The organism is Stenotrophomonas sp., assembly GCF_036662295.1.
Classification (GTDB): Bacteria; Pseudomonadota; Gammaproteobacteria; order Xanthomonadales; family Xanthomonadaceae; genus Stenotrophomonas.
The window spans coordinates 1-57,032 of sequence record NZ_JAVWXA010000009.1 but is presented as its reverse complement, the minus strand read 5'-3'; the positions used below and the strand labels follow the sequence as shown (position 1 = coordinate 57,032).

Below are 57,032 nucleotides of genomic sequence, written 5' to 3'. Positions count from 1 at the left end.
GCCACCACAACGTGGGCGGCCTGCCGGAGCACATGAAGCTGGGCCTGGTGGAGCCCCTGCGCGAGCTGTTCAAGGACGAAGTGCGCCGCCTGGGTGTTGAGCTGGGCCTGCCGCGCAGCATGGTGTATCGCCATCCGTTCCCGGGCCCGGGCCTGGGCGTGCGGATCCTGGGCGAAGTGAAGCGTGAGTACGCCGAGCTGCTGGCCAAGGCCGATGCGATCTTCATCGATGAGCTGCGCAAGGCGGACCTGTATGACAAGACCAGCCAGGCGTTTGCCGTGTTCTTGCCGGTGAAGTCGGTGGGCGTGGTGGGCGATGCGCGGGCTTATGAGTGGGTGATTGCGCTGCGGGCTGTGGAGACGATTGACTTCATGACGGCGCATTGGGCGCATCTGCCGTATGACTTCCTGGGGACGGTGAGTAATCGGATCATCAATGAGTTGCGGGGGGTATCGCGGGTTGTTTATGACATCTCGGGGAAGCCGCCGGCGACTATTGAGTGGGAATGAGTTGAAAGAACAAGGGCGCCGGGAGGCGCCCTTGTTGTCACGGGAGGTCCAGGATTACTTAACAGTAAAGGTATGGCAGCCACATTTCGGTTGTCAGCGTTAATGCGCGCGGGCTCCATGCATTGATTCATGTGGGCACCAGCGTCGAAAGCTGGCGGCGCGACTACAAAGTAGAAAGACTCATGCGAGCGCCTAGTGGAATAGAGTCCGCCCAGTACGCCGCGCAGTTGAAGACTAAGGAAGATCGGATCAGTGCCGGATTGAAAGCCTGGCAGCTACTCAGGTCGGAGGAAGTCCGCCCCAACATGGTGAGGGGAAAAGGGGGTGAGCTAGTCCCTTCGCAGAGGCGTGCTTAGCGTGCCTGAAGCAGCGTGGTCAGCGAAGCGGCGACGCAACGAATGCTCCCAAACCGGCATCGAAGACGGCGCCCTTGCCAAAGGTCGGCAGGGACGGCAGGTTCGACCAATTTTGACTACAATGTGAAGAGTTATGCACTATTCCGTTGGATAGACACGTCGTGCTGGCCGCCAGCGACTAAGTTCTTACCACTGAAGAAATGCCTGCCTATTTGAAGGTGGTGAAGCGCACGGTCTACCGCTTAGCAGCAGGAGGAAAATTCCTGCCTTTAGACTTGGTAGGAATTCGAGATTACTGCGTGCGTAAGATCTCTCGATCAAATAGTAGTCGACCGGTCAGTCCAAAGACGGTATCCAAGAAGAATCGCGTAGAGAGGGAGAAAGTAATGCTTGGATTGGCTCTGCGGGAAGAGTTTCGGGGCAAGCGCCTCAAAGGGACAGCCATTGAGCTTTCCAACGACTCGAACACTGGTGCCACCCAGATCGCCGCACAGGCGTTCCTGGAGATCACCTATCCCACCCACGATCTACTGAAGGGCATCGAAGCCGTTGGCCCCAACCAAGGGCGGCCAGTGGTCGTGATCGGCGAGCGCGGCCTGGGTAAGTCGCACTTGATGGCAGCGCTCTACCACGCAGTCAACGATGCCGCATCGACGGGCACATGGCTCAACTCCTGGTCAAGTACACTGGGTGATGCCGGCATCGGCAAGATCGCGCTGCGCGATGGCATGTTGGTCATTGGCGAGAGTCTGCACCGTCAACGCTACAAATTCCTGTGGGACCTGCTGTTCGAGCGCCATCCGCGCGGCGAATTCATCAAGGGCAAGTGGGAAGGTATGGGAGCGGCCAAGACCGACATCCCATCGGACAAGCTCATCGTCGAACTGCTTGAGCATCGGCCCACGATGCTGCTCCTAGACGAATTCCAGACTTGGTACGATGGCCTGACCAACACCAAGCAGTACCCTTGGAAGCACTGGGCATTCAATTTCATCCAGATCCTGTCGGAGATCGCTAAAGAGCGCCCCGACCTACTGGTGCTGGTTATCTCTGTGCGCAACGGCGGCAGCGACGCTTATCAGCAGGTGCACCGTGTCAACCCGGTGGCCATCGACTTCAAGGCGGGAGGCAATGCCGAGCGTATCCAACAGGATCGACGGCGGATGCTGTTGCATCGTTTGTTCGACAACCGCCTGCAGATTGCAGACGGCACCATCGAATCCCTGGTTGCGCAACATGTCTCCGAGTATTTCCGACTGCTGGACGTGCCGCCTGCCGAGCAGGATCGCAAGCGCCGCGAATTCACTGAGTCCTGGCCCTACGCACCGCACTTGCTGCGTTTGCTTGAGGAGCAGGTGCTGATTGCCACGGATGCGCAGGAAACGCGCGACATGATTCGCATTCTGGCCAACCTCTACAAGAGTCGGGGCGAAGCGGTGCCGGTGCTCACCGCCGCTGATTTTCGGTTGGATGATGATGCCTCGGGCATTGGCGCGCTGCTGGATTCGGTGTCCAACGAACACCATCGCACCCTGCGCGAAAAAGCACAACACAACATCGTTTCGGTCACCGAAGCGGTGTACGACCATGCCAACCTTGCGCCTCACCTACAAGAAATCATAGGTGCGTTGTGGCTGCGCTCCATTGCCGTCGGCAACCTCGCCGGCGCCGAACCCGCTACGTTGCAGGTAGACATCACCCGCAACAAGCAGGTCGACAGCAATGCATTCCAGGTTGAGCTGGCGACCATCGTGGAGAACAGCTTCAACATCCATCAGGATGGCCCGCGCTTGGTCTTCCGCGAAGAAGAAAACCCTCGCGCCAAGCTGATGGCTTGCGCGCGCAATGACAAGCTGTTCACCGATGGTTCCGATCAGGCGCAGCTTGCCAAGCAGGTGCGCTATGTCATTGGAGGCAGCGACGAGGTCGCTAAAACTTTCCGCGTGATTGCGCTGCCGAAATCGTGGCAGAGCGATCCGTGGGCCTCGCTCGACGAAGCCGAGCAGCCGGAGCGCTGGGATGACAGGCTTCCCATTCTGGTCCTGCCCGAAGAACCGGAAAAAGTTGACCAGACGCTGGGACGCTGGCTCAAGGATCACCTGCAAAAACGCCGCAACACCATTCGTTTCTTGTTGCCCCGCGCCGGTTCCACCAATGCCTTTCAGGATCGTGACCTGCTCATCCTCGCCCGCGCCGAAATGAAGGCGCAGGAATGGAGTGGGCAGAACCCCGAATACAAGAAACTCCACAAAGAATTTGAAGGCACGCTGCGCGAGAACCTGAAGAAACGCTTTGATCGGTTTGCCATCCTGCACCGCTACGACCACCAGAACCCGCAACAATCGCTGTTCAGTACGGAACATCTGAAGAAGCAAGGTGCACAAATCCCCGAGGGCATCGAGGAAGCGCTGACCAACGACCTCTTTGTTCCCGAAGACTTCGAAGACCTGGTGCTTGAAGCTGCCTCGGAGAACGCCCCCCTCGGCAAGCTGCTGCGTGAATTGCAAGAGCCTCGCCCTGCGGGTCAGGATTGCATCCCCTGGCTGGGTGAAACCGCAATGAAGGAGCGCATCCTGCGCTTGTGCGCGCATGGCAAAATCGCCATTAACCTGCGTAATCTGGAGCACCTACAAACGCAGGCAGGCGAAGATGAGGACACCGCTTGGCGGCGCTTGCGGCCCAAGCTCTCCTACACCGGGCGTCAGCTCGATGAAGTGCTCCTGATGGAACCCTCGGCGGTGTCCGCCACCGGCGGCACAACTCCATCCGCTCCGCAGCCGCCGGCTGGCGGCAATGGCGGATTGGGCGGCAATATCTTTGGCCATAGCACAATCCCGACCCCCGGTGTACAAGAGCCGCAGGCTGGCACTCCATCCACCCCAGCTTCTACGCCGGGCGGAATTTTCGGTGGCACAAGCAGCACCACCAAACCGCGAATTCCTCTCTCTAACCCTCCAACCTCGTCGCTCAACCTGATCGGTAAGCTCGAAGGCTGGGGCATTGGCCCAGCCACACCGGTGGCCCAAATCTCTATCAAGGTATCTGTCGCCACCGGCGCGCAGCTCAAAGAACTGCTCAAGAAGCTGCCCGATGGCATGACTTTCGAGTTGAGCCTTGAGAAGGAGGACAACTGATGGCGTTGGATGCTCAAAACTTGCAGCGCCTAACCCAGGAAAGGCCGAATGAGGCGTGGCGCATCATTACCGACCGGGCGCTAGAGATTGCCTCCAAACCGCTGGCCGAAAGCAATGCCCCCGGCGAAGTGGTCAAGCGTGACCGCGAAATTGGCGAGCTCGATCTATTTCTTGCCTCTAGCGGCTGGGATCTGTGGCAGACCTTTGGCCAACCCGAAGTCAGTGGTGTGGAACGTACCTCAGACCGGCTTGCGCGCTGGTGGAGCGAGCCTGGTTATGGCCATAGCGCCGCTCGCGCCGTGCTGATTCTTGACGGCCTCTCGTTGCGTGAGCTGCCCTGGCTGCTGCAAGGAGCCAAAGAGCGTGGATTCACCCTGCACGCAGTGGCCGCCACTGCATCCGAGCTGCCTAGTGAGACCAACCCGTTTGCCCGCGCATTAGGGCTGGCCAGCCGCAGCCAACTGCAAGCCAACGGCGGCGGCTTGGCGCATAAGCTGCAACCGGCACAGACCGAAACCATCGATCTGCCGTGGAAGGACTGCGCAGGCTTGGTTGGCAACGCTTCGGGAGCGAAGAACTGGGTGTTCTGGCACCACTGGCCAGATGCCAAGCTCCACGATTACGGCGCAGGCCAGGGGCTGGAGCTCCTAACTAAGGATGCCGCGCAGCAACTTACCAGTGACGACTTTTGGGGCTTCGTTGAGCGCCTCGCGACTGGGCGGCGCTTGGTCATCACATCGGATCACGGCTACGCTGCCACTGGTTATTTCCCTGATGCCGATGGCGAAGTTGCCGCTCACCTTAAGCAGAATTTTTCAAGCGGACGCAGCAAAGCGGGGAATGGCGATGTTGGCCCTTTCGTTCCTCCAGTCGCATTGCAAATCGACGGCCCGCATGGCACACACCTGTTGGCGCTGGGCCGCAGAAAGTGGCGCAGTCAAGGCGGCTACCCATCGTTGACGCATGGTGGTCTCTCTCTGCTAGAAGTGCTGTCGCCGTTTGTCGAATTAACCAAGTAGGCGGCGCGATATGTCAGCGGCAGAGTTACTTGACGATCTCTTCACAGAAATACACGGCGCTTTTCGCGAAGCACTTGTGCTTCTTGTGGGGTCTGGACTCTCTTGTGGCTATGGCCTTCCTGGTGTGGGGGCTCTGGCAGAGCATCTGGCGAATGCCGTTAGTGCGGTGCTGACCACATATGAAGCAAAAAGAGCTTGGGCACAGGCAGTTGAGGCGATTAGGGTGGTCGCGCTGGGCCACGCCCAAAGCAGAAGTTGATTTGGTTGCCGCGGCAGAAAACATGCGCAGGCAGTCGCGCACAAGAAGATTAAGGACGCTTGAATGGCCACCAAAAAAGAACTACTTGCACAGCAAGTCGCCAAAGCCGTCGGGGCGGGCAAGCCCGTCGCGCTGGAGACGGTCGATTTTAGCGACCCTAATCGTGCCAAAACCTGCCTGGAGGTGGATTTTCCGATCCTGCCCGTCAATCAGGTGGCAATCATCGAAGGCAATGCGGGCAAGCCGATTTACCAAATGTCAAAGTGGTGGGCGCGGCGGCGCTCCAGTGTGTTTCGTTCGATGTTGATCGCTGCGGCGACCAAGGCTCCTGAAGACAGATCGCACGCGGCCAAGCTAGTGTGGGACAACTACTACGCCAACCACCAGAAGAAAGGGGCATTCAAGCACCTAAAGGTGGCAGACATCTTCATGGGCGGCGGCACCACGTTGGTAGAAGGCTCGCGCCTAGGCATGCAGATGGTCGGCAACGACCTCAACCCGGTCGCGTGGTTCGTGGTCAAACAAGAGCTGACCAATGTCGATCTGGAGGAAGTGAAGAAGCTTCTTGCCGACATCGAAGCTGAGGTCAAGCCGCAGATCATGCCGTACTACTACTGCGACGGCCCGGAGGGTGAGAAAGGTACGTGGACGCACCTGCCGTCGAACAAGGCGATGCATGAAGACTTCGACCCACTGACCATCCCACAGGACGAGCGCAAGGACTACCGCTACGAAGGCCCGGAGGTCATCTACACCTTCTGGGCCAAACACGGTCCTTGCCAGGTGACGGGCTGCGGCCACCGCACGCCGATCATGACCAGCCCGGTGATGGCGTTGAAGACCATTAGCGTGAAGCACTGGGAACATACGTGCAGCAAATGCAGCGGCGAATTTCACGTTGAAGAGGAAGCCGCACGGATGGCGCCAGATGCGCCGCTGTATGTCGCGCCTGATGAGTACCCGTTCTCCGTGCTCGACCGTAGGAAGGGCGTGATCTGCCCGCGCTGTGGGCACACCGCGCTGGTGAATTTGGGCAAAGGCAAGAACAAGAAGGTGGAATTGAGCCTGCTGGTGCATCCGCAATGGCTGGCGGGTGAAGGCAAGCTGGATGCGAATGGCCAGCCCTACGGCGGCTCGGCGCAGGATGACGTGGCCGCTACAACGCGGTGGGGTAGTGCGCGAGCATCCACGATTCGCCTACTGGAGGTGCGTGGCACGCTGCCGGAAGAAGTGACCGACCCTGAAACGGGCTCCACTTTTGCCCCGGAAAGCGGCACCGTGCCGAAACGCTCCAACTTCGCTTGTGCTTCGTGCGGCACGGTGCAGGATGTAATGACTTCCATCAAGGCGACCAAGAAGAGCGGGCAAATGGCTGCTTACGCGGTGCAAGGCTATGCACCCAAGCGCGACGCTGCTGGAAAACCCTACAGTGGACGCTTCTTCGCGGCCTCCGGCACTGCGCACGCCGAGCAATATGACGCTGCGTTTGCCGAATGGGATGCGCGTAAGGACACCGACCTGAAAGACTACTGGCCTCGCTCTGAAGTCCCATATGGGTTCATGACCGCAGTTGCCAACAGCGACATCCGCGAGAACTATGGCTTTACGCACTGGTGGACGATGTTCAACCCGCGCCAGTTGCTGGTGCACGCGCAACTGCTCAAGGCCATTGTTGAAGTCGGTAACTACGATTGGGAGGTGCGCGAATTTGTTGTCGGTGCCTTTCAGCAGTATTTGCGCAATCAAAACCTGTTCTGCTTCTGGGACATCGGCTACGACAAGCTCGTGCCGCACATGAGCAACAACAACTATCACCCAAAGAACAATGTCGTTGAAAATAGTGTATTTTCGGTGCTGGGCCGTGGCAATTGGGCCTCTTGTATCGACGGGATAACTGATGGCCGAGAATGGGCGGCTCAACCGTGGGATTCGGTAAGCATCGAAGCGCTGAGGCGTCGTGATCCCGTGTTGGCAGGCCAGTTGAGCGGCAAAAGTGAAAAGGTCTTCCCCGGAGATCCGGCGTTGGATGTTGCCGTGCATCAGGGATCTTCCACCGATCTGGCGCAGCTTGAAAACGGCAGCTTCGATCTTGTCATCACCGATCCACCCTTCGGCGGCTTGTTGCACTACTCGGAATTGGCCGATTTCTTCTACGTCTGGCTGCGTCTGGCGCTCAAGGGCAAGTACCCAGAAATTTTCAGCAACGAGTACACGCCCAAGTCTCTCGAAGCTGTAGCCAACAAGGCACGCGAGCCGGAAGACCCGGACGGCTTCTACCAGCGCTTGCTCACCCAGTGCTGGCGCGAAGCGCATCGTCTATTGAAGCCCGGCGGTATTCTGGCCTTCACCTTCCACCACAGCGAGGACGAGCCGTGGGTGGCGGTGCTGGAGTCGTTGTTCGACGCAGGCTACTACCTCGAAGCGACCTATCCCATTCGCTCCGACGAAACCAAGGGCGAAGGCGAGTTCGGCTCCAAGACTATCGAGTACGACATCATCCACGTCTGCCGCAAGCGCACCGAAGAGCCCAAGCCGGTGAGCTGGGGCCGTATGCGCCGCGAGGTGATGGCCGACGTGCGCCAGTTGCAGGCCATGCTGGAGAACCACGCCAAGGAAGGCCTGCCCGCTGCCGATATCCAGGTGATCCGGCGCGGAAAGGCGCTGGAGTATTTTTCTCGCCACTACGGCAAGGTCTATGTGGACGAAGGCCGCACCATTTCCGTGCGCGATGCGCTAGTCGGAATCAACCAGCTCATCGACGAGGACGCTGACAAGGGCAAGGAGCCACCGCCGGTGAATGCCGAGCCGATGACGCGCCAGTTTCTGCGTACCTTCGGCACGGCCACTGAGATGAAGCGCGACCAGTTGCAGAAGTTCCTGCGCGGCACCATCACCACGCCGGATGACTTTGAGCAGCGTGGCTGGTGCAGTGAGGTGAAAAAGGTCTTCACCCGCACCGCGCCGCTGGATTTCGCCCGCGACTGGCAGGGTAAGCACAAGCGCAAGCTCACCTCCGATCTCGATCAGGCACTGGTGCTGATCGGTGCCTGCGTGGATAGCAGCGGCATCAATGCATCGGACACGCTGACGAACGAAAACTTTAAGCCGCACATCGCGCTCAAGCCGCTGCTGGAATGGCTAGAGAGGAACGGCTCCGATCAAACCACCCGCAACGCCGCCTCGCGGGCGGTGGCGATCTTCTCCACCTGGCAAGCCAGCCAGGCACCCAAGCCGCAGCAGGTTTCGCTGTTTGATGACGATGAGGGGTACACACAATGAGGCAGGTGCTCGATACGGTATGGCAACGGCGCGGCGCCAGCTGGCTGTGGGATGAGGAGGCACGCAACACAGTGTGCTCGGCGGGCGAGGTTTGGAGCCTGCGGCAGTTTCTGCAGGCGGCAGTCCCCAGTGCAAATGGCTGGCCGGATGACCTGCCCAGCAACGGCGGGCAGACGTTGGTGGTGGCCGGGCTGGAGGGCAGCCTGGACCTGCTGGCCCCCGATCAAGGCGAAACCTGGCTGGGCGACACGATTAAACGCGCCATCCTGTCATTTCAAGATGGATACGGTGGAGAAGCAGCTTTGATTTTCTGGATGCCGCAGGGTCAAGGTCGTTTGCGCGTGCAGGCGTCCACTGACGCAGTGTACTGGCTGTGCGACGCGCCGCATCGGGGTCAACAGCTGGACTTTGGCCGCCTTCTGTGGGGTGAGGCCAACGAGTACCCCCAGGAAATTCGGCTGCGCGAGGGCGCGAAAGCGGCCGGCCTGTTTCACCTTCGGATTACCTGAGGTTAGCGCGTGCAACCAGGCGATTTTGAGAATTTGTTCAATCCAGGCGAGCGCATTAACCACGCCGAGTTTGGCGCAGGCGTGGTGCTCGAACCGGCGCACGATGGCTATCTGCGCGCGTTCTTTGGCGTGGGCGAGCGCCGCGTGCCGGTTAGTTCGGTACGCCGCGAGCGCACCCGTACCGAACGCATTCTGCAATCGGTGGCAAGCGACTCAGGCCGGGCACGAAAGGCATGGCTGTCTTACGAAGCGCACGCATTGCCGGTGATGGAAAGCGCCTCGGCGCTGACCTCGGCGCGCATTGATCTGTTGCCGCATCAGGTGGTGCTGACGCACCGCATAGCCACTGCTTCACCACGACGTTATCTGATCGCTGACGAGGTGGGCTTGGGAAAAACCATCGAAGCCGCGCTGATTCTGCGTGAACTGGCCAGCCGGGGCGAATTGACGCGGGCGCTGATGGTGGTACCCGCGGGCTTAGTGAACAACTGGCACCGCGAGCTGAATGAGGTGTTCAATCTTGACTTCGAGGTGTTTGGCTCCGAGGGCGACATCACCGACCGCAAGACCAATGCCTTCGCCAAACACGACCGGCTGATTGCAAGCATCGACACCTTGAAGCGACCTGCCCGTATCAAGCGCCTACTGGATGCGCCACGCTGGGATCTGGTGGTGTTCGACGAAGCACATCACCTCACCGCCCACCGCACGGGCGGCAAGGTACGCAAGACTGAAAACTACAAGCTGGCCGAAGCGCTGAAGGATCACGCGCGTGACCTTTTGCTCCTGTCTGCTACGCCGCACCAAGGCAATCACTTCCAGTTCTGGATGCTGGTGCAGCTCTTGAACCCGACGCTGTTTGGCAGTCCCGAGGACATGCTGGAGAACCGCCATCGTCTGAATACGGTGATGTTCCGTCGCACGAAGGCCGATGCGTGCCAACCCGATGGCTCACCCCTGTTTGCCCGGCGCTGGGTGCATACCGAGTCCTTCTTGATGAATCAGGAGGAGCGCCTGTTCTACGAGAAGCTGCGCGCATATCTGGAGGACGGTTTCGATCTGGCTCGCCGCCAGGGCAATCAAGGTCGCGCACTGGGCTTCTTGATGGCGATCTTCCAGAAGATCGCGGCATCAAGCTTTGCCGCCGTGCGCCGCACGCTCAAGCGCCGTCTGTTGATGCTGACGCTGCACGAGGCATTGCTGCGCGACAAGGAGCTCGACATCGAAGGCCGAGAACGCCTGACCGAGGAAGCGCGCGAGCTGATTCATGAGGAATTTGGCTTGCCGCGCGACAGCGTTGGTCGCAGCGAGGTGGATCGCGTGTTGGCTGACCTCAAGTACCGGCTGGTGAAGAAACTGGATGAAGAGGCGCTGGAAATAGCCTCCGACCTTTATGGCAGCGAGTATTCGGCTACGCACGCCGAGGAGGCCGCGTCTGCCGTGGTGGAACTGCATCTGCCCGAGGAGCGCCTGCGGATCGGCGACCTGCTGCGCATCTTCCCGCAGCAGCGTGAAACCAAGGCGCAAAAGCTGCTCGATGGCCTGGGGCACCTGTGGCGACAGAACGCCAACGAGAAGATCGTGATCTTTGCCACCTATCTTGGCACGGTCGATTTGATTGCTCGCGAAATTGACCAGGCTTATCCCGGCCAGGGCGTGGTGGTGCTGCGCGGTGGCGATCACGGTGCAAAGCTGGCAGCAGAGCGGAAGTTCCGCCTGAAAGACGGTCCGCGTGTGCTTGTATGTACAGCTGCTGGTCGCGAGGGCTTGAATCTGCAATTCGCTCGCATTCTGTTCAATTTCGACCTGCCGTGGAACCCGATGGACATGGAGCAGCGTATTGGGCGGATTCATCGCTATGGACAGCATCACACGGCGCAGGTCTACAACCTCGTGCTGTCAGACACCATCGAGGGGCGCATCTTCCTGCTGCTGGACGAGAAGTTGACTGAAATTGCACGCACGGTCGGCAAGACCGATGACCAGGGCAATGTGGCTGAAGACCTTCGGGCGCAGATTCTGGGGCAGCTGTCCGAACGGCTGAACTACGACCGCCTGTACCAAGAGGCGCTGTCTGACCCTGAACTGAAGCGCACCCAGGTGGAGCTGGAAGCGGCGTTGTCCAATTCCCGCGAGGCACGGCAGGTCGTGTTCGACCTCTTTCAAGACCTCGACGGTTTCAGCCTCGATGACTACCAGCCCTTCTCGGATGTGTCCTCCAGCCTTGATCGGCTGATGCGCTTTCTGTCGGCAGCAGTGGCAGACCGCCAGCAGAAGCTGCTGAAGGTGAACGAAGAAACCTACGACCTTGTAACAACAGATGGTACGCGCCGTGCACGTTTCACACTGAACCGTGATACAGCGACCAGCAGGGATGATCTGGAGCTGATGGGGTTGGATCACCCCCTGGTGCAGGAAGAACTCGACCGCTGGCGCAGCGTGATGCCCGAAGACATCGGCATTGCGGTGGATGGGGACGTTGACGAGCCGGTACTGCTGTCCTTGTGGATGGTGGAGGCGTCTGCCGGCAACGGGGAGCGCCGCGTGGCGGTGCAGCCCATTGCAGTCAAGCAGGATGGGACACGGGTGCCGACAATTGAGCGGCAATGCGAACGGTATCTGCAAGCGCCGGTGATCTTGCCGAGTTTTACACCGGAGCAGCGCTTGGCACTGTTTGCCCTCACCGTGGAGCCGACACTACAGCGTGAGCTTAAGCACAAGGGAGCGGCAACCGGGGGAGATAGCTACTCAGCAGAGCTGATTGGATATGTTGAGATCATTGCTAAGCAAGATTGATGCTCGGAAGCCGAGGAAGCCAAGAATCAGCGAGGCATGACATTGATTTGGCAGAAAGTATCAGGGACTAGTCGAAAGCGAAAGACCGCTAAGCAGTCCTTCGGAATTCTGGCGACCTTGAGTTTCGGCGCCCTGCAAGACTCGGGTAGATGACTCGCATTCTCCAGCCTGCATTTGAGTAGCTCGTGCTCTCTTACTTCAATCCGTTGTCGAACCACTTGGCAAGTGGAACGATGAGGCCACCCGGAGGACGGCGTAAGGGGAAAGAGCCCACTCGCGCCCGAGAACGGGTTCGGACTCGGTAGAGCCCGCCACTACCGAAGCATCAATCATCGTTAATGCCTTTCGCACATGCTTTTGTGTTCGCCACCAATAACGCAATCATCGCCCGCGCCGCCGCCGACTGCCGCCGATGCGGCGCATAGATCACCGAGAACGACCTCGACCGCCCCCGCAGATGCGGCAGCACCTCCACCAACTGCCCCCGCAGCAACCGCTCCCGCACGATGAATTCATAACTCTGGCAAATCCCAATCCCCTGTTCGGCCAACGACACCACGCCCAGCACATCGTCTGAAGTCTCAATCGACGAACGCGGCACCCAGTCCACATCCCGCCCGCCATCCCGAAATACCCACGGGGCCAACCGCCCAGTCCGCGGCATCACAAACGGCAGGCACAGGTGCTGCTGCAGGTCTTCTAGCGTTTGGGGCGTACCCCGGCGTTCCAGGTAGTCCGGTGCAGCCACCAGCACCAGCGCCGCATCCTCCAGCTTCCGCCCCACCAGCCCACTATCCGGCAGCTGCCCCAAGCGGATAGCCAGGTCAAAACCCTCCGCCACCAAATCCACGTTGCGATTGGTGATGTTCAGCTCAACATGCACCTGCGGGTACTGCTGCGCAAAGCGCGCCAGCACGGGTGGCAGCCGGTAGTGGCCATAGGTGGTCGGCACGCTCAGGCGCACGCGGCCGGCCAGCGCGCCGTCCTGTCCCTGTACCTCGCGCTCGGCGTCGTCCAGCAGGTCGAAGGCGGTGCGCACCTGTTCCAGATAGAGCCGCCCGGCGTCGGTCAGGCCCACGCGGCGGGTGGTCCGCTGCAGCAGCTGCCGGCCTAGCCGGGCTTCCAGACGGCTGACCGCGCGGCTCAATACCGAGGGGGTGGTGGACAGCGCCACCGCGCCGGCGGTGAACGAGCCGTGCTCGACCACCGCCAGGAACACCTCCACATCGCCCAGATAGTCGAACTTGCGGCTCATTTGGCTCTCCGGGGAACAGATGTTTTGCGGGAAGGCCAATTTATCGCCGCTGGGGCGATGAATAAAGTGGCGGCCATTCCCCGATAGGAGCTCCCCATGAACCTGATGACCCGGCTGGCCGCAGCACTGGCCCTGACCTTGGCCGCGACCGGCGCCCACGCCGCCAACGTGCTGGTGGTGCTGTCCGACGAAAACCACCTCGACCTGAAGGACGGCAAGGTGCTGTCCACCGGCTTTTATCTCAACGAACTGATGCAGCCGGTCAAGCTGCTGCTGGACGCGGGCCACGAAGTGACCTTCGCCACGCCACAGGGGCGGGCGCCGACGGTGGATGCCTCCTCGGTGACGCCGGCGTACTTCGGCAACGATGCCACGCAGCTGAAACTTCACGAGGCGCTGCTGGAGAAACTGGCGTTGACCTCGCCGACGGCATCGCCGGTGGTCAGCCTGGCGCGCATCGAGCAGCAGGGCTACGCGCACTTCGATGCGGTCTACATCCCCGGTGGCCACGCGCCGATGCAGGACCTGCTGAAGAGCCCGGCATTGGGTCGCCTGCTGGCCGACTTCCACCAGCGCAACAAGACCACCGCGCTGGTCTGCCACGGGCCGATCGCGCTGCTGTCCACGCTACCGGATGCCAACGGTTTCGCGGAGAAGCTGGAAGCCGGTGCCACGCCGGCCACGCCGAAGTGGATCTACAGCGGCTACCAGATGACGGTGATCAGCAACCAGGAAGAAGAACAGGCCAAGCCGCAATTGGGCGGCGGTGAGATGAAGTTCTACCCGCAGACGGCGCTGCAACGGGCCGGCGCACGGTTCAGCAGCAACACTACGCCGTGGACCAACCATGTGGTGGTGGATCGCGAATTGATCACCGGGCAGAACCCGGCTTCTGCGTTGGAAGTAGGGCAGCGGTTGGTCGAGCGGTTGAAGTGACGGGGCGTTGACGAGGAGCCTCCACGCGAGGCCCGGATCGACTGGGGCTACACTCACGGCTCCCCCCGATGGAATCTCCCCCATGTTCAATGGAAAAGTCGCGGTGGTGACCGGTTCCACCAGTGGTATCGGTCTCGGCATCGCCACGGCCCTCGCGCGGCAGGGCGCCGACATCGTGCTGAACGGCTTCGGCGATGCGCAGGAGATCGAACGCCTCCGCTCCAGCCTTGTGGCCGAGTTCGGTGTGCGGGTAGCGCATGACGGCGCCGATCTGTCCCATGGTGAGGCGGTGCGGGAAATGATCGCCCGTGCCGTGGCCACGATGGGCCGCATCGACATCCTGGTGAACAATGCGGGCATCCAGCACACCGCGTCGATCGAGGAATTTCCCGTGGAAAAATGGGACGCGATCCTCGCGCTGAACCTCTCGGCGGTGTTCCATGCAACGGCAGCGGCCTTGCCCCACATGAAGCAGCAGAAATCCGGCCGCATCATCAACATCGCGTCGGTGCACGGGTTGGTGGGTTCGGTGAACAAGTCGGCCTATGTGGCGGCCAAGCATGGCGTGGTCGGGTTTACCAAGGTCACCGCGCTGGAAAACGCGGGCACGGGCATCACGGCCAATGCCATCTGCCCAGGGTGGGTGCGAACGTCGCTGGTCGAGCAGCAGATCACCGCGCTGGCGGAACGGGAGGGCACGGACCAGGCGTCCGCCGCGCGCGCACTGCTGGCCGAAAAGCAGCCCTCGTTGCAGTTCGTGACGCCCGAGCAGCTCGGGCAAATGGTGGTCTTCCTGGCCTCGGACGCCGCTGCCCAGGTGACCGGCACGGCACTGCCGATGGATGGGGGCTGGACAGCCCGCTGACCCGCCGGTGGCCCAACCGGCTGGATGACGTTGCGGCCTGATCCGACGTCACCAGCAGGCGCTACAGTTCCCGGTTCCTTCCGCACCTGCAAGGCAGCACGATGTCAGCACTGGATTACGGCACCTTCTACCGCCTCCTGGCGGATGAAGTGCGCGCTTCAACCGACGTCAACGCGTCCATGCAGGCGCTGTTGGCCTGGGCTGACCTACGCCTTCCGCACCCGTCCTGGACGGCACTGAAGGCACTCGATTGTTCGGTGGAACGTGCCGGTGTGGGCGAGTGGCTGACCCGCGTGCTGCGCCGCGCACCGTGCCCATTCCCGGTGCGCGCGCTCTACTTCGGCCTTGGTGAACTGGCGAACGGCGACGGGGTGGAGTTTGCAGATTTGTATGTGGGCCTGTTGAGTCACTACGATCCGGCGGACAAGGCTTGCGAGTGGTTGTGGCGCGGTCCCAGCCACTATCCGGACAGGGCCTGCCTCGGCTCGGCGACGTTGAAGGCGGCCGGCGTGATCTGCAACGCGGACGAGGTCGGCGGGCTGGGTACGCCAGGCCACGTGGTCTTTGCACTGTCCTTCGCAACGCTGCTGCTTCGCGCCTCGCTGGACGGGCGCATATACCAGTTGCTGGGCGCGACGGCGCCGGTAGGCGTGGTGGTGGGCTTCGACTCGGGTGACCTGTTCCGGCTGGGCGAACTCCACGCGCAGGGGTTCGAGCCGACAAAGGGGGCGATGACGTAGCCGACGGCCCCGCGGATCGGGAGCGCCGGCATTTCCTTCGCATTGACATATCGGTAAATCTCGATATGATCGCGGCATGGACCTGCTCGACATCTTCAAAGCGCTCTCCAACCGGACCCGACTGGAGATCCTCAAGGGTCTCAAGGACCCGGCCCGGCATTTCCCGCCGCAGGACGAGGGCGACGTGGAGACCGTGGGGGTGTGCGTGAGCAGCATCCAGGAAGGCGTGGGGTTGTCGCAGTCCACGGTGTCCGATTACCTGGCCACCCTGCAGCGCGCCGGACTGGTGGAGGTGCGGCGCATCGGACAGTGGACGTACTACAAGCGCAATGAGGACACCATCCGGACGCTGGCGGCGATCATCGGCAAAGAGCTGTGAGGTTTTACCGCAGGATATCGACAAATACCGATATCCCTTTTTATCGAAATGAGGAATGGCAATGAAAGCGCAGGTATTGGATTCTTTTGGCGGGCCGGACGTGTTCGCATTCCGTGAGGTGCCCACGCCGGTGCCGCAGGCCGGGCAGGTGCTGGTGCGGGTGCACGCCACGGCGATCAATCCGCTGGACTACCAGGTGCGGCGCGGCGACTACGCCGACCTGGTGCCGCGTCCGGCGATCACCGGCCACGATGTGTCCGGCGTGGTCGAGGCGGTGGGCCCGGGCGTGACCCGCTTCGCCCCCGGTGATGCGGTCTGGTACACCCCGCAGATCTTCCAGGGGCAGGGCAGCTATGCCGAGTACCACGTGGCCGATGAGGCGATCGTCGGGCTCAAGCCGCCGTCGTTGAGCCACCTGGAGGCGGCCAGCCTGACCCTGGTGGGCGGCACCGCGTGGGAAGCGCTGGTGGGGCGGGCGGCACTGCGGGTCGGCGAGAGCGTGCTGGTGCACGGTGGCGCCGGCGGGGTGGGGCACGTGGCGATCCAGCTGGCCAAGGCCATGGGCGCGCGGGTGTTCACGACGGTGCGCGAGGCCAATTTCGAGTTCGCACGTGGCCTGGGCGCGGACGTGGTGATCGACTTCGAGCAGGAGGATTACGTGCAGGCGATCGCACGCGAAACGCAGGGGCGCGGGGTGGACGTGGTGTTCGATACGATCGGTGGGGACACGCTGGCGCGCAGTGCCGACGTGCTGGCCCAGTTGGGGCGGGTGGTGAGCATCGTGGATATCGCCCAGCCGCAGAACCTGATCCAGGCCTGGGGCAAGAACGCCAGCTACCACTTCGTGTTCACCCGCCAGCACCGCAGCAAGCTCGATGAACTGAGTGCGCTGGTGGCACGCGGCCAGTTGCGCCCGCATATCGGCGCGGTGTTCCCGCTGGCCGATATCGCGCTGGCGCATGCGCTGCTGGAGCGCCCGGACAATGGCCTGCGCGGCAAGATCGCGATCGCGGTGGTGGCATGATCCACGAGATCGCAACACTGCCGGTGCATGCCGACGGCATCGCGGGCTTTCGGGAGGCATTCGATGCGGTGGCGCCGCTTCTCGCACGCGCGCCGGGCCATGCTGGCCACCTGCTGGCGCAGGGAATCGAGTCGCCGACGGTGTGCACCCTGATCGTGCGCTGGCAGACGCTGGCCGACCACCGCCCGGGGTTTGAGGCGAGCGCGGACCACGCGGTGTTCATGGCGCGGTTGGCGCCTTACCTCGCGGCCGAGCCGACGGTGCAGCACGTGCAGGGCGTTGCATCGGCATGGGGAGGAATTGACATGCAGTCTACCAACTAGTAGGTTGTGGTTGCGGCCGGTCGATCTTCGCCCGGCCGCATCGGTCCTTGAGGAGCACCCCATGCAGGTCGTCGAACCGTTGTCGCCCAAAGCCGCCGAAATCGTCGGCCATGCCCGCACGCTGCTGGAAACCGGCGGGTACAACGGCTTCAGCTATGCCGACATCGCCACGCGCGTGGCGATCAGCAAGGCCAGCATCCATCACCATTTCCCGAGCAAGGCCGAGCTGGTGCAGGTGGTGGTGGCGCGCTACCGCGCCGAGGCACGCGAAGGCCTGGCCCTGCTGGACCGCCAGCTGGCCGATCCGCTGCGCGAACTCAACGCCTACGTGGACTACTGGTCCAGCTGCATCCGCGGCGGCACGTCCTCGTTCTGCATCTGCGCGATGCTGGCTGCCGAACTGCCGTTGCTGCCGGAGGAGGTGGCCGAGGAAGTACGCGGCCACTTCGAGGATCTCACCGCCTGGTTGACCGTCGTGCTGGCCCAGGGCGCGGGCAGCGGGCAGTTCCAGCTGCAGGGACCGGCCGCCGACGAGGCGCGCGCGTTCATGGCCTCGGTGCACGGCGCCATGCTGGCCGCGCGCGGGTTTGCCGACCCGGGCACGTTCGAGACCCTGGGCCGGCTGTGCATCGCGCGGTTGACCCGCCAGCCCTGAGCGTTGACTGCGAAGCCCTCGTTGAGGGCTTTTGTTTTGCCCTCTTGACCTACCTACTAGTAGGTTTATCCGCGTCATTTCGTCTTGTCCGTCCTTTTCACCATGAGGTTGTACCCAATGAGTCATTCGCTCTCGCCGCTGGGCGTCGTCCACACCGCGCTCAGCCTCGTGCCGGTGCTGGCCGGCCTGTATGGCTTCATCCGGCACCGCGCCATCGCCCCGGCCACCCGCCCGGGCAAGGTGTACCTGTGGGGTCTGGTGCTTTCGGTGGTGAGTGCCTTGGGGGTATCCAGCACGGGCGGCCTCAACCCGGGCCACGCATTCGGCATCGTGATTCTGCTGGTCGCCTTCGGTGGCGTGGGGATGGCGCGGCTGGGCTTCCTCGGCCGGGCGCGACCGTACTTGGGCACCTTCGCGCTGTCTTTCAGTTTCCTGCTGTCGCTGGTGCCGGGCACCAATGAAACGCTGACCCGCCTGCCGCCCGCGCACCCGGTGGCCGCCGCACCGCTGGCGGCGCCAGTGCCGGCCACGTTGCTGGTGTGGCTGGTGTTGTTCGTGATCGGCTTCGCGCTGCAGTGCCGGCGCATCCGTGCACGGACGCGCGCGGCAGGACGCCTGCAGCAGACTGGATGAGGCCCCCACGGCCGCATGCCCGGTCCTGCGTATCCGGGCCGCAGCCATGACGGTGATCATCGCTACGCGGATGGCCGACGCCCGTTGGGATGTCGCCACGTTCAATGGAAGCGCCAGGAAGGGTATGCGCGCGTCTTTGACACCTCCTGGTGGGTGGATGGCGTAGATTGGCGCCGCCGGTCGCAAGCGCCGCAGTGGGATAGGCACCACGCGGTGGCTGCGCCCCCGCTTTCATTCCAGGACCCGAAGTGAACGTCAGTCGATCTGTTTTTCCCCGCGCTGTCGGGCCCGCTGCTGAACGCGTCAGGCAACACGATTGGTCGGCCACCGCGCTGGGTCCATCCGCGCAATGGCCCGCTTCGCTGCGCTGCGCGGTGGAACTGATGCTCAACTCCCCGGAGAGCATGTACCTGGTCTGGGGGCCGGAGTTGGTATTTCTGTTCAATGATGCCTACGCCCCGATTCTCGGGCCACGCCTGGACCAGGCGATGGGCGCGCCGTTGCGCAGTCTCTGGGCAGACGCGTGGCCTTCGGTGCGCGAGCCCATCGAACGTGCATTCGCCGGACAGGGCTCGCGCTTCGAGGATGTGCCGGTGGCGATGAGCCGCTACGGGCAGGCGGAGGACACCTGGTGGACGTTTTCGTTCTCGCCGTTGTACGGAGACGAGGACCAGGTGGCCGGCGCATTCTGCGTGACCAAGGAAGTGACCGGCATGATCGTCGCCCAGCAACGCCTGGCGCGCGAGAACGAGCGGTTGATCGCCCTGTTTGAAACCTCGCCCTTGTTCATGGCGTTCCTGACCGGGCCTGAGCACCGGGTGGCGCTGGTCAACCCCGGGTACGTCGATCTGATCGGGCACCGCGACGTGATCGGCAAGCCGATTGGCGAAGCCCTGCCCGAAGCGCTGGATCAGGGCTACGTGCAGCTGCTGGACCAGGTGTACCGCACCGGCGAACCCTACATCGGGCGCAAGGTGTCCTATGACAGTGGCGTATCCCAGCCCGGGGCCGGGCCCATGCATATCGTCGATGTGGTGTTCCACCCCTGCAAGGACGACGCCGGACAGGTCAACGGCATTTTCGTACAGGGCCTGGACCTGACGCCGCAGGTTGCGCTGGAGCGGCACCTGTCGCTGACCGAAGCGCGCCATCGGCAGATCATGGACAGCGCACGTGACTACGCGATGATCGCCACCGACATGGACGGCCTGATCACGCTGTGGAACCGCGGCGCGGAAGAGACGCTGGGCTGGAATGAGAAAGAGGTGCTGGGCCAGCATGCCGAGCTGCTTTACCTGGAGGACGACCTGCAGGCGCATCGCTTCCAGGGCAACATGGCGTACGCGTTGCAGAACGGTGGTCTGAGCGGCGAGCGTTGGCTGCGCCATCGCGATGGCAGGCGCTTCTGGGCACAAGGCTCGATGACGCTGCTGCGCGGCGAAGAGGGAGAGGCCGTCGGATTCGTGGTGGTATTCCGTGATCGTACGTCCGAGCGTGGCGCGTCCGATGCACTGGTGCAGAGCGAACGGCGTCTGGCTGCACTGGTCTCTGCCGCCACGCAGTCGCTGTATTCCATTTCTGCCGACTGGCAGCAGATGAGCCTGATCTACCGGCAGGGAGATGTCGCGGAGCTGCGCGATGCGCCGGAGCAGTGGCGCGCCCAGTTGATTCATCCCGCCGACCGGACGATGGTGGATGCCGCTATCGACGAAGCGCTACAGAGCACGTCTGCGCTGGAGGTGGAGCATCGTACATTGCTGCCCGACGGTTCGGAGCGCTGGCTGCAGCTGCGCGCCGTGCCCCTGCTGGATGAAGCGGGGCGTGTGAGGGAATGGTTCGGGGCCGCCGCCGACATCACCGACCGTCGCATGGCCCAGCAGCATCTGCAGCAGCTGATGTTGACGCTGGAAGAGCGTGTGGAGTCACGGACAGCCGAGCTGATGGCCATGGAGGAGCGGCTGCGGCAGAGCCAGAAGATGGAGTCGCTGGGTCAGTTGACCGGCGGTATCGCCCATGATTTCAACAACATGCTGACCGCGGTGTCGATGGGCCTGGAACTGCTGGAAATGCGGGTGGGCCAGGGCCGGCTGGAGGGGCTGGAACGCTACCTGGACATGGCGCGCTCCGGTGCCGATCGTGCTGCCGCGCTGACACAGCGGTTGCTGGCCTTTTCGCGCCGACAGACGTTGGCGCCCTCGTCGGTGCATGTGTCGGCACTGGTGACGGGCATGCTGGACATCCTGACCCGTTCCATCGGCCCGTCCATCGACATCGAAACCCGTCTCGCCGCAGACGGGGACACGGTTCTGGTGGATGCGCCGCAGCTGGAGAACGCGCTGCTGAACCTGTGCATCAATGCACGCGATGCCATGCCCGGAGGCGGGACGATCGTCATTTCCAGCGCTGTGGAGACGCTGGCGGGAACGCGCAGCGAACAGCTGGGTCTGGCGGCCGGCAGCTACGTCCGCCTGTCCGTCTGCGATACCGGCACGGGCATGGATGCCAGCGTGCTCGAAAAAGTCTTCGAGCCATTCTTCACTACCAAGCCGATCGGCCAGGGCACCGGGCTTGGGCTGTCGATGATCTATGGGTTCACGCGCCAGTCGGGCGGGCAGGTGGACGTGGAATCGGCGCCCGGTGCCGGCACGACCCTGCATCTCTACCTGCCGCAATCCGCGCCGGTACCGACGGTCGATACGCCCCACGCGGCGGACCTGCCGATGACGCCGTCATCGCCGGGCCGATCGGTACTGCTTGTCGAAGACGAGGAGGCGATTCGCAGCCTGGTGCGGGACGTTCTTTCAGGCCAAGGCCATGGCGTGATGGAAGCGGCCAATGGCCACGAAGCGCTTGCCCTGCTGGCGACACCTCAGCACTTCGACCTGATGGTCACGGATGTGGGCTTGACCGGGGCGTTGAACGGTCGGCAGGTCGCCGATGCCGCACGACAGACGCGTCGCGGCATGCCGGTACTGTTCATCACCGGCTACGCCGCCAGTGCCGCCGTGGGTGGTGAGCACCTGGAGCCCGGCATGGAAATCCTCACCAAACCGTTCTCGGCGCTGGAACTGGAGCGCAGGGTGGAGCGGCTGCTGTCCGGGGCGATGAGCGCGCGGCAGGTCGCGATGCCGAGCTAAGCGTTCACCCGACGGGCCTGGGGTCATCGCCTCCTGTCACGCGCGCCAGGGCTTCAACGCGGGGCGACGGCCGTCCAGATACGCGACGTCCCAGCCGCCCACCTGCCGGTAGAGCCGACCGCTGGTCGGCTGGGCTTCTACCACGTGGCGTCCAACCGGCGGAACGGGCGGTCCATGGTCACGCCGTTGGCGTCGAACTGGCGCAGCGGTCGGCCATCCACCCGCACCTGGTTCGGCCGGGTCCGGTTTGGCCACCACACCCGTACCTTGGTGTCGTTGCGGAGGCCGTCGCCCAGCTCCACGTGCAATGCATTGCCCTGCTGCCTTGCCTGCATCCGCAACGTGCCGTAGGCCGTAGGCAGGCGCTCGATGGCCAGGCCGTCGCCGGCCACCCACGACGGCGGCGCGCCCGGCAGCAACGACAGGGCGTCGTCGTCTTCGCGCATCAGCATGCCGAACAGCGTGCGGCCGTACTCGGCCCCGATCCAGGTGTGCGGCATGTCGCCGAGGTAACGCGGGAAGCGCAGCCGCGAATGCACCACTTCGGCCAGCACCTGCCACTCGCGCGGGCGGCGGTCGTGCAGCAGCCCCTGCAGCAGTTCGTCGGCGGCGGTCGGCTGGTCCAGGTGGACGTAGCTGAGCACGTTGCGGATCTCATACGGGGTGTAGGCATACAACGCATCGGGTTGGCTGCGCTTGCGCACGTCCTCCAGGTAACGCGCGAACGTGGTGCGCAGCGCGTCGGCCGGCAGCACGCCCTGCGCGCCGGTGGGGTCCAGCGCGATCGACACGCCGGTGGGATCGCCGTCGCCGAGGTCGGCCGAGGAGGGGATGAAGTCGATGCCCTTCCACGCCATCGTGGCGCGGATCGATTTGCCCAGGGCGTCGTACAGCAGTTGATACTGCGCGCGCGCCCACGCGGCGGTTTCGTGATCGCCCAGCGATTCGGCCAGCCACGCCCCGTCGTGCCAGCCCTTCAGGCCCCAGTAGTCGTCCCAGTAACTGTGCGTGGGCGAGGGGTAGCCTTCGTGGCTGATCGAGGGGGCCAGGATGCCGGCGAAACGTTCCGGTGACGGCTGGCCGGCCATGTAGCCGGGCACCAGCGTGCGCTCGCGCAGTGCCTGCAGGAAGCCGAGCGCCGCCTTCACCTTGGGCAGGTAGGCGCGCACCGATTCGGGGCCGCCGTCCAGCCGTGCCACGTCGGCCACCAGGGTGACGTACTGGCCCTGGCTGTCGTACTCGATATCCGAGCCGAAGCCGGTGTTGACGCTGCCATCGTCGTTGAGGATCGGCGAGACCAGGCCGTTGGCGTGCACGCCGTGCGTGCTGTACCAGGCCAGGTAGTCGCGCGCGACCTTGGCCTCGCCCATGCGCAGCAGCACCGCCGAGGTGGCCATGCCGTCGCGGATGAAGGAGCGGTTGTAGTTGCGCGGGCCGGGCTGCATGGCCGGGCCGGTCTGGTTGATCAGCATGTAGGCGGCCTGCGCGCGCAGCATGTCCACCAGTGACGGATCGGGCAGGCGCAGGCCGACCTGGCCCAGGCGCGCCTGCCAGTCGTCGGCGGCGCGCGTGGCCAGTGCATCGAAGGTGGCATCGGCATCGCGCGGGGCGTCGGCCAGGTCCAGCGGCGGTGCCTCGGGCAGGGCACCGTCGGCGCTGCTGGCGGCGGTGCCGAGCGGGAAGGCCACCACCACCGATTGGCGCTCACCCGGTGCCAACTGCACGCGGTAGCGCAGCGCGGCTGCTGCGAGGCCATTTTCGTCGCTGGCGTGCTGCGCGGCGGGCAGGGTGCCGTCGGCGATCGCGGCGGTGATCTCGGTGCTGCCGTCGGGACCGAACGGCGCCGCACCCGCCGCGTCCACCGGACTCAGCGATTGCAGCAGGCGACGGCCGTTGACGCGCACGCTGCGGCCCTCGACCGCGATCTCGCGGATCGGCGACAGGCCCCCGTTCTGCCACGGCGGGTTCATCTGCATCGGCCGCACCACCAGCGCCAGGGTGCCGACCACCGGTTCGGTGCCGGTGTTGCGCAGCTGGTGGCGCAGGAAGGTGACGGGCTGGCCATCGATGTCGATGGCGAAGGTCTCGCTGCGCAGCGTCAATCCCGGTCGCGGCGACCAGGTGGCCGACGGCATCGGCTTCCAGCCATCGCGCAGGGCGTGCTGCACGGGATGGTCGGCCGCGCCGGCGGCGGTGCCGTCGGCATCGCGCCAGATCGGCTGCACCAGGGGCGCGCCCTTGAAGGCCTCCAGGTTGCCGTACTCGTCGAAGATCGATTTCTGCCGGCCCGCATGCACGCCCACCGCAGTCCAGTAGGTCTGCTGCATCTGCAGCGAGGCCGGGAACAGGGCGCGGTGCGCACCACTGGCGGCGATCTGGTACTGCTTCATCGGCGTCATCACCGCCTTCGGGCCGAGCAGGCGCAGGCGTGCCACCTGCGGCGCGTCGCCGGCCACGCGCAGGCGCAGTGCCTTGGCCGTGACCGGTGCGCTGGCGGCCAGCCAGCTTCGGGTGTGGCTGCCGGCCTGCGCATCGGTGGCCAGGTCTTGCCAGCTACCGCGCGTGTCCTGCACCTGCAGCCGCGCGGCGCCATGCGCACCGGCCCATTCCACCACCAGCCCGGTGGTGGCCTGCGGGCGCGGCAGGCGGATCTCCAGCGCGTGCGTGTTGTCCTTCAGCAGCGGCACCGGGACGGCGCTGTCGCCCTGCCACAATGCGGCGGCCTGCCGGGGGCTCAGCGCGGCCACCTGCGCGCTGGTGCTGGCATCCAGCGGCTCCAGCTCGAAGATCGATACGCCCCAGTCGGAGGTGCGCTGCGGGCTGGCCAGGCGCAGGTAACGGGCTTGGCGCGGGGCGAAGAACAGGGTTTCGATGCCGCCCAGTGCGTCGGCCATGCTATAGGCCGACTGCCACTGCGTGCCGTCCAGCGAGGTCTGCAGGGTGTAGCCCTCGGGATGGGAGACATCCCAGGTGATCTGCGCGCCACTGATCGACGCCGCCGTGCCCAGGTCCACCTGGAACCAGTGGCCGGGGCTGAATGCGCCGCCGGTGACGGTCTTGGGGTCGCCATCGATGAGGTGGCTGACCGCCATGGCCGGCACCTGCTGGGAGGAGCTGCTGGCCTGCCATTGGCTGCGCGGCGGCAGGTCCTGGGCGGCGGCGGCGACACAGGCCAGTGCCAGGGCGGGGGCGAGCAGGGCGCGCGCGACGCGGTGGCGGGGGGCGCAACGCAAGGTCAAGCGATCGGCAGGCAACGCCATCCCACACTCCTCGACGAGCCTCGGCATGAGGTGGCGCCAACGCTAGCAGGGGCTGTAATCGTTTACATGACGCGTTGCAATATCGGCGTCCGGCACGCGCGCCATCGCACTGCTTGACGCATCGTCAAGTGCGGGCGACGCCAACTTGACGGGCTGGCGGTTCACCCGCGCGCCTTGCCTGCGCACAGTGTGCCGGGGCCAGCGCACATCCGCAGCCGGCCAGCGCGATCACCACCGGGGGACCACCATGATCAGCATTCCTGTTTCCGACACCGCACACGCACGCCTGTCCAACGCCGCGCGTTGGCTGTGCATCCTGGGCTACGTCATCCTCGCGATCGTGTTCGCGTGGTCGGCGCTCAGTGGCCATCGCCAGGCGCAGGCGATCCTCGCCGATGCGGTCACCGTGCAGGTGCCGGTGCAGCTGGACCATGTCGAGGAAAGCCGCCGCAAGGGCCGGGTGAGCCACACCTATCATTTCCGCTACCAGTTCGCGGTGGACGGCGTGGACCGGGTCGGCGAATTCAGCACCTCCGAAGACAACGCCAGCCCCTACCTGGAGGACGGCGCGGCGGTGGCGGTGGCCTACGCCCGCACCGATCCGGCGCGGTTTGAACGGCTGGACCGCCTGCAAGGGCAGCAGAGCCTGGGCGCGGTGCTGGGGCGGTTGTCGATGGGCGTGGTGATGCTGGGCGTGCTGGTGTTCGTGGTGTACCTGCTGTTGACCCGCAAGCTGTTCGTCGTGCGCCCGTCGTCGATCACCGCGGCGGGCTGAGGCGCGCATGCACGGCCAGGCGATGGAGATGGTTGACAGCCGAAGCGGCCACGGTAGGGTGGCCGATTCCCACCCGTTCTGGTCCTTGCCCATGCCTGCTCCGGCCTTCGCGGCGCTGCTGTCACGCTACATGCGTCGCATCCGGGCCAGCGCCGGCGGCGTGGCGGCCGAGATCGGCATCAGCCGCGAAGCCGTGAACAACTGGCGCTCGGGCGACTCGCTGCCCAGCCGCCGCCACCGCGCCCGCGTGCTGGCCTGCGCCAACTACCTGCGCCTGACTGAAACCGAATCGAATGCGTTGTTGTGCTCGGCCGGTTTCGAGCCGGAGTATCCCGCCGAAGCGGTGGCACCGGCGGCGCTCGATGCACGCCCGGCGAGCGTGCCGGCCACCGTGTTGCATCTGTTTGATCGCCTGCAGCAGTTGCGCCCGTATCCGGTGATGCTGCTGCTCACCCAGGCGCACTGGGGCCAGCCGCCGGAGCGCGAGGCGATCCTGGCCGAAGCGGCCCATCGCTATGGCAGCGAGCGGGTGCTGCACCTGCAGCCGCCGTTCCGCTCCGGCGAGGGCGACGAAGGCTACTTCGCGTTGCTGGCCGCCCAGTGTGGGCTGGAGGGCGTGGTCTCTGATGCGGGCTTCGAGGCCGCGTTGGCGCGCCGTCTGCAGGGGCCTGGCGCGCTGTTCTGCCTGGTCAGTCGCTTCGAACAGGGCGCCGCCGGCCCGCGCGACGTGCTGGCCGGCATCCTGCGCAGCCTCAGCGAGATGTACAGCGGCAAGCTGCACCTGCTGATCTGCGGCGGTGCGGCGCTGGCCGACCTGAAGTACCAGGGCGGGGACCTGTCGCTGCTCAATATCGCCGCCAGCGAGCAATGGCCCGAGTTGAGCGTGGACGACCTGCAGCACGCCGCGCCGGACGTGCCGGCGTTGCTGCTGGCGCGCGCGCTGCATCTCTCCGGCGGGCATCCGCTGTTGGCGCAGGCCGCGTTGAGGCTGCTTGCCACGCCCGCCGGCGAACGCGCGCTGGATGACGAAGCGATGATCGACACGTTGGCCACCCATCCGCGGTTGTGGGAAGCGGTGGTGCCGCTGCTGCGCGACCCGGCCGCGCGTGCGTCGATCCAGGCATGGCTGGACGTCACGCGGCTGGCGCCGGCCCGCCCCTACCTGGTGGACCCGCTCCTGCGCCCGTTGTACTGGCACAACCTGCTGGCAGCGCGCCGGCATGACGATGGCGCGTGGCTGGAATGGCGCTGCGAGGCGATCCGGCGCGCGGTGCGGCAGGCCATCGACAGCCTCGCCGAGCTGCCCGCGTGAGCGGCGCGGCGGGCCGGTGGCGCTGGCGCACCGCGCGCCTGCTGCTGATCGCGGCCGTGGCCTGGTTCGTGGGCAGCCTGTTCGTGGCGCCGATGCTCAACCCGTGGGTGGCCTGGCGGATCTCGCACGACGGCCAGAGCATGATGCTGATGCAACGCGCGCGGATCGACATGCTGCTGCTGCGCGATGAAGCGCAGGGCTACTGGGAGCGCGAAGGCGAGTGGCCCGGCGAGATCGCGGTGCCGGGCGTGCACGACCCGGCCGAGGCGGTGGTGGTGGCGCAGACGCCGGCGCCATTCGTGCTGCGGGTGCAGTTCACCGACCGTTTCCCGTCCAGCGCCGGCCTGGCCGGGACCACGCTCGACTTCACCCTGCAGCCGGCCAACGGGCACTGGCAATGCCAGCCCGGCACGCCGTCGCCACCGTCGCGCTGGCTGGCGCCGGACTGCCAGTCGCACACGCCGTGGACCATCGTGGAATGGCTGGCCCTGCTGCTCGGCCTCGCGCTGCTGGTCCTGGTCGTGCTGGGGCTGGTCTGGTATCGCGTGCAGCCGGCCATCGCGCACATCCTGCGCACGCCGCGGCGGCTGTTTGAACAACCGCTGCAGGCGCTGCCACGGCTGGACCGGCAACTGGGCTGGGTGCGCCTGCGCGAGCGCGTGCTGGCCGATGCCGGCGTGGCGGCGGTGCGCTGGCGCGAGGCGCTGCGGCATGCCGGGTTGCCGCCGGCCGAACGCGCCGCCGCGCTGGCCGCGCGGATCGGGGCGGTGGATGCGCCGGCCGCCGGCTGGACACTGCCCGGCTGCGTGCGCGAATGGACACTGCCCGAGGCGTTGCCGGTCGCGTTGGAGCGCATGTGGGTGTACTTCCCCGAGCCTGGCCTGGTTGGCGAGGCCATCGTGCAGCGCCTGCGCGGCATGCCCAACGGCCAGGACGTGGTGCTGGTGGTGAGCCCGTCGCTGGACGCCGAGCCGGCCTTGCGCGCCCATGCCGAGGACCCGGCCAACCTGTGCGTGTGCCTGGACCAGGTGGCGCAGGCGCGCTGGCTGCTGCAGCCGCAGGCGACGGCGGCGCTGGTGGCGCTGCTGGCCCGGCAGTTGAAGGTCACCCGCATTTCGCCGTACCAGACCCACGGCGGCATCACCCGGCCGGCGGCGTTCTTCGGGCGCCAATCGCTGCTGGCGCGCGTGCTCAACCGCGAGCCGGGCAACTACCTGCTGGTTGGCGGGCGGCAGCTGGGCAAGACCAGCCTGATGAAGGCCATCGAGCGCAGCTTTTCCGGCCACCCGCGGGTGCAGTGCCGCTATGTGTCGCTGCGCGACCATCGCCTCAGCGTGCGCCTGGCGCTGGCGGTGGGCCTGCCGGAAACGGCGGACCTGGAGGAGGTGGTGGCCGCGATGTCGGCCCAGGCCGAGGGCCGGCGGGTGCTGCTGCTGGTGGATGAGACCGACCTGTTCCTGCGTGCCGAGGCCGCCGCCGGCTATCCGCAACTGGCCGCCCTGCGCGCGATCAGCGAGGAAGGGCGCTGCCATTTCATGCTGGCCGGGTTCTGGGACCTCTACGAGGCGGTGACCCTGGATTACGCCTCGCCGCTGCGCAATTTCGGCGAGGTGATCCACGTGGGCGGGCTGGAAGACGAGGCCTGCCAGGCCTTGGCCACCGAGCCGATGGCGCGGCTGGGCGTGCACTTCAGCACGCCGGCACTGCCGCGCCGGCTGGTGGCCGCCTGTGGCCGGCGCGCCAACCTGGTGGCGATCGTCTGCCAGCACCTGCTGGGCCAGCTGGGGCGCGGCCAGCGCGTGATCGATGCGGCGCAGCTGGAGGCGGCGCTGATGGCCGAGCCGGTGTTCGATGCGCTGGCCGGCTGGGCCCGCCTCACGCCGGACGCGCAGGCCAACCGGCTGGACCGGATCGTCGTTTACCGCCTGGCCCATGCGCAGCTGGGGGGCAGTGACGGCGCGCGCGGGGTGGGCCTGGATGCGCTGCTGGCCGATATCGATGCCGCCGGCGTGCGCCTGGACCCGGAGCTGCTGCGGCGCGCGCTGGCCCGGTTGCAGCTGGCCTATGTGATCCGGCGCGACGAAGAAGGGGCGCGGTTCGTGTTCGCCGTGCCGTTGTTTGCCACCCAGTTCCAGCGCGAGGAGGCGCACACGCTGGGCAAGCGCGAACTGCAGGCGCTGGCCGAGGCGATGCCGATGATCCAACACCGGACTGATGACGCCACAGAGTGACGCAATGCGCTGCGATTGCGCATCGATTCTGCGATAGTGATCCGATATTCGTGTGACGTGGCGGATGGATGCTGCACCCCCAGGAACTCTCTTCTTTGCAGATTGGCGCGGTGCTGGTGCAGGCCTGGGGCGTGCACGCCACCTCGGTGGTGCAGCGCCCGGCCGGCGCCGATGCCGGCGCCACGGTCTACCAGGTAGGCGCGCGCGACGGGTCGCGCTGGTGGCTCAAATGCCGCCGCTACGCCGTGGACGAGGCGGTCTGGCAGGTGCTCGGGCACCTGCGCGGGCCGCTCGGCCTGGCTGAAGTGGCCGCGCCGCAGCCGGCGCTGGATGGCGCGCCAGCGGTCAGCGCGCATGGCCTGCAATGGACATTGTTTGCCTACATCGAGGGCCAGTCCGGCTTCGAGGCGGCGTTGTCGCAGGCGCAGTGGCGGCGCCTGGGCGAGGTGCTGCGCCAGGTGCACGAGGTGCGGCTGCCACCGGCGCTGGCCAGCGGCCTGGCCCAGCCGGATTTTGACGACGACACGGCGGTGGAGCGGGTGGGTGCATGGCTGCGCCGCGGCGACGCCCGGTGGCCGGTGCCCGATGCGCTGGCCGAGCACTACCTGCGCAGCTGGCGCCAGCACCGGCCGCGCATCGTGGAGGTGTGGGAGCGCTGCGTGGCGCTGCGCGAGCGCCTGGTGCGGCAGGCGTGGCGCCGGGTGCTGTGCCATGGCGACCTGCATGCGGGCAACCTGCTGCTGTTGCCCGATGGCGGGCTGTGCCTGATCGACTGGGATGACATGCTGCTGGCCCCGCGCGAGCGCGACCTGATGCTGGTTGGTGCCGGCGTGGGCGGGCGCTGGGGGCGCGACGACCCGCCGTGCTTCCGCGAGGGCTACGGTTATGCCGAGGTGGCCGTGTCGCCTGCGCGGTTGGCCTACTACCGGCATTGGCGGATCCTGCACGACGTGCAGGAGTTCCACGACCTGCTGCTGGAGCCGGGCGCGGCCACGCGCCCGCCCACCCAGCGCCGCCAGGCCCTGCGCTACATGGACGAGCAGTTCGCCCCCGGCAACGTGGTGGACAGTGCCGCGCGCAGTTGGGAGGCGGCGGTGGCCGAGTGAGGTCGGCCGCTCGCGCAGTGGCGTGGCGCCAAAGCGGGCCGGGTTACTCGCCGGGCTTGGCAGCGGCCGACGCGGCCTGCGAGGCGGCGCGCCGCGAGAGCACGGCTTCGCGGTGGGCAATGTAGGCGTTGGCGGCGAGGATGATGCCGGCGCCGATCACCGTCCAGCGGTCCAGCCGCTCATCAAACAGCAGCCAGCCCAGCGTGGCCACCAGCGGCAGCTGCATGAAGCTGATCGGGGTCAGCGCGGACACATCGCCCAGGCGCAGGGCGCGCGTCCACAGCAGTTGGCCGATGGTGCCGAACAGGCCGGTGGCCGCCAGCCACAGCCAGGCCATGCCGGCCGGCCACACCCAGACGAACACCGCCGGCACCAGCGACAGCGGCACCCAGAAGACGTAGGTGTAGAGCACCACGGCATCGGCACTGTCCACGCGGGTGAGCTGCTTGATCTGGATGGCCACCAGCGAACTGAGGACCGCCGCCAGCACCGCCACCAGCGTGCCGGGCGTGAAGCTGGTCGAGCCGGGGCGCACGATGATGAGCACGCCGATGAAGCCGATCACCACCGCGGCCCAGCGCCGCGCGCGCACGGTCTCGCCCAGCCACAGCACCGCGGCGATGGTGACGAACAACGGCGTGGAATAGGACAGCGAGATGGCCTGGGACATCGGCAGGTGGCCGATCGCCCAGAACGCGCAGAGCATCGAGGCCAGGCCGATCGCGCTGCGCAGCAGGTAGCGCGGCAACTGCTGCGTGCGCAAAGAGGCACGGCCGGGCCGCAGCAGCATCGGCAGCAGGGCCACCAGGCCGAAGGCGTTGCGGAAGAACGCCACTTCCTGGGTGGGGACGTAGCGGGTGGCGTAACGGATCGCCACCGCCATCAGCCCGAAGGCCAGTGTGCTGCCGAGCATCAGCAGCGCCGCACGCATCGGGGCAGGGGCGGGCAGGGCGAGCGGTGGGGTCACCACTGCGCGCCGACCAGGCGCGGCTCCGGTTCGATCGGCACGCCAAACTTCTCCAGCACCGAGGCGGAGATCTGCCGGGCCAGCGCCAACAGCTGCGCGCCGCTGGCGGTGCCGTGGTTGACCAGCACCAGCGCGTGCTGCGGCGCCACGCCGGCATCGCCCTCGCGATGGCCCTTCCAGCCACAGGCCTCGATCATCCAGGCCGCCGACAGCTTGCGGCGGTTGTCCTGCTCGGCCGGGTACACCGGCAGGTCGGGGAAGTGCTGCAGCAGCACCTCCACCTGTTCCAGCGGCAGCACCGGGTTCTTGAAGAAGCTGCCGGCGTTGCCCAGCACGTCCGGGTCGGGCAGCTTGCGCCGGCGCAGGGCGATCACCGCATTGGCCACGTCGGCGGCCACCGGCAGCTCCACGCCCATCGCCTGCATCTCCTCGCTGATCCCGGCATAGCCCAGGCGCAGGTGGTGCAGCAGCGGCAGGCGCAGTTCGATGGCGGTGATCAGGTAGCGGTCCGGCTGCTGCTTGAAGAGGCTGTCGCGGTAGCCGAACTGGCAGGCCTCGGCATCCAGGCGCACCCACTCGCCGGCCTGGCGGTCCCAGGCCTCCACGACCTGGATGAACTCGTCCACCTGCACGCCATAGGCGCCGATGTTCTGGATCGGCGCGGCGCCGGCGGTGCCGGGAATCAGGGCCAGGTTCTCCAGCCCGGACAGCCCGTTCTGCAGCGACCACATCACCAGCCCGTGCCAGTTCACCCCGGCACCGGCGCGCACCAGGGTGTGGTCGGCGCGGTGCTCGAGGATGTCGATGCGGGCATTGGCGAACACCAGCACGGTGCCGGGCACGTCGTCGGCCAGCAGCACGTTGCTGCCGCTGCCCAGCACCAGCAGCGGCGTATCGGCCACGTGCGGCAGGGCCAGTACGTCGGGCAGCAGGGACGGGTCGTGCAGCTCCAGCAGCTGGGCCGCGCTGGCATCGACGTGGAACGTGTTGAGGGCCTTCAGCGAGGCGTTTTCAGTCAGGGTCCAGGCAGGCATTGCGTTACTCATAGGGGGGCGACCGCGCCGCGGCTGGGGGCTTCGCGGCGGCGGCGGATGGCCTCCACGCAATCGCCGACCAGCCCCGGGCCACGGAAAATCAGGCCGCTGTAGCACTGCACCAGCGCCGCGCCGGCCGACATTTTGGCCACCGCGTCGGCACCGGACTGGATGCCGCCCACGCCGATCAACGGCATCGACTCGGGCAGGCGCGCGCGCAGGCGGCGCAGCACCAGCGTGGACTGGCCCAGCAGCGGCGCGCCGGACAGGCCGCCGGCCTCGTTGGCGCGCGGGGCGGCCGCCCCCGCCCGGCGGTCGATGGGGGGGTTGGTGGCGGGCCCCCCCCCCACCCTGCGCTCGCTGAGCACCCGCGCGGCCGCGGCGATATCGCGATCGCTCAGGTCCGGGGCCACCTTGACCAGCATCGGCACGCGCTTGCCGTGCTGGGCGGCCAGCTTTTCCTGGCTCTCGCGCAGCTGGGCGATCAACTGGCGCAGCGCGTTCTCTTCCTGCAGCTCGCGCAGGCCGGCGGTGTTGGGCGAGGAAATGTTGACGGTGATGTAGTCGGCCAGCGGATACACCCGCTGCAGGCAGTGCTGGTAGTCCTCGAACGCCTGCTCGTTGGGGGTGTCCTTGTTCTTGCCGATGTTGATGCCCAGCAGCCCGGTGCGGCGCTTGGCGCGCTCGACATTGCGCACCAGCGCGTCCACGCCGAGGTTGTTGAACCCCATGCGGTTGATGATGGCCTGGTGGTCCGGCAGCCGGAACAGGCGCGGGCGCGGATTGCCGGCCTGCGGGCGCGGGGTGATCGTGCCGATCTCGACAAAACCAAAGCCCAGCGCCAGCAGCGCATCGATATGCTCGCCGTTCTTGTCCAGGCCGGCGGCAAGGCCCACCGGGTTGGGGAAGTCCAGCCCGAAGGCCTTGGTCGGCAGGGGCGCGATGCGGCCGGCCAGCAGCGGCGTGGTGCCGGTGCGGTAGGCCAGCTCCAGCCCACCCAGGCCGAGGCCGTGGGCGCGCTCGGCGTCGAAGGCGAACAGGAAGGGTCGGGCAAGCGAGTACATGGCGTTCTTTCAGTCCAGCGTGCCGACAAAGGCACGGGTGTGGTATTCGAAGGCAACCTGGCCGTCCTCCGCGTGGGCGTCGAACAGCTGCTCCAGCGCTTCCAGCATCGGCGCGTGGCGCGGGTGGCCGGCCTGGGGCGCGTAGGAAGAGGACAGCAGGCGGCCACGCAGGCCGTCCAGGTCCATGCGCTGCACGTTGGGGAAGCTGGCCATGCCGCGCAGGCCGGGACCGAACCAGGCGCGCATGGTGGCATCGTCCTGGTAGCGCTCGGCGACCTGGGTGTAGTCGGTGCCAAATTCCAGCAGCAGCTGTTCATAGCCCACCAGGAACGGCGAGGCGTCGAGCAGGCGCGAATTCCAGAACACCAGCGCCAGGCCACCGGGGTGCAGGATCCGCGCCCACTCGGCGCGCACCGCGTCGGTATCGAACCAGTGGAAGGCCTGGGCGGCGGCGACCAGGCCCACGCTGTCATCGGCCAGGGTGGTGGCCTCGGCGGTGCCGTCGACCAGTTTCAGGCGCAGGTGGTGCGGGGCCAGCCACTGCTCGGCGGCCGCGCGCATGGCCGCGTTGGGTTCCACCGCGATCACCGGATGGCCGCTGGCCAGGAACAGGCGGGTGGAGATGCCGGTGCCGGCACCGATGTCGGCGACCAGGGTCTCGACAGGCACGCCGATGTCGCGATGCAGCCAGTCCAGCAGCGCCGGCGGGTAATCGGGACGGTAGCGGACGTAGTCGGCGACGCGACTGCTGAAGCGTTCGGTCGAATCCGATGCGCTCATGCGGACCTCACGATTGGGATGCGGCGAGCAGGGCAATGCCACCGAACAACAGCAGGAAGGCGAGCACCGCCACCACACTGGCGATCACCGCCACCCAGCCCAGGATCAGGCCGGCCAGGGCCAGGCCGTCACCTTCCAGCGCCTGCGGCTGGCGGCGGATGTCCGCACGCGCCATGTGCCCGGTGACGATGGCCACCACGCTGCCGATGAAGGGCAGCACGGTCCAGCCGACGATGCCCATGACCAGGCTGACCACGGCCAGCGCGCTGGTTTGTCGAAGTGGCTGGTTCATCCGGTTCCTCCAAGGCAATGGCCCATGATAGTGCCTGTGGCCGGTTTATCCCATCGACGGCGGGGCCGTGCCCGGCCCGGACAGGTCGGTGCCAGCGGCGCGGCAGGGCGCCGCGCGGCGGCCGCTCAGCCCATCAGGACCTGGCCACCATCCACGTTCAAGCTGTGGCCGGTGATCCAGCGCGCCAGCGGCGAGCACAGGAACAGGGCGGCGTCGGCGATTTCCTGCGGATGGCCGAAGCGGCCGAACGGAATCTTCGCCAGGGTGCCGTGGTACAGCGCCGGGTCCTGGTCGCGACGGCGGGCCCAGAGCCCGTCCTCGAATTCGATGGAGCCCGGGGCGATGGCATTGACCCGGATCCGGTCCGGGGCCAGTGCCAGCGCCTGGGAGCTGGTGTAGTGCATCAGCGCCGCCTTGGCGGCCGCGTAGGGGGCCGCGCCGGGGCGTGGTTGCAGGGCGGCGATCGAGCCCAGGTTGAGGATGCAGGCATCGGCCGATTGCCGCAGCCAGGGCAGGGCCAGGCGCGAGGCCCGTACCGCCGCCATCAGGTCCACGCCGAGGCTGGCCTCCCAGCCGGCCTCGTCATCGCTCATGCCGTAGCCGGTAGCGTTGTTGACCAGCACGTCGATACCGCCCAGCGCGCCGGCGGCCTCGGCCAGCCAGCGGCCGATGTCCTCCGGCAGTGCCAGGTCGGCGGCCACGGTGTGCAGGGCCAGGCCCCGCGTGTTTGCCTCGGCACGCAGCGCGGCTAGCCCCTGCTCACCGCGTGCGCAGACCGAGACGCGGGCGCCCGCCGCAGCGAACGCCAGCGCCATCGCGCGGCCGATGCCCTTGCTGCCACCGGCCACCAGGACGCGGCGACCGGTGAAATCCAGCGTCGGCGCGCCCGTGGCCATCACAGGTCGAACTTGATGCCCTGCGCCAGCGGCAGCGAGTCGGAGTAGTTGATGGTGTTGGTCTGGCGGCGCATGTAGACCTTCCAGGCATCCGAGCCGGACTCGCGACCACCGCCGGTGTCCTTCTCGCCACCGAACGCACCGCCGATCTCCGCACCCGAGGTGCCGATGTTGACGTTGGCGATGCCGCAGTCCGAACCGGCCGCCGAGAGGAAGCGCTCGGCGGTCTTGAGGTTGGTGGTGAAGATCGAGGACGACAGGCCCTGCGGCACGCCGTTCTGCATGTCGATGGCCTCGTCCAGCGTGCTGTACTTCATCACGTACAGGATCGGGGCGAAGGTCTCGTGCTGCACGACTTCATCGCTGTTCTTCAGCCCGGTCACGATGGCCGGCAGCACGAAGTTGCCGGCGCGGTCGATGCGGGTGCCGCCGGTCTCCACGGTGCCGCCGCTGGCCTTGGCCTTCTCGATGGAGGCCAGGAACTGCTGCACGGCGCCGTCGCTGTTGAGCGGGCCCATCAGGTTGGCCGGGTCGGTCGGATCGCCGATCTTGCCTTCCACCTGCTTGTAGGCCTTGATCAGCGTGGCCAGCACGTCGTCATGGATGGATTCGTGCACGATCAGGCGGCGCGTGGTGGTGCAGCGCTGGCCGGCAGTGCCGACCGCCCCGAACACGATGCCGGGGATGGCCAGCTTCAGGTCGGCGGTCTCGTCCAGGATGATGGCGTTGTTGCCGCCCAGTTCCAGCAGGCAGCGGCCCAGGCGATGGGCGACCTTTTCAGCCACGGTGCGACCGACCTGGGTGGAGCCGGTGAAGCTGATCAGCGGCACGCGCTTGTCGGCGACCATCTTCTCCGACAGCGAGGTGCCGGCGTCGTTGATCAGGAAGAAGATGTCCGGGAAGCCGGCATCGCGCAGCGCTTCGTTGCAGATCTTCATCGAGGCGATGGCGGTCAGCGGGGTCTTGTTGGACGGCTTCCACAGGCACACATCTCCGCAGATGGCGGCCAGGAACGAGTTCCACGCCCACACCGCGACCGGGAAGTTGAACGCGCTGATGATGCCGACCAGGCCCAGCGGCTGGTACTGCTCGTACATCCGGTGGCCAGGGCGCTCGGAATGCATGGTGTAGCCGTAGAGCATGCGGCTCTGGCCCACGGCGAAGTCGGCGATGTCGATCATCTCCTGCACTTCACCGTCGCCCTCCGGCTTGCTCTTGCCCATTTCCAGGGCGACCAGCGAACCCAGCGCATCCTTGTGCGCGCGCAGCGCTTCGCCGCACAGGCGCACTGCTTCGCCACGGCGCGGGGCCGGGGTGGTGCGCCACACCTTGAAGGCTTCCTGGGCGCGGGCCACGATGGTTTCGTAATCGGCGTCGGTGGTGGCGTGCACGGTGGCGATGGCTTCACCGGTGGTCGGGTTGACCGGGGTGATGGTGCCGGCGCTGGTGGCGCTGGACCACTCGCCGTTGCCCAGATAGGTGCCAGCGTTGGTCGCATCCAGGCCAAGGGCCTTGAGCAGCTCAGAGGACATGCAAACTCCTGTTGCTTATCGAAAAAGGGCGCAGCCGCTGGCAGGGTGGGGGGCGGCATGCAGAACGCCCATTCTAGCCGGTAGCGCCCGCCGATGCCTGGCGGCCTGGGCCGCGCGACCCGGTAGAATGGCGTCCATTGTTCGCCCCCGGGAATCTGAATGAACGTTACCGTTGCAGAAGGTGTGGTCGTCGGCAATCGCCTGCCGTTCGTGTTGTTTGGTGGCCTGAATGTGCTGGAGGACCTGGATTCGACCCTGCATGCGGCCGAACACTTCACCACCGTCACCGCCAAGCTCGGCATCCCGTATGTGTTCAAGGCGTCCTTCGACAAGGCCAACCGGTCCTCGATCAAGTCCTTCCGTGGCGTCGGCCTGGACGACGGCCTGCGCATCTTCGAGGAGGTCAAGCGCCGGTTCGGCGTGCCGGTGATCACCGACGTGCACGAAGTGGCCCAGGCCGCCCCGGTGGCCGAGGTGGTGGACGTGCTGCAGATCCCGGCCTTCCTGGCGCGCCAGACCGACCTGGTGGAGGCCATCGCCCGCACCGGGCGTGCGGTCAACATCAAGAAGCCGCAGTTCCTCAGCCCCACCCAGATCAAGCACATCGTGTCCAAGATCCGCGAGGCGGGCAACGAGAACATCATCCTGTGCGAGCGCGGTGCCCAGTTCGGCTACGACAACCTGGTCGTGGACATGTTGGGCTTCCGCGAGATGATCGAATCCACCGGCGGCCTGCCGGCGATCTTCGATGTGACCCACAGCCTGCAGCGCCGCGACGCCGGCAGCGATGCCTCCGGTGGCCGTCGCCGCCAGGTGGCCGAGCTGGCGCGGTCGGGCATGGCCCTCGGCCTGGCCGGCCTGTTCCTGGAAGCCCATCGCGACCCGGACCACGCCCGCTGCGATGGCCCCAGCGCGTTGCCGCTGGCCGCGCTGGAGCCGTTCCTGGTGCAGATCAAGGCCCTGGACGAGCTGGTCAAGGGGTTCCCGGAACTGGACATCCGCTGAGCCGGCCCGCCCACCTCCGGCGCCGGCGGCCTTGGTCCCGTGGCTGAATGTGGGTATCCTTCACGGCTGCACCGCGCATCGCGCCGTGCAGCTGGTGGAAGCGGCATGCTTCCACTGCATATGGCCCCGTAGCTCAGCTGGATAGAGCGTCCCCCTCCTAAGGGGAAGGTCGCCCGTTCGAATCGGGCCGGGGTCACCAAAATCAAAGGGTTAGAGCGGAAATTCTGGTCATGCTCGCTCTATTTGACTGTATTTATAGATCGATTCGGCACACTTGGCGCAACGCAAACTTGGACGCTAACGCCGTCAAGATTAGATGACTGATCTTGTCTGTGATGCTACAGTAAGATCAGTTGATTGATCTTGGTGGGCATCATGTTCGAGATTGCCAGGCACGATGTTGTGGCGCGTATGCGCTTCGATAACCCTTGGTGGGGGGACAAGGACGCGGATACGCCCTTCCTTTCCGCACCTCGCCGCCGGTACTTCCCTGACTTTCTTGCAAAAGTCCGCAATACACGACTCAAGCGAGCAGTCGTTCTTATGGGGCCGCGTCGCGTTGGGAAGACCGTTATGGTCTACCAAGCGATCGGGGAGCTGCTGAAGTCTGGTGTGACCGGTCAGAAAATATTCTACGTCTCTCTCGAAACGCCGATTTACACTGGATTGTCGCTAGAAGCGATGTTGCGGATGTACCTCGAAGATCAAGGTATTGAGCGACGAGAAACGGTCTATATATTTTTCGACGAAGTTCAGTATCTTAAGGACTGGGAAGTTCATCTCAAGTCGCTGGTAGATTCGTTTCCTGACTATCGATTCGTTGCGACTGGATCTGCAGCTGCTGCGCTTCGTATGAAGAGTCAGGAGTCGGGTGCTGGGCGATTCACTGATTTTATTTTGCCGCCACTAACTTTTGCAGAATACTTGGCGTTCGTTGGCAAGGATTTAAGCCTCATTGACGCAAGGGAGCGAGAGGGTGGTGCGACGTGGACGTATGAAGCGACTAATATCGATGCGCTGAATGCAGAGTTTGTCAACTATTTGAACTACGGCGGCTACCCGGAGGCAGTTATAGTCGAGGAGATCCGTGATGACGCCGAGCAGTATATCAAGAGCGATATCATCGATAAGGTCCTTCTGCGTGACTTGCCAAGTTTGTACGGCATCAGTGATATCCAGGAGTTGAACAAGCTATTCAATACGCTCGCTTACAATACTGGTAATGAGGTGAACCTAGAGGGTTTGTCAAAATCATCGGGCGTCGCAAAGAATACAATTCGAAGATATCTCGAATATCTTGAAGCGGCGTTCCTTATTCGCAGGGTGGATCGCATCGACTGTAATGCGCGGAAATTTAAGCGAGCTATGTCGTTTAAAGTCTACTTGACAAATCCTTCGATGCGAGCAGCCCTTTTCGGCCGCGTCGGCCCGGATGATGAGCATTTCGGTCACATTGTCGAAACCGCAATTTTCTCACAGTGGCAGCATACAGTGAGGGTTGACTTATATTACGCACGATGGGCTACAGGTGAGGTGGATATTGTTTCTCTGGATACCCGCACCCAAAAGCCTCATTGGGCTGTAGAGGTGAAGTGGACGGACAAACCTTGCTCAAGTAATGGTGAACTGAATGCCTGTGTCGAGTTTATTGAGAACAACAAGAATCTATTTGTTAAGGAGATGCTTGTAACTACGCGCACACAGCGTGGGTCCGTCCTTTATAAGAACTGCAAATTTAGATTTGCTCCAGCTGCTGAGTACACATATACGTTGGGTGCCAATCTGCTTGGTGGATCGCGTTGGAATTCGGAAGAAGTAGAGCCCGAGGATCTTTTGGAGGAGTAACGGCTCGCCTTTTATTCGGCTGGCTTCCATTGAAGCCGGCCACACCGGATATTTTTGCTGGCACTATGCGTCTTGTCGCAAGAGAGCACTTCAGTATTTTAGTTTAGTCACGGCCTCGTCGTCGCCGTCTAGAATTAGGCGCGGGTAGTATTTCTCAGTAGTCGCATAGTTGGCATGGCCTGAAAGGACTTGGACGCGGCGCAGAGGCACGCCGGCAATTACCATATGGGCGCAAAACGTGTGCCTCAGACGGTGGAGGTGACCGCCCACGTCTGCAAGGCGGGAGCCCTTCTTGAAACAACCAGACAGGGTGTCCTTGTGCAGCATGTCGAGTGGGTCTTGCAGATGGCTCAAGGTCCACTTGGCACAGCGGTTGAGCGGGACCTCCCGCCACCTTCCTGATTTCGTCCGGCCTTCGCTGGTTTCATCCGGGTCGCTCTCCACCAGCAGCCGCCCAGCCACTACCGAGCTTTTCTCGAGGCCGATGATCTCGCCGCGCCGCAGTCCAGTGTGAGCCATAAAGAGCCAAAGTGGCGCCCTGGCAGGGTTCGTGCGGTACAGTCGGCGCATTGCCGCCCGGTCGTAGAACTTGACAGCCACGCTCCGTACGCCGCGAGGCGCCTCAAGCGAGGCAAGTGGGTTCACGTCAAGTTCCTTTTATTTGACGCCGCGGTTGAACGCCACCTTCAGCCGTCGAATCTCCTTCCCCACAGTTTCCTTTGCTGCCTAGTCGCCCAGTAGCCTGGAGCGCTTGCACTTTTCCACCTCCACAGCGCGGATGCTATCGATCGGCCGATGGCCGAACAACTTCCAATCCAGATACCACTCTAGGTAGTCGCGCACCTTCGGCAGACGCGCGAGCATCGGGACCCCGTGCGTCAGCTCTGCTTCTTTCGCGGCACGAATTCTCTTCGCCTTACGGGCGTCAGGCTGCCCAATGGACCGGCGAAAGCGCTCCCCGCCTTCCGCCCAGTCGAGGTACGCCTTTGCGCCACGCCAGTAAAATCACGAACGTTGGGCGCAGCGGGCGTGCACCAGCTACGAGTAGCGGGTGATCAGGTCCGAGCTGTGGGCGGTCAAGCACCAGGCCCGGCTTTGCGAGGAAATCCAGCCGCTAGAGCGGCTGCGCGAGGCGCTACGCTTGAACCGGAACAGTTGACCCCAAACCGACCCCTGCGTCCGCTAAACCACTGATTCCACAAGATTGCCACTGATCGCGGGTGTTCGCCTTAGTCGTTGTTTCTGTTGATCTTCCCCGACCTTGACATGGTAGATGCCGGCCCCCGGCGTGACTAGCCGAAACCCGCACTAGTGGCCTCGAACTTGCAGTCGTAGATGCACCGATATTCCGCGGTAAGGCGGACTCTTTGGAAGTTCTGCAAGATGCGGTCTCGATGATCAGTCGGCAAAGGTTCCTCTGAGTAGACCATTCGAGCGGTTCCGCCTGCCGCTATCACCGAGCCCTTGAGCAACCCACGCATGCGCATGTCAGGAAAGGTGGTGGCTCCCGAGAGAAGCCTGTTCACAAACTTGTCGATGCCTGAAGCTGAGAGGAGGTCGATCTCTTCGCCATCGATGGCGGCGATGAACCTCTCCAGCGTTGCGGGCCCAACTCCCTCGTTGTTGAGGCCAAGCACGGTGTCGACGCACCCCACCTCAATATCGAGCATCGGCTTGGAACTGAGCCGAAAGTGCTTCCGCTGCAACCATCCAAAGTAAAAGGACGTAACCAGAGCGAGCGCGGCGACGATCAGGCCGCAAGCGGCGACGATGGGCTCTGCGGTGGATGCGGGCGAGCTGGAGGCGGCGGCAACGAGCATGGTTACACCCTGGTCCATAGGAGCGATCACTCTTCAGTATCCCATGCACCCTATGGCGTGTCTCGCAAGGCAATGGCGGAATGAGTCCGTTCAAATTCCGTGCAACTGCAAAAAAGAAAAAGGGCCCGCATTGCTGCGAGCCCTCAATTAGTCGTGGTCGAGGACGGAATCGAACCACCGACACCGGGATTTTCAAGCCTCGCTCATAGGGGTTGCCCGGCGGGCCGGCTACTCCCTTCACGACTTGCACTTCGCAGCAGATGGGCCGCCAGCCGACGATCATCGGGACAGCATTGGCACAATAGCCTCTGGAAGCACCGCGCCATATAGGTGGCTCGCCCCCCTCCTAAGGGGAAGGTCGCCCGTTCGAATCGGGCCGGGGTCACCATAAAGCGCACGGCTGCCTGCCGCCTCGACTTCACCTCACCCTGATACCCGCTGGCTACACTCGCCGCGACCATTCATCAGGGATCGATGTCGTCCATGCGTTCAGTGCCTCGCTGTCTTGCCCATCGCCTCGCTCCGCTGCTCCTCATCGCCCTGGCCGGTTGCTCGCCTGGCACCGGGGAGGACAAGCGCGCCTCCCGCATCCAGGGACCGGCCACCGCCGATGCCGCCAGCCCCGACGCGCCCGCCGACGGCACCGATGACAGCGACAGCGCCGTGCCGCCGATGCCGGCCATTCCCAGCATCGTGGTGCCGGACATTCTGGGCGTCAGCCCGGCCCAACGCGCGCTGGAATCGTCCATGCGATCGATCCTGCGCCCGGTGGAAGGCATCAGCGTGTCGCCGGCGCGCTGCGACGCCAGCGGCGCATTGCTGGCCGGTGGCGGCGTTACCCGGGTGGATGAACGCGGCACGCTGCTGCGCAATGGCGAAGACGGCATCTTCGTGATCCAGCCCGATGGCAGTGGCACGGCCAATTTCGAGGGCGGGCTGATCCGCGTCAATGCCGATGGCAGCGGCACCATCAACGGCGGTGCCGGCGGCGACGGCAGCGATGACGACGCCGCTGCCATCATCCGCGTGCAGGCCGATGGCGCGGGCACCTACAACGGCCCGGCCGGCCTGATCACCTTGGATGGCAAGGGCGCCGGCACCTGGAATGGCGACGGTGGGCTGATCACCAACAACGGTGATGGCAGCGGCACGTGGAACGGGCCGATGGGCCTGGTGCGGATCAATGCCGACGGCTCGGGCACGTGGAACGGCGAGGCCGGCTTGATCACCAACCACGGCGATGGCACCGGCACCATCGGGCCGCCGGCGCGGACTGTGAAAATGCCGCCGATGCCGCGCGTGCCGCCGGCGGGCCGGTTCCCACCGTTGAAGAAGTTTGCGCCGCCCGGCATGCCGTGTGGCTATGTGATCACGCTGAACGACCGGGTGCTGTTCGACTTCGACAAGTCCAACATCCGGCCCGACGCGGCGCAGGTGCTGGACACGCTGGCCGAGGCGTTGGTGGAAGTGGGTGCCGGTCGCATGGAAGTGCGTGGCCACACCGATGCCAAGGGCGAGGACGCCTACAATCAACGGTTGTCCGAACAGCGTGCGGCGTCGGTGATCGCGGCGCTGCAGGCGCGCGACACGGCGCAGCAGGCGGTGGGGAAGGGCTATGGCGAATCGGCGCCGGTCGCGCCCAACCAGATCGATGGGCACGACAACCCCGGTGGCCGGCAGTTGAACCGACGCGTGGAGATATTCGTCCATTCCTGACGCGATGCGTGGCGCGCATGAAGCATTCAGGCACGGGGTGGGGAATCGAGCGCTCACCCTGTAGCCTTTTACAGATGACGCAATCTTCCGCAATACACGCCCTTGCCTACACCAGCCGCGCCGTCGGCGGCCTGACCAACGCCGATCTGGAACGCATCCTGGTGGATGCCTCGATCACCAACCGCGCCCACGATGTGACCGGCGCACTGCTGTATGACGGGTTCCGTTTCCTGCAGTACATCGAAGGTCCGGAAGCGGGGCTGCAGGCGGTGCTCGCCCGCATCGAAGCGGCGCGCAGCCATGCCGGCATCGAGATGCTGGTCAACGGGCCGGTGCCCGAGCGCCATTTCTGGAACTGGTCGATGGCCTGTCGCCACGCGCAGGCCTCGATGATCCAGCGGCTGGAGCGCGCACGCTGGACCGAGCGCGCCCATCCGCATCTGCTGGACCAGGGCGAGGTCAACGAAGGCCTGGCGCTGCTGTCGGCCTTCTGGCAACAGGATCCGCCGCCGCCGCGCTGAGCTCGGCCATCGGCACGGCGCACCCCGGCCCGCTCAGCGCCCGGCCGGGTTGAGATACAGGCGCGCCCCATCCGACTCGCGCCGGCCCGACCAGCGCCCGCCGCCGGCGGGTTTGAACCGGCCGATGACGGTGTTGTTGGTGTCGGTAATGAGCAGTTGCCGGCCCGACATGACCCAGCGGTTGGCCGAAAAGAAGCCGTCGGGGCACCCGGCCGGCACGTAGGCACCGTGGCCGCCGAACCACTCGCTGTCCTTCAGCTCGATGGTGCAGGTGTTGCCGCTTTCCATGCCCAGCGTCCAGTGGCCGGCGATGTCGGCATCGCTGTCATTGCGGTCGCCGAAGCGATCGCCATGGTCGTGGTCGTGGCCCCAGTCGTCGTCCCCGCCAAGGTCCAGATCCACCGAGGCGCCTTTGCGTTCGGTGCGCGTCTCGGTGTGGCGGCTGCCGCTGGTGTCGGTCTGCTGGTTGATCGCACCCAGGTTGCCGAAGGCCTTATCGCCGTTCTGGTCGGTGCTGCTGTTGCCCTGCTGCTGCGGGTCACCCATGCTCTGGGTGGTGGAGGTGGTGGTCGTGGAGCTGGTCTGCTCGCTGCGGGTGGTTTGTTCGTCGATGCCGAACGACGCGTCCTGGGCGTGGGCGATAGCCACGGGCAGGGTGAGGCAGCACAGGCACAGCAGGCGCGAGGGGGCGATGGCCATCAGGGAATCCTCGAGGAAGGCGACAGCCTCGATGCGGGCTCGCAACACGCCCGGAGGCAAGCCAGCGGATCACAGCCGGCGTGAGTTCCCCGAGAAAGCGCGCCCGCGCGGATCCTCAGTTGACGGCAGCCGCCACGGCGCTGCCGTCGAGCGCACCGGGTGCCGGCCGCAACGCGTCGAAGCGGGCATTGCTGATGGCCTGGCGGGCCTGGCAGCCGGGGCAGGTAATGGCCACGCCGCCGGGGATCGCCTGCAGCCCGCCGTCCGCCGTGGCGGTGAAATGCCGTTTGCAGGCCACGCAGGCCACCGCAACCGAGGTGACCGCCCCGGCGTGCGCGTGCCCCGTCTCGGCCAGCCCGTTGACTTCAATCAGTTCGAAAATGCCGGTGCAGGTCATCGGTCTCGCCATTGATCGCCGTTGACAGGATATCGGCCGGGCAGGGCGAAAGCTGTAGCAGCGAAGCGGGTCGGGTGGCCGCGTGACGATCACGCCCCGATTTCCAGGGGGCGTGCGCCGGCGATGCACGCGCTCCTCGCCCGCTGTTTACACCGGGCGCGCCACGCTGCGGTGACATCCCCACCAAAGGTTTGCCGATGAATGCGATGACCACCCCCACCGCACAGGTGCCCACGCCCGACCAAACCCCAATGCCGGCGCCGGCCCCGGTTGAAGTGCCGGCCCCCTCCGCACCGCCCGCGCAGGAGCCGCCGGACGATGTGCCGCCGGCCCACGACCCGCCGCCGCCCGCGCCACCGGTGGAAGATCCGCCGGCGCCGACACCGCGGCCGCCGTCGGCATGAGAAGGCGTGGCGTTGCCGCGTTGAGCTTGAATGTTCAAGCGCGTTGTGCATGTTGGTTGGGCGCGTGCGCGTGAGCAGGGCGCGCACACGTAAACCCCTGCAATACCGGTGATTGGTCATCGTGCCTGCGTGGGGTTGTGGGCAATGCGTGCACGGCCCTGCATGCACGCCGTGAGGCCAAACGCATGCGTTGCACACACCATGCAGACATCTGTTTTCCAGCATGCACACGTCGCTGAACCATGCGGTTTGCATGTCACGCCGACTTCATTGGCGATACGGAAAAGTGGCTCCACCCAAGCACGGGCAAGCCCAAGAAATACAGGAGCAGATCTCAGTGACTACCGAAACCAAGACCGCGCACACCTTGAACGACCTGATCGAAATCGCCCGCGACGGCAAGGACTTCTACACCGAAGCGGCCGGCAAGGTGAAGGACGCCGAACTCTCCGCCCTGTTCACCCGCATCGCCGGGGTGAAGGATGAGCTGGTGCGTTCGCTCAGCGCCAGCGTGCTGGCCGCCGGTGGCAAGCCGGCCGAGCACGGCACGATGGTCGGCTCGATGCAGCAGTTCTACGGCAAGGTGCGCGCCACCCTGGGTGACACCCAGTACGGCTACGTGGCCGAGCTGGAAGAATCCGAAGATCGCCTGCTGAAGGCCTTCAAGGACACCCTGACCGACGCCGATACGCCGCCGGCCGCACGCGCCGAAGTGCAGCGCCTGCTGCCGCAGGTGCAGGAATGCCATGCGGTGATGCGCGATCGCAAGCATGCGATGAAGCCGTAACGGCCCCCGGCCCGGCCCCACGCCGGTGCCTGCATGAACGCGCGACGCACGTCGCCAGACAGCCCCGGCCATGCCGGGGCTGTTGCCGTGGGGCATCCGGACGCCCGCGTACGGGGGGCGGGGAATTGGTGCATACTCGATCGAAAGGGCTCGTGGAATCTGCTATGGAACACATGCGTTGGCTGACGCTTCGTCTTGGCAATAATCAATCCATCGGTCCGAAGGTGCTGTCCGACCTGTGGTCCAACGCCTGCGAAACGAACCAGTCGTCGGTGACCCGCGATACGGTCCCGGGCAAGTCCACCTCGTACGCGCTGCATGCACCGCTGTCGCTGGCCTATCCCAAGCGCGCGGAACTGCGCATGCGCAAGCTGCTTGAAGAAGCCGGCTACACCTTCACCCTCGGTTCGCTGGCCGACCGGCCGGCCGCGCAGCCGCTGCGCACGCGCTGATCATCGCGGCGCCAGGCGCCGCCACAGGATACGCACCGGGGAGCCGCCGGCATGCGTGACCGACTCCAGCGGCGTCCAGCCCAGCCGGCGATACAGGCCGCCGTCATCCGCCTCGGTCTGCAGGTACACATCGCGCACGCCCAGTGCCGCCGCCCGCGCCATCAGCTCCTCGATCAGGCGTGCGGCCAAGCCCCGGCCGCGATGCGACGGGCAGACATAGACCCCGCCCAGCCAGTGCTCGCGCTCGGGATGCTCGGTACGCTCATGGAATTTCAGCTGCGCGGCCGCGACCGGTTCGCCGTTGTCCAGCGCGATCAGCAGCAGCGGCAGCGCACCGTCGTGCAGGAACACTTCCAGCCGCTGGCATTCGTCATCGTGGCTGCGCCCGGGCACGTGGCGGCCCCATTGGGTGAAATACCACATGGCGACAACCGGCAGTAGGGCCGGGTTCTGGCTGAGCAGGATCGGCTCGATGCTCATGGGCGGTGCGCGCATCCGGTGCGCGGCTGCAGCAGGAAAAGAAGAGGCGTCACAGCGAGCATCCCATGCGGACAGGACGCCCCGACTATAACAGCGGCCATCGGAGCGATTCCCGCATTGCGTCACGCCTTCGCCGCGCGCAGACTCGACCGCGTCCCTGCCGGATCGCCCCGTCCCATGTCGTGCGCTGCCTTCAATCTGCGTGGTTTCCAGCGTGATTCCAGCGTGGATCGGCATGCGTTCGCGCAATGGGTGGTGCCGGTGCAGGGCGAACTGGCGTTCGAGCTGGAAGGGCGCGGCGCGCGGTTGGACCTGTATCAGGGCGCGTTCGTGGCGCCCTCGGTCGGGCACGCGCAATGCGCGCTGGAGGCCGACCGCTTCCTGATCGTGGATTGCCCGGCCGGCCTGCTGGACGATGACACGCTGCAGCGGCTGGACCGGCAGCCGGTGCTGGCGCTGCCCGCCCAGGTGCGGGCGATGGCGCAGCGGGTGGGCGCGCATCGCCCGGCCCAGATCGAGGCCAGCGTGGTGGCGCGCGAACTGCCCGCGTTGCTGGCGGCGTTTTCGCTGGCCGGCAGTGCCACCCGGCTGCAGGCGGTATGTGCGCGCATCGAACAGGAACCCGGCCAGCCCTGGCCGGTGGAGCGGATCGCGATGGCGGTGGGGGTCAGCGGCAGCCGCGTGCATGCGTTGTTCCGCCAGGCCTTCGGCATGAGCCCATTGGCCTGGCTCAGCGCCTGCCGGTTGCGCTGGGCCCGCGGCCACCTGGCCAGCGGCGACCTGCCCATCGCCAGCATCGCCCTGCATGCCGGGTACTCCGAGCAGAGTGCACTGACCCGGGCGCTGCGCCGCGAGTGGGGGATGACCCCGGCCGACTACCGCCGCCGCTACCGGCAGTAGCCTGGGTCAAGAACGGCCGCGCGCGCCTGCCTACACTGACAGGCCTTTCCAGACCGCAGCCTGCGCACACTGATGAATCGATCGATGGGAGTTGGCCTGGCCAACGGCGTGGCGGCCGGCGCGCTGTGGGGCGTGGTGTTCCTGGCCCCGGCAATGTTGAGCCGGTTCAGCGCGGTGCAGCTCTCGGCGGGCCGTTACCTGGTTTACGGTCTGATCGCGGTGGTGCTGCTGGCCCCGCGCTGGCGCGAGCTGCGCACCCGGATCGGGATGGCGGAGTGGCGTGGGCTGCTGTGGCTGAGCCTGGCCGGCAACCTGGTGTATTTCGTGTTGCTGGCCAATGCGGTGCAGTGGGCCGGCGGCGCGGCGGCGTCGTTGATCGTCGGGCTGATCCCGGTGGTGGTGACCCTGTTCGGCGTGCGGGAGAAGGGCGCCGTGCCGTTGCGGCGGCTGGCACCGGCGCTGCTGCTGTGCCTGCTCGGCGTGGGGCTGGTGGGGTATGAAGCGCTGCAGGCCGAGCATGCGTCCGGCTCCACCGGGCGGCGCTTGCTGGGCCTGCTGTGCGCGGTCGGGGCGTTGCTGTCCTGGGCGCTGTACTCGATCGGCAACAGCCGCTGGCTGGCGCGCCGGCCGGACCTGTCCGGGCACGACTGGTCCTTGCTCACCGGCGTGGCCACCGGCGGCCTGGCGCTGCTGCTGGTGCCCAGCGCGTTCGTGTTCTCCACCACCGCGCATGACGGCGCGCAGTGGGGCGGCTTCTGGTTGATCTGCGCCGGCGTGGCGGTGGTGGCCTCGGTGCTGGGCAACGCCTGCTGGAATCGCGCCAGCCGCAACCTGCCGTTGACCCTGACCGGGCAGATGATCGTGTTCGAAACGCTGTTCGCGCTGCTGTACGGGTTTGCCTGGCAACAGCGCTGGCCGAGCGCGACCGAGGCAGTGGCGATCGCCTGCCTGGTCTCGGGCGTGGTGATGTGCGCCCATGCGCACCGACCGCCGCGCGCGGTGGCCGAACACGTGGGCTGAAGCCCGGCGGCCGGCGGCGCCCGCCGGCGCTGGATGGTGTCAATCGCAACTTTTTTGCCGACGTTGCCGGCCGATCGCGGCGGGTGCCAGGTTGCACTGCAACACTTGACAAGGCCCCCGGCGGCGTAGTTTTCTTGACCCATGGTCTTCCTCGCCGCCACCGCCCCGTTTGCCAGCACCGCGCCTGCGGTTGGCCGGGCCATGCCGCGCCGGGCCATCGGTAGCACCACCATTACCACCGTCACCACTCGCCCGGTGCGGCCCGTCGTCTTCGCGTAATTTCCGAAAACAACGGCCCCGCACCCGGAACAGGTTGCGGGGGAGCGCCTTCAACCTGACCCGACGCGGGGCCTCTCATCGAGGTCTACATGTCTTCCGTCGCTGTCTCTCCTGCTGTTGCTGATGCCGCCGCCCCGCACCTGCGGGCCGCCACGTCCACGGTCGTGCACAAGTTCGGTGGCACCTCGGTGGCCGATGCCGAGCGCTACCGCCACGTGGCCGGCCTGCTGCGCGCCCGCGACGAGGCCGTGCAGGTCACCGTGGTCTCGGCGATGAAGGGCGTCACCGATGCGTTGATCACCCTGGCCACGCGCGCCGCCGAAGGCGGGTCGCAGTGGCGCGAGGACTGGCATGCACTGCGCGCGCGCCATCGCGGCGCGGCCGTGGCCCTGCTGGCCGAGCACGCCGGCCCCACCGTGGAGTGGCTGGATGCGCGCTTCGACCACCTGGCCGAAGTGCTGGGCGCGCTGGCGGTGATCGGCGAGCTGCCGGTGGAGGTGCTGGACCGCGTGCAGGGCCTGGGCGAGGTCTACTCGGCGCACCTGCTGGGCCACTACCTGCAGAGCCTGGGCGAAGACTGCGCCGTGCTGGATGCGCGCGAGGTGCTGGTGGTCGATCGCGGCGAACTGGGCGTGGACGTGGACTGGGTGCAGAGCGCGCAGCGCCTGGCCGGCTGGCGCCAGGCCCATCCCGGCGCGCGGGTGGTGGCCACCGGCTTCGTCGCCCGCGACCGGCGCGATCGGGTCACCACGCTGGGCCGCAACGGCAGCGACTATTCCGGGGCGATCTTCGCCGCGCTGTTCAACGCCGACGAACTGCACATCTGGACCGATGTGGATGGTGTGCTGTCGGCCGACCCGCGCGTGGTGCCCGAGGCGGTGCAGTTGGAAGCGTTGAGTTACGACGAGGCCTGCGAGCTGGCCTATTTCGGTGCCAAGGTGGTGCACCCGCAGACCATGTCGCCGGCGATCGAGCGCGGCCTGCCAATCATCATCCGCAACACCTTCCGCCCCGACCACCCGGGCACGCGGATCACCGCCGAGCGCACCGCCTCCGGCCCGATCAAGGGGCTGACGCTGAGCCCGGACCTGGCCCTGCTGAACCTGGAAGGCACCGGCCTGATCGGCGTGCCGGGCACGGCCGAGCGGGTGTTTGCCGCCCTGCGCACCGCGCACGTGTCGGTGGTGATGATCTCGCAGGGCTCCTCGGAGCATTCGATCTGCTGCGTGGTCCGCCAGGCCGAGGCACTGCGCGCGCGCGATGCGTTGCGCCAGGCCTTCGCCCATGAACTCAGCCTGGGCCAGGTGCAGCGCGTGCAGCTTACCGACAACGTGAGCGTGCTGGCCGCGGTGGGCGATGGCATGGCCGGGCAGCCCGGCGTGGCCGCGCGCCTGTTCGAATCGCTGGGACGGGCGCAGGTCAACATCCTGGCCATCGCCCAGGGCTCGTCCGAGCGCAACATCTCCGTGGCGGTGGACAGCGGCCAGGCGACCAAGGCGCTGCGCGCGGCGCACGCCGGCTTCTGGCTGTCGCCGCAGACGTTCTCGGTGGGAGTGATCGGGCCGGGCAACGTGGGCGCGGCGCTGCTGGACCAGTTGCAGGCCGCGCAACCGCACCTGCTGGAACGTGCCAACGTGGACCTGCGGCTGCGTGCGGTGGCCTCGCGCAGCCGCATGCTGCTGGAACTGCGCGGCGCACAGGGCGACTGGCGCGCCGCGTTGGCGGCGCAGTCGCGCCCCACCGACCTGGACGCGTTCACCGAGCACCTGCTGTCGGCGCACCTGCCGCACGCCTTGATCATCGATTGCAGCGGCAGTGCCGAGGTGGCCGATCGCTATGCCGACTGGCTGGCGGCCGGCATCCACGTGGTCACCCCCAACAAGCAGGCCGGCGCCGGCCCGCTGCAGCGCTACCACGCCATCGGCGCGGCCGCCGCCGCCAGCGGCGCGCGCTTCCGCTACGAGGCCACGGTGGGCGCGGGCCTGCCGGTGATCACCACCCTGCGCGACCTGGTGGATACCGGCGACGACGTGCTGGCCATCGACGGCATCTTCTCGGGCACGCTGGCGTGGCTGTTCAACAAATACGACGGGCAGGTGCCGTTCTCGGCGCTGGTCGCGCAGGCGCGCGGCATGGGCTATACCGAGCCGGACCCGCGCGATGACCTCTCCGGCGTGGATGTGGCGCGCAAGCTGGTGATCCTGGCGCGCGAGGCCGGGCGCGCGTTGAGCCTGGACCAGGTGCAGGTGGAAAGCCTGGTGCCCGATGCGCTGCGGCAGGCCAGCGTGGAGGCGTTCATGGATGGCCTGGACGCGGTCGATGCCGCACTGGCCGAGCGGCTGGCGCAGGCACGTGGACGCGGCGCGGTGCTGCGTTATGTGGCGCGCCTGTCCGCCGACGGGGCGCAGGTGGGGCTGGTGGAGCTGCCGGCCAGTCACGCCTTCGCCAACCTGCGCCTGACCGACAACGTGGTGCAGTTCACCACGCGGCGCTATTGCGACAACCCGCTGGTGGTGCAGGGCCCCGGGGCCGGCCCGGAAGTGACCGCTGCCGGCGTGTTTGCCGACGTGCTGCGCGTGGCCGTGGGCGAAGGAGCGCGCCTGTGAGCGCACGTGCAGGGCAGGTGGCCCGCGCGTTCTCGCCGGCCTCGGTGGGCAATGCAGCGGTGGGCTTTGACATCCTCGGGCACGCGATCGCCGGGGTGGGCGATACGGTGAGCGTGCGCCGCATCGAGGCGCCGGAAGTGCGCATCAGCGCCATCCGCGGCACGACCTTCGCGCTGCCGCTGGCGGCCCCGGACAACACCGCCGGGGCGGCATTGATCGCCCTGCGCGACGCGCTGGCGCTGCCGTTCGGCTTCGAGGTGGAGATCGACAAGGGCATCGCGCTGGGCTCGGGCATGGGCGGCTCGGCGGCGTCCTGCGTGGCCGCGCTGGTGGCCGCCAATGCGCTGCTGGACACGCCCTTGCCGCGTGCCGCGCTGTATCCCTTCGCCCTGACCGGCGAAGCGGTGGCCAGCGGTGGCCGGCATGGCGACAACCTCGGCCCGATGCTGCTGGGCGGGCTGGTGCTGAGTACCGCCGACCGGCTCGTGCCGATCCCGGTGCCGGCGGCCTGGCACAGCCTGCTGGTGCATCCGGACGCGGTGCTGGAAACCCGCCGCGCGCGCGCCGCGCTGCAGGGCGACTACGTGCTGGGCGAGTTCGTGCAGCAAAGCGCGCACCTGGCGCTGGTGCTGTGCGGCTGCTTCAACGCCGATGCCGCGCTGGTGCGCGCGGGTCTGCGCGATGTGCTGGTGGAACCACGCCGCGCTAGCCTGATCGCGGGATTTGCCGGCGCCCGCGATGCGGCACTGGCCGCCGGTGCGATGGGCGCCAGCATTTCCGGGGCCGGGCCCAGCGTGTTTGCCTGGTTCGAGCAGCGCGAGCAGGCGCTCGCCGCGCAGGCCGCGGTGCAGGGTGCCTTCGCCGAGGTGGGCTTGCCCAGCCAGGCGTGGGTGTCGCCGTTGAATGCCCCCGGCGCGCAGCTGCTGTGAGCGCCTTTCCTTCCCTTTCCGCAGGCCTTGAGATGAATTTCGTTTCCACCCGTCATGCCGCCCCCCCGGCCACGCTGAGCCAGGCCATCGCGGCCGGGCTGGCCCCCGATGGCGGCCTGTATGTGCCCGCGCAGCGCCCGCAGCCGCAGACGTGGCAGCCCCAGGGTTCCCTGGCCGCCGATGCCGCCGCGGTGCTGGCCCCGTTTTTCCAGGGCGATGCGCTGCACCCGGCGTTGTCGTCCTTGTGCGCGCAGGCCTTCGATTTCCCTGCGCCGCTGCGCGCACTGGCCACGCCTGGCGACCACGTGCTGGAGCTGTTCCACGGCCCCACGGCCGCGTTCAAGGATTTCGGTGCGCGCTTCCTGGCCGCCAGCCTGGCCCGGCTGCAGCAGGGGCAGGCGCGTGAGCTGACCATCGTGGTGGCCACCTCCGGTGACACCGGCGCCGCCGTGGCGGCCGCGTTCCATCGCCAGCCGGGCATCCGCGTGGTGGTGCTGTATCCCGATGGCCGGGTGTCGCCGCGCCAGGCCCACCAGCTGGGCTGCTTCGGCGACAACATCCACGCGCTGCGGGTGGCCGGTTCGTTCGACGATTGCCAGGCGATGGTCAAGCAGGCGCTGGGCGACCGCGCATTGCAGGCGCAGGTGCCGCTGAGTTCGGCCAACAGCATCAGCCTGGGGCGCTGGCTGCCGCAGATGAGCTACTACGCGCACGCCGCGCTGACCCACCATGCGGCCACCGGGCAGGTGCTCAACCTGGTGGTGCCCACCGGCAACCTGGGCAATGCGATGGCCGCGCTGCTGGCGCGGGCGATGGGGCTGCCGCTGGGGCGCATCGCGCTGGCGACCAACGCCAACGACGTGCTGCCGCGCTTCTTCCACGGCGCGCCCTACCAGCCGGCCACCAGCGTGGCCACCCTGGCCAACGCGATGGACGTGGGCGCACCGAGCAACTTCGAACGCCTGCGCTGGCTATATGCCGGGGATGATGCGGCGCTGCGCGCCGACTTGCGGGTGGAGGCGGTGGACGATGCGGCCATCCGCGCGTTGATCGCGCGGCGCTGGGCGCAGGCGGGCGAGGTGTTCTGCCCGCATACCGCCACGGCGGTGGCACTGCTGGAGCAGCTGCGGGCCGAGGGCGCGCAGGGGCATTGGGCGGTGGCGGCCACCGCGCATCCGGCCAAGTTCGAATCGGTGGTGGAGCCCTTGATCGGCCAGGCATTGCCGGTGCCACCGGCGCTGGCCGATCTGCTGCAGCGCCCGGCCCATGCCGAGCCGTGTGCGCCGGACTATGCGGCGTTGCGCGAGGCGCTGCTGCAGGCGCGGTAACGCGGTGCGGTGATGACGCCGCGGGCGCGCCGGGTGGGCGGGCTAGGGATCGCCGGCCAGCTGCTGCAGGCCGGCTTCGTCGAGGATCTCGACGGTGTTCAGGTGGGGCAGGGCGATCAGGCCCTGCTGGCGCAGCTTGGTGAACGTGCGGCTCACCGTTTCCATGGTCAGGCCAAGGTGGTCGGCGATGTCGCCACGGCCCATCGGCAGGGTCACGCGCAGCCCGTCGGCGCCGAGCATCGCCTCGCGTGCCGCCAGCCGCAGCAGGAAATCGGCCAGCTTCTCGGCCGGCTGCAGCCGCGCCAGCGACAGGGCCGCATCCTGGGCGGCATCCAGTGCCTGGCAGGCGCGCTGCAGCAGCTTGCGTTCCAGGTGCGGGTAGCGCGCGCGCAGGTCTTTCATCTGCGGCAACGCCACGCGGCAGACGCGGCTGTCGGCGATGGCTTCGATGTCGTAGCGGTGATGGTCGCTGCCGGTCAGGCCCAGGTAGTCGCCGGGCAGCACGAAGCCGCTGATCTGGCGGCGGCCATCGGCCAGGGTGCGGACCAGCCGCAAGGCGCCGCTGGTCAAGGTATAGACATGTTGGCGCGCCTCGCCGGCGCGGGCCAGGGTGGCGCCCAGCGGCAACGGCAGGGACACCGTGACCCGTTCCAGGGCCTGCACTTCGTCCGGGGACAGCGCCGAACACACCGCCAGGTGGCGCACCGAGCAGTGCAGGCAGTCGCGCAGCGGCGAACACCCCGGGCTGGACGGGTCTTCAACAGCGGAAAGGGCGGTGCCGGAGTGGGGCCGGGTCATGTCGAACCAGTGGAACGGGGCACGCTCATGATACGGCATGCGGCCGTTGGCCCGGACCGTGGCGGTGGCAGGGCCCGGCTGCGGCTAGAATATGCCGCTAGCTCATCCCCCCGATTCGCAGGAGTCCCGCAAGTGATCAAGCCCCGTACGCCGCCCGGCATCATGGAATTGCTGCCGCGCGAGCAGATCGCGTTCCAGCGCATGCTGGACGTCATCCGCCGCAATTACGAGCGGTTCGGGTTCCTGCCGGTGGAGACGCCGGTGTTCGAGCTGTCCGACGTGCTGCTCACCAAGTCCGGCGGTGAAACCGAGCGCCAGGTGTATTTCGTGCAGTCCACCGGCGCGCTGGCCAATGCGGCCGAAGCGGGCGACAAGGCCCTGCCCGAGCTGGCCCTGCGTTTCGACCTGACGGTGCCGCTGGCGCGTTACGTGGCCGAACACGAGCACGACCTGACCTTCCCGTTCCGCCGTTACCAGATGCAGCGCGTGTACCGCGGCGAGCGCGCCCAGCGTGGCCGCTTCCGCGAGTTCTACCAGTGCGACATCGATGTGATCGGCAAGGACAGCCTGAGCACGCGCTACGACGCCGAAGTGCTGGCGGTGATCCATGCGGTGTTCGCCGAGCTGCGGATCGGCGATTTCTCGGTGCAGTTGAACAACCGCAAGCTGCTGCGCGGTTTCTTCGAAGGCCTGGGCGTTGCCGATGGCGAGCGCCAGCTGGCAGTGCTGCGCGAAGTGGACAAGCTGGACAAGCGCGGCCCGGATTACGTGCGCGAGACGCTGGTGGGCGAGGGCTTCAACATCCCCGCCGAGCAGGTCGAGCGGATCCTGGCCTTCGTGGCGGTGCGCTCGAGCAGCCATGCCGACGCGCTGGCGCAGCTGGACGCCCTGCTGGCCGATCCGGCCGCGAGCGAGACGTTGAAGGTGGGCGTGGCCGAGCTGCGCGAGGTGCTGGAACTGGTGAAGGCGCTGGGCGTGCCGGACACGGCGTACTGCCTGAACTTCTCCATCGCCCGTGGCCTGGATTACTACACCGGCACGGTGTATGAGACCACGCTGACCGACCACCCGCAGATCGGCTCGATCTGCTCGGGCGGCCGCTATGAAGACCTGGCCAGCCACTACAGCAAGTCGCGGCTGCCGGGCGTGGGCATTTCGATCGGGTTGACGCGGTTGTTCTGGCAGCTGCGTGAAGCGGGGTTGATCGCGGGGATCGAGGACAGCAGCGTGCACGCGCTGGTGGCGTTGATGGATGACGCGAGCCTGCCGCAGTCGCTGGACATCGCCCGCCGGCTGCGCGCCGGTGGCATCAATGCCGAAGTGCAGATGGAGCCGAAGAAGATCGGCAAGCAGTTCCAGTACGCGGCCAAGGCAGGGATCCGTTTCGTGGTGCTGGCCGGTGAAGACGAGCTGGCGCGCGGGGTGGTGGCGGTGAAGGACCTGCTGCGCGAGCAGCAGTTCGAGGTGGCCCGCGAGGAGCTGGCAAGCGCGCTGCAGGTGGAGTTGGAGCAGGCCAGGGTCATGTCGTGAAGCGGGCGGCGGCGGGGGCGCTGATGGCGCTCCTGCTGGCGGCCTGCCAGAGCGACCCGTCGCTGCAGAGCACGCGGGTGGGGGCGGGCCATTACCGGTTGACGGTGGATCGCTGTCGCGTGGTGGACGAGGCGATGCTGGAGGACGATCTGCGCGCGCTGGCGGGCAGGCTGTGTCCGCACGGGGCGGGGCCGCTGGATGCGCTGGCGCCGTTGCCGAGCCGGCAGGGCAGTCTGTTCGGGGAATGCCTGCGCCGGGGTGCCCTGCGCGCGGAGGTGCATTGCAAGGACGGCTGAGGTCGATGGCCTTCGCTGCCTCGTGGGTGTGGTGTGGTCCCGGGCTTGCTGCGTTGGTGATGCGGTTGATTGAAGAAGAACGCCTTGGTTCCTGTGGGAATCGAGGCGTTTTTTTTGGTTCTTCGCCCATCTGCGGGGTAAAGGCTTTGCTGAAGCACGCGCG

At 66.3% G+C, this 57,032-nt stretch carries 46 protein-coding genes, 1 tRNA gene and 2 pseudogenes; 34 read left to right on the top strand and 15 right to left on the bottom strand.

Annotated elements, in window-relative coordinates; translation table 11 throughout:
- The 7 genes and pseudogenes from RSA25_RS03375 to RSA25_RS03345 form a co-directional block, all read left to right on the top strand.
- Positions 1 to 509, top strand: a pseudogene (locus RSA25_RS03375) (GMP synthase (glutamine-hydrolyzing)); the annotation flags it as partial.
- A 122-nt stretch (positions 510 to 631) separates the two neighbouring features.
- Positions 632 to 772, top strand: a pseudogene (locus RSA25_RS03370) (IS3 family transposase); the annotation flags it as partial.
- Between the two features lie 479 nt (positions 773 to 1,251).
- Positions 1,252 to 3,999 (top strand): DUF499 domain-containing protein, encoded by a 2,748-nt coding sequence (locus RSA25_RS03365; RefSeq protein ID WP_332807502.1) that lies wholly within the window; start codon positions 1,252 to 1,254, stop codon positions 3,997 to 3,999.
- On the top strand, positions 3,999 to 5,018 hold the full coding sequence (locus tag RSA25_RS03360) for a hypothetical protein (RefSeq protein WP_332807501.1): 1,020 nt from the start codon (positions 3,999 to 4,001) through the stop codon (positions 5,016 to 5,018). The genes RSA25_RS03365 and RSA25_RS03360 overlap by 1 nt, the downstream gene beginning before the upstream one ends.
- Before the next feature lie 322 nt (positions 5,019 to 5,340).
- Positions 5,341 to 8,556, top strand: a complete 3,216-nt coding sequence (locus RSA25_RS03355; RefSeq protein WP_332807500.1) for a DUF1156 domain-containing protein — start codon at positions 5,341 to 5,343, stop codon at positions 8,554 to 8,556.
- Complete coding sequence (locus RSA25_RS03350) at positions 8,553 to 9,065, top strand: hypothetical protein (protein ID WP_332807499.1); 513 nt, start codon at positions 8,553 to 8,555, stop codon at positions 9,063 to 9,065. The genes RSA25_RS03355 and RSA25_RS03350 overlap by 4 nt, the downstream gene beginning before the upstream one ends.
- Positions 9,066 to 9,074: 9 nt before the next feature.
- Complete coding sequence (locus RSA25_RS03345; protein ID WP_332807498.1) at positions 9,075 to 11,861, top strand: SNF2-related protein; 2,787 nt, start codon at positions 9,075 to 9,077, stop codon at positions 11,859 to 11,861.
- 325 nt (positions 11,862 to 12,186) lie between these two features.
- Here RSA25_RS03345 and RSA25_RS03340 read toward each other — a convergent pair whose 3' ends face one another.
- Positions 12,187 to 13,116, bottom strand: coding sequence for a LysR family transcriptional regulator (locus tag RSA25_RS03340; protein ID WP_332807497.1), 930 nt, complete (start codon positions 13,114 to 13,116; stop codon positions 12,187 to 12,189).
- Between the two features lie 96 nt (positions 13,117 to 13,212).
- Between RSA25_RS03340 and RSA25_RS03335 the strand changes: the two genes are divergently transcribed.
- The 9 genes from RSA25_RS03335 (at position 13,213) to RSA25_RS03295 (ending at position 21,808) form a co-directional block, all read left to right on the top strand.
- Complete coding sequence (locus RSA25_RS03335; protein WP_332807496.1) at positions 13,213 to 14,052, top strand: type 1 glutamine amidotransferase domain-containing protein; 840 nt, start codon at positions 13,213 to 13,215, stop codon at positions 14,050 to 14,052.
- A gap of 82 nt (positions 14,053 to 14,134) precedes the next feature.
- Positions 14,135 to 14,917: a 3-hydroxybutyrate dehydrogenase gene (locus RSA25_RS03330; protein ID WP_332807495.1), complete on the top strand. Its 783-nt coding sequence runs from the start codon at positions 14,135 to 14,137 to the stop codon at positions 14,915 to 14,917.
- A 101-nt stretch (positions 14,918 to 15,018) separates the two neighbouring features.
- Positions 15,019 to 15,657, top strand: coding sequence for a hypothetical protein (locus tag RSA25_RS03325; RefSeq protein ID WP_332807494.1), 639 nt, complete (start codon positions 15,019 to 15,021; stop codon positions 15,655 to 15,657).
- Between the two features lie 76 nt (positions 15,658 to 15,733).
- Positions 15,734 to 16,036 (top strand): metalloregulator ArsR/SmtB family transcription factor, encoded by a 303-nt coding sequence (locus RSA25_RS03320; protein ID WP_332807493.1) that lies wholly within the window; start codon positions 15,734 to 15,736, stop codon positions 16,034 to 16,036.
- Positions 16,037 to 16,136: 100 nt separating this feature from the next.
- Complete coding sequence (locus RSA25_RS03315; protein ID WP_332807492.1) at positions 16,137 to 17,060, top strand: zinc-dependent alcohol dehydrogenase family protein; 924 nt, start codon at positions 16,137 to 16,139, stop codon at positions 17,058 to 17,060.
- Positions 17,057 to 17,383 carry an antibiotic biosynthesis monooxygenase gene (locus RSA25_RS03310; RefSeq protein WP_332807491.1) on the top strand — a complete coding sequence of 109 codons (327 nt, stop codon included), beginning with the start codon at positions 17,057 to 17,059 and terminating at the stop codon, positions 17,381 to 17,383. Before RSA25_RS03315 ends, RSA25_RS03310 begins: the two co-directional genes overlap by 4 nt.
- A 61-nt stretch (positions 17,384 to 17,444) precedes the next feature.
- Positions 17,445 to 18,038: a TetR/AcrR family transcriptional regulator gene (locus RSA25_RS03305; protein ID WP_332807490.1), complete on the top strand. Its 594-nt coding sequence runs from the start codon at positions 17,445 to 17,447 to the stop codon at positions 18,036 to 18,038.
- A gap of 117 nt (positions 18,039 to 18,155) precedes the next feature.
- Entirely contained in the window at positions 18,156 to 18,671 is a 516-nt protein-coding gene (locus RSA25_RS03300) for a hypothetical protein (protein ID WP_332807489.1), read from the top strand.
- A gap of 404 nt (positions 18,672 to 19,075) precedes the next feature.
- Positions 19,076 to 21,808, top strand: a complete 2,733-nt coding sequence (locus RSA25_RS03295) for a PAS domain S-box protein (protein WP_332807507.1) — start codon at positions 19,076 to 19,078, stop codon at positions 21,806 to 21,808.
- 137 nt (positions 21,809 to 21,945) lie between these two features.
- Here RSA25_RS03295 and RSA25_RS03290 read toward each other — a convergent pair whose 3' ends face one another.
- Entirely contained in the window at positions 21,946 to 25,047 is a 3,102-nt protein-coding gene (locus RSA25_RS03290) for a discoidin domain-containing protein (RefSeq protein WP_332807506.1), read from the bottom strand.
- Between the two features lie 268 nt (positions 25,048 to 25,315).
- On the opposite strand from RSA25_RS03290, the gene RSA25_RS03285 reads away from it, so the two are divergent.
- From RSA25_RS03285 to RSA25_RS03270, 4 genes are all read left to right on the top strand, one after another.
- Entirely contained in the window at positions 25,316 to 25,843 is a 528-nt protein-coding gene (locus RSA25_RS03285) for a DUF3592 domain-containing protein (RefSeq protein WP_332807488.1), read from the top strand.
- Between the two features lie 91 nt (positions 25,844 to 25,934).
- The gene (locus RSA25_RS03280; RefSeq protein ID WP_332807487.1) at positions 25,935 to 27,155 is read left to right on the top strand and encodes a hypothetical protein; all 1,221 of its coding nucleotides are present in this window, start codon (positions 25,935 to 25,937) and stop codon (positions 27,153 to 27,155) included.
- Positions 27,152 to 29,386: a hypothetical protein gene (locus RSA25_RS03275; protein ID WP_332807486.1), complete on the top strand. Its 2,235-nt coding sequence runs from the start codon at positions 27,152 to 27,154 to the stop codon at positions 29,384 to 29,386. The genes RSA25_RS03280 and RSA25_RS03275 overlap by 4 nt, the downstream gene beginning before the upstream one ends.
- A 68-nt stretch (positions 29,387 to 29,454) precedes the next feature.
- Positions 29,455 to 30,492, top strand: coding sequence for an aminoglycoside phosphotransferase family protein (locus RSA25_RS03270; protein WP_332807485.1), 1,038 nt, complete (start codon positions 29,455 to 29,457; stop codon positions 30,490 to 30,492).
- Between the two features lie 43 nt (positions 30,493 to 30,535).
- On the opposite strand, the gene RSA25_RS03265 is transcribed toward RSA25_RS03270, so the two are convergent.
- From RSA25_RS03265 to RSA25_RS03235, 7 genes are all read right to left on the bottom strand, one after another.
- Positions 30,536 to 31,423, bottom strand: coding sequence for a DMT family transporter (locus RSA25_RS03265; protein WP_332807505.1), 888 nt, complete (start codon positions 31,421 to 31,423; stop codon positions 30,536 to 30,538).
- A 32-nt stretch (positions 31,424 to 31,455) separates the two neighbouring features.
- Entirely contained in the window at positions 31,456 to 32,505 is a 1,050-nt protein-coding gene (murB, locus tag RSA25_RS03260) for a UDP-N-acetylmuramate dehydrogenase (protein ID WP_332807484.1), read from the bottom strand.
- Positions 32,502 to 33,557: a quinone-dependent dihydroorotate dehydrogenase gene (locus RSA25_RS03255; RefSeq protein WP_332807483.1), complete on the bottom strand. Its 1,056-nt coding sequence runs from the start codon at positions 33,555 to 33,557 to the stop codon at positions 32,502 to 32,504. The genes murB and RSA25_RS03255 overlap by 4 nt, the downstream gene beginning before the upstream one ends.
- Positions 33,558 to 33,566: 9 nt before the next feature.
- Positions 33,567 to 34,337: a class I SAM-dependent methyltransferase gene (locus RSA25_RS03250; protein WP_332807482.1), complete on the bottom strand. Its 771-nt coding sequence runs from the start codon at positions 34,335 to 34,337 to the stop codon at positions 33,567 to 33,569.
- Positions 34,338 to 34,344: 7 nt separating this feature from the next.
- A complete protein-coding gene (locus tag RSA25_RS03245) occupies positions 34,345 to 34,629 on the bottom strand; it encodes a DUF4190 domain-containing protein (RefSeq protein WP_332807481.1) in 285 nt (94 codons plus the stop codon).
- Between the two features lie 125 nt (positions 34,630 to 34,754).
- Positions 34,755 to 35,525, bottom strand: coding sequence for an SDR family oxidoreductase (locus RSA25_RS03240; protein ID WP_332807480.1), 771 nt, complete (start codon positions 35,523 to 35,525; stop codon positions 34,755 to 34,757).
- Complete coding sequence (locus tag RSA25_RS03235) at positions 35,525 to 37,057, bottom strand: aldehyde dehydrogenase family protein (protein ID WP_332807479.1); 1,533 nt, start codon at positions 37,055 to 37,057, stop codon at positions 35,525 to 35,527. The genes RSA25_RS03240 and RSA25_RS03235 overlap by 1 nt, the downstream gene beginning before the upstream one ends.
- 159 nt (positions 37,058 to 37,216) lie before the next feature.
- Between RSA25_RS03235 and kdsA the strand changes: the two genes are divergently transcribed.
- From kdsA to RSA25_RS03220, 3 genes are all read left to right on the top strand, one after another.
- Positions 37,217 to 38,062, top strand: a complete 846-nt coding sequence (gene kdsA, locus RSA25_RS03230; RefSeq protein ID WP_332807478.1) for a 3-deoxy-8-phosphooctulonate synthase — start codon at positions 37,217 to 37,219, stop codon at positions 38,060 to 38,062.
- A gap of 122 nt (positions 38,063 to 38,184) precedes the next feature.
- Positions 38,185 to 38,261, top strand: a tRNA-Arg gene (locus RSA25_RS03225).
- 176 nt (positions 38,262 to 38,437) lie between these two features.
- Positions 38,438 to 39,907 carry an ATP-binding protein gene (locus RSA25_RS03220; protein WP_332807477.1) on the top strand — a complete coding sequence of 490 codons (1,470 nt, stop codon included), beginning with the start codon at positions 38,438 to 38,440 and terminating at the stop codon, positions 39,905 to 39,907.
- Positions 39,908 to 39,997: 90 nt separating this feature from the next.
- Here RSA25_RS03220 and RSA25_RS03215 read toward each other — a convergent pair whose 3' ends face one another.
- Positions 39,998 to 40,552 carry a tyrosine-type recombinase/integrase gene (locus RSA25_RS03215; protein ID WP_332807476.1) on the bottom strand — a complete coding sequence of 185 codons (555 nt, stop codon included), beginning with the start codon at positions 40,550 to 40,552 and terminating at the stop codon, positions 39,998 to 40,000.
- 647 nt (positions 40,553 to 41,199) lie between these two features.
- On the bottom strand, positions 41,200 to 41,727 hold the full coding sequence (locus RSA25_RS03210) for a hypothetical protein (protein ID WP_332807475.1): 528 nt from the start codon (positions 41,725 to 41,727) through the stop codon (positions 41,200 to 41,202).
- Positions 41,728 to 42,210: 483 nt separating this feature from the next.
- Here RSA25_RS03210 and RSA25_RS03205 point away from each other — a divergent pair, with 483 nt between their 5' ends.
- Entirely contained in the window at positions 42,211 to 43,443 is a 1,233-nt protein-coding gene (locus RSA25_RS03205; protein WP_332807474.1) for an OmpA family protein, read from the top strand.
- Between the two features lie 74 nt (positions 43,444 to 43,517).
- Complete coding sequence (locus RSA25_RS03200) at positions 43,518 to 43,964, top strand: BLUF domain-containing protein (RefSeq protein WP_332807473.1); 447 nt, start codon at positions 43,518 to 43,520, stop codon at positions 43,962 to 43,964.
- 33 nt (positions 43,965 to 43,997) lie between these two features.
- On the opposite strand, the gene RSA25_RS03195 is transcribed toward RSA25_RS03200, so the two are convergent.
- Positions 43,998 to 44,663 (bottom strand): AprI/Inh family metalloprotease inhibitor, encoded by a 666-nt coding sequence (locus RSA25_RS03195; protein WP_332807472.1) that lies wholly within the window; start codon positions 44,661 to 44,663, stop codon positions 43,998 to 44,000.
- 115 nt (positions 44,664 to 44,778) lie between these two features.
- Positions 44,779 to 45,060: a hypothetical protein gene (locus tag RSA25_RS03190; protein ID WP_332807471.1), complete on the bottom strand. Its 282-nt coding sequence runs from the start codon at positions 45,058 to 45,060 to the stop codon at positions 44,779 to 44,781.
- 741 nt (positions 45,061 to 45,801) lie between these two features.
- On the opposite strand from RSA25_RS03190, the gene RSA25_RS03185 reads away from it, so the two are divergent.
- Both RSA25_RS03185 and RSA25_RS03180 read left to right on the top strand, forming a co-directional pair.
- Complete coding sequence (locus RSA25_RS03185) at positions 45,802 to 46,251, top strand: PA2169 family four-helix-bundle protein (RefSeq protein WP_332807470.1); 450 nt, start codon at positions 45,802 to 45,804, stop codon at positions 46,249 to 46,251.
- A 173-nt stretch (positions 46,252 to 46,424) separates the two neighbouring features.
- The gene (locus RSA25_RS03180) at positions 46,425 to 46,703 is read left to right on the top strand and encodes a hypothetical protein (protein ID WP_332807469.1); all 279 of its coding nucleotides are present in this window, start codon (positions 46,425 to 46,427) and stop codon (positions 46,701 to 46,703) included.
- On the opposite strand, the gene RSA25_RS03175 is transcribed toward RSA25_RS03180, so the two are convergent.
- The gene (locus tag RSA25_RS03175; RefSeq protein ID WP_332807468.1) at positions 46,704 to 47,198 is read right to left on the bottom strand and encodes a GNAT family N-acetyltransferase; all 495 of its coding nucleotides are present in this window, start codon (positions 47,196 to 47,198) and stop codon (positions 46,704 to 46,706) included. It abuts the gene before it with no gap.
- A gap of 162 nt (positions 47,199 to 47,360) precedes the next feature.
- Between RSA25_RS03175 and RSA25_RS03170 the strand changes: the two genes are divergently transcribed.
- From RSA25_RS03170 to thrC, 5 genes are all read left to right on the top strand, one after another.
- The gene (locus tag RSA25_RS03170) at positions 47,361 to 48,083 is read left to right on the top strand and encodes an AraC family transcriptional regulator (protein ID WP_332807467.1); all 723 of its coding nucleotides are present in this window, start codon (positions 47,361 to 47,363) and stop codon (positions 48,081 to 48,083) included.
- A 72-nt stretch (positions 48,084 to 48,155) separates the two neighbouring features.
- The gene (locus RSA25_RS03165) at positions 48,156 to 49,103 is read left to right on the top strand and encodes a DMT family transporter (RefSeq protein WP_332807466.1); all 948 of its coding nucleotides are present in this window, start codon (positions 48,156 to 48,158) and stop codon (positions 49,101 to 49,103) included.
- A 368-nt stretch (positions 49,104 to 49,471) separates the two neighbouring features.
- Positions 49,472 to 51,988 (top strand): bifunctional aspartate kinase/homoserine dehydrogenase I, encoded by a 2,517-nt coding sequence (gene thrA, locus RSA25_RS03160; RefSeq protein WP_332807465.1) that lies wholly within the window; start codon positions 49,472 to 49,474, stop codon positions 51,986 to 51,988.
- Entirely contained in the window at positions 51,985 to 52,917 is a 933-nt protein-coding gene (locus tag RSA25_RS03155) for a homoserine kinase (RefSeq protein WP_332807464.1), read from the top strand. The genes thrA and RSA25_RS03155 overlap by 4 nt, the downstream gene beginning before the upstream one ends.
- Positions 52,918 to 52,949: 32 nt before the next feature.
- Positions 52,950 to 54,245 (top strand): threonine synthase, encoded by a 1,296-nt coding sequence (thrC, locus tag RSA25_RS03150; protein WP_332807463.1) that lies wholly within the window; start codon positions 52,950 to 52,952, stop codon positions 54,243 to 54,245.
- Positions 54,246 to 54,287: 42 nt separating this feature from the next.
- Here thrC and RSA25_RS03145 read toward each other — a convergent pair whose 3' ends face one another.
- Entirely contained in the window at positions 54,288 to 55,043 is a 756-nt protein-coding gene (locus tag RSA25_RS03145) for a helix-turn-helix domain-containing protein (RefSeq protein WP_332807462.1), read from the bottom strand.
- A 132-nt stretch (positions 55,044 to 55,175) separates the two neighbouring features.
- On the opposite strand from RSA25_RS03145, the gene hisS reads away from it, so the two are divergent.
- Both hisS and RSA25_RS03135 read left to right on the top strand, forming a co-directional pair.
- The gene (gene hisS / locus RSA25_RS03140; protein WP_332807461.1) at positions 55,176 to 56,573 is read left to right on the top strand and encodes a histidine--tRNA ligase; all 1,398 of its coding nucleotides are present in this window, start codon (positions 55,176 to 55,178) and stop codon (positions 56,571 to 56,573) included.
- A 23-nt stretch (positions 56,574 to 56,596) separates the two neighbouring features.
- Positions 56,597 to 56,869: a hypothetical protein gene (locus RSA25_RS03135; protein ID WP_332807460.1), complete on the top strand. Its 273-nt coding sequence runs from the start codon at positions 56,597 to 56,599 to the stop codon at positions 56,867 to 56,869.
- Positions 56,870 to 57,032: the final 163 nt, after the last annotated feature.

Excerpts from the sequence above, each read along its gene's own strand:
- RSA25_RS03190 (WP_332807471.1), bottom strand. The coding sequence starts at position 45,060 with ATGACCTGCACCGGCATTTTCGAACTGATTGAAGTCAACGGGCTGGCC.
- RSA25_RS03340 (WP_332807497.1), bottom strand. The coding sequence starts at position 13,116 with ATGAGCCGCAAGTTCGACTATCTGGGCGATGTGGAGGTGTTCCTGGCG.
- thrC (WP_332807463.1), top strand. The coding sequence starts at position 52,950 with ATGAATTTCGTTTCCACCCGTCATGCCGCCCCCCCGGCCACGCTGAGC.
- RSA25_RS03300 (WP_332807489.1), top strand. The coding sequence starts at position 18,156 with ATGAGTCATTCGCTCTCGCCGCTGGGCGTCGTCCACACCGCGCTCAGC.
- RSA25_RS03245 (WP_332807481.1), bottom strand. The coding sequence starts at position 34,629 with ATGAACCAGCCACTTCGACAAACCAGCGCGCTGGCCGTGGTCAGCCTG.
- RSA25_RS03195 (WP_332807472.1), bottom strand. The coding sequence starts at position 44,663 with ATGGCCATCGCCCCCTCGCGCCTGCTGTGCCTGTGCTGCCTCACCCTG.
- RSA25_RS03270 (WP_332807485.1), top strand. The coding sequence starts at position 29,455 with ATGCTGCACCCCCAGGAACTCTCTTCTTTGCAGATTGGCGCGGTGCTG.
- RSA25_RS03295 (WP_332807507.1), top strand. The coding sequence starts at position 19,076 with ATGTACCTGGTCTGGGGGCCGGAGTTGGTATTTCTGTTCAATGATGCC.
- RSA25_RS03165 (WP_332807466.1), top strand. The coding sequence starts at position 48,156 with ATGAATCGATCGATGGGAGTTGGCCTGGCCAACGGCGTGGCGGCCGGC.
- RSA25_RS03205 (WP_332807474.1), top strand. The coding sequence starts at position 42,211 with ATGCGTTCAGTGCCTCGCTGTCTTGCCCATCGCCTCGCTCCGCTGCTC.
- thrA (WP_332807465.1), top strand. The coding sequence starts at position 49,472 with ATGTCTTCCGTCGCTGTCTCTCCTGCTGTTGCTGATGCCGCCGCCCCG.
- RSA25_RS03280 (WP_332807487.1), top strand. The coding sequence starts at position 25,935 with ATGCCTGCTCCGGCCTTCGCGGCGCTGCTGTCACGCTACATGCGTCGC.
- RSA25_RS03355 (WP_332807500.1), top strand. The coding sequence starts at position 5,341 with ATGGCCACCAAAAAAGAACTACTTGCACAGCAAGTCGCCAAAGCCGTC.
- RSA25_RS03145 (WP_332807462.1), bottom strand. The coding sequence starts at position 55,043 with ATGACCCGGCCCCACTCCGGCACCGCCCTTTCCGCTGTTGAAGACCCG.
- kdsA (WP_332807478.1), top strand. The coding sequence starts at position 37,217 with ATGAACGTTACCGTTGCAGAAGGTGTGGTCGTCGGCAATCGCCTGCCG.
- RSA25_RS03310 (WP_332807491.1), top strand. The coding sequence starts at position 17,057 with ATGATCCACGAGATCGCAACACTGCCGGTGCATGCCGACGGCATCGCG.
- RSA25_RS03240 (WP_332807480.1), bottom strand. The coding sequence starts at position 35,525 with ATGGCCACGGGCGCGCCGACGCTGGATTTCACCGGTCGCCGCGTCCTG.
- RSA25_RS03330 (WP_332807495.1), top strand. The coding sequence starts at position 14,135 with ATGTTCAATGGAAAAGTCGCGGTGGTGACCGGTTCCACCAGTGGTATC.
- RSA25_RS03350 (WP_332807499.1), top strand. The coding sequence starts at position 8,553 with ATGAGGCAGGTGCTCGATACGGTATGGCAACGGCGCGGCGCCAGCTGG.
- RSA25_RS03170 (WP_332807467.1), top strand. The coding sequence starts at position 47,361 with ATGTCGTGCGCTGCCTTCAATCTGCGTGGTTTCCAGCGTGATTCCAGC.
- RSA25_RS03255 (WP_332807483.1), bottom strand. The coding sequence starts at position 33,557 with ATGTACTCGCTTGCCCGACCCTTCCTGTTCGCCTTCGACGCCGAGCGC.
- RSA25_RS03200 (WP_332807473.1), top strand. The coding sequence starts at position 43,518 with ATGACGCAATCTTCCGCAATACACGCCCTTGCCTACACCAGCCGCGCC.
- RSA25_RS03250 (WP_332807482.1), bottom strand. The coding sequence starts at position 34,337 with ATGAGCGCATCGGATTCGACCGAACGCTTCAGCAGTCGCGTCGCCGAC.
- RSA25_RS03210 (WP_332807475.1), bottom strand. The coding sequence starts at position 41,727 with ATGCTCGTTGCCGCCGCCTCCAGCTCGCCCGCATCCACCGCAGAGCCC.
- RSA25_RS03265 (WP_332807505.1), bottom strand. The coding sequence starts at position 31,423 with ATGCGTGCGGCGCTGCTGATGCTCGGCAGCACACTGGCCTTCGGGCTG.
- RSA25_RS03285 (WP_332807488.1), top strand. The coding sequence starts at position 25,316 with ATGATCAGCATTCCTGTTTCCGACACCGCACACGCACGCCTGTCCAAC.
- RSA25_RS03180 (WP_332807469.1), top strand. The coding sequence starts at position 46,425 with ATGCGTTGGCTGACGCTTCGTCTTGGCAATAATCAATCCATCGGTCCG.
- RSA25_RS03360 (WP_332807501.1), top strand. The coding sequence starts at position 3,999 with ATGGCGTTGGATGCTCAAAACTTGCAGCGCCTAACCCAGGAAAGGCCG.
- murB (WP_332807484.1), bottom strand. The coding sequence starts at position 32,505 with ATGAGTAACGCAATGCCTGCCTGGACCCTGACTGAAAACGCCTCGCTG.
- RSA25_RS03135 (WP_332807460.1), top strand. The coding sequence starts at position 56,597 with ATGGCGCTCCTGCTGGCGGCCTGCCAGAGCGACCCGTCGCTGCAGAGC.
- RSA25_RS03325 (WP_332807494.1), top strand. The coding sequence starts at position 15,019 with ATGTCAGCACTGGATTACGGCACCTTCTACCGCCTCCTGGCGGATGAA.
- RSA25_RS03175 (WP_332807468.1), bottom strand. The coding sequence starts at position 47,198 with ATGCGCGCACCGCCCATGAGCATCGAGCCGATCCTGCTCAGCCAGAAC.
- RSA25_RS03365 (WP_332807502.1), top strand. The coding sequence starts at position 1,252 with ATGCTTGGATTGGCTCTGCGGGAAGAGTTTCGGGGCAAGCGCCTCAAA.
- RSA25_RS03320 (WP_332807493.1), top strand. The coding sequence starts at position 15,734 with ATGGACCTGCTCGACATCTTCAAAGCGCTCTCCAACCGGACCCGACTG.
- RSA25_RS03335 (WP_332807496.1), top strand. The coding sequence starts at position 13,213 with ATGAACCTGATGACCCGGCTGGCCGCAGCACTGGCCCTGACCTTGGCC.
- RSA25_RS03220 (WP_332807477.1), top strand. The coding sequence starts at position 38,438 with ATGTTCGAGATTGCCAGGCACGATGTTGTGGCGCGTATGCGCTTCGAT.
- RSA25_RS03305 (WP_332807490.1), top strand. The coding sequence starts at position 17,445 with ATGCAGGTCGTCGAACCGTTGTCGCCCAAAGCCGCCGAAATCGTCGGC.
- RSA25_RS03235 (WP_332807479.1), bottom strand. The coding sequence starts at position 37,057 with ATGTCCTCTGAGCTGCTCAAGGCCCTTGGCCTGGATGCGACCAACGCT.